Source organism: Thermovenabulum gondwanense, assembly GCF_001601575.1.
GTDB lineage: Bacteria > Bacillota > Thermosediminibacteria > Thermosediminibacterales > Thermosediminibacteraceae > Thermovenabulum > Thermovenabulum gondwanense.
On sequence record NZ_LOHZ01000027.1, the window covers coordinates 1 to 57,671 of the forward strand.

General features: G+C 41.6%; 62 protein-coding genes and 1 pseudogene (1 of these 63 running past the window's edge). 55 read left to right on the forward strand and 8 right to left on the reverse strand.

Features of this window, described 5'->3' with window-relative positions; translation table 11 throughout:
- Nucleotides 1-9: 9 nt before the first annotated feature.
- The 9 genes from ATZ99_RS12300 (at nt 10) to ggt (ending at nt 9,032) form a co-directional block, all read left to right on the forward strand.
- Nucleotides 10-129: a hypothetical protein gene (locus ATZ99_RS12300; RefSeq protein WP_342669095.1), complete on the forward strand. Its 120-nt coding sequence runs from the start codon at nt 10-12 to the stop codon at nt 127-129.
- A 15-nt stretch (nt 130-144) separates the two neighbouring features.
- Entirely contained in the window at nt 145-921 is a 777-nt protein-coding gene (locus tag ATZ99_RS05345; protein ID WP_068748212.1) for an ATP-binding protein, read from the forward strand.
- A gap of 19 nt (nt 922-940) precedes the next feature.
- Nucleotides 941-1,879: an acetyl-CoA decarbonylase/synthase complex subunit delta gene (gene acsD, locus ATZ99_RS05350; RefSeq protein WP_068748213.1), complete on the forward strand. Its 939-nt coding sequence runs from the start codon at nt 941-943 to the stop codon at nt 1,877-1,879.
- 20 nt (nt 1,880-1,899) lie between these two features.
- Nucleotides 1,900-3,258 carry an acetyl-CoA decarbonylase/synthase complex subunit gamma gene (gene acsC, locus ATZ99_RS05355; RefSeq protein ID WP_068748214.1) on the forward strand — a complete coding sequence of 453 codons (1,359 nt, stop codon included), beginning with the start codon at nt 1,900-1,902 and terminating at the stop codon, nt 3,256-3,258.
- A 30-nt stretch (nt 3,259-3,288) separates the two neighbouring features.
- Complete coding sequence (gene acsE / locus ATZ99_RS05360; protein WP_068748215.1) at nt 3,289-4,074, forward strand: carbon monoxide dehydrogenase/acetyl-CoA synthase methytransferase subunit; 786 nt, start codon at nt 3,289-3,291, stop codon at nt 4,072-4,074.
- 52 nt (nt 4,075-4,126) lie between these two features.
- Nucleotides 4,127-6,250: an acetyl-CoA decarbonylase/synthase complex subunit alpha/beta gene (gene acsB, locus ATZ99_RS05365; protein WP_068748216.1), complete on the forward strand. Its 2,124-nt coding sequence runs from the start codon at nt 4,127-4,129 to the stop codon at nt 6,248-6,250.
- Between the two features lie 12 nt (nt 6,251-6,262).
- Nucleotides 6,263-6,640: a glycine cleavage system protein GcvH gene (gene gcvH, locus ATZ99_RS05370; RefSeq protein WP_068748217.1), complete on the forward strand. Its 378-nt coding sequence runs from the start codon at nt 6,263-6,265 to the stop codon at nt 6,638-6,640.
- 271 nt (nt 6,641-6,911) lie between these two features.
- Complete coding sequence (locus tag ATZ99_RS05375) at nt 6,912-7,415, forward strand: hypothetical protein (protein ID WP_068748218.1); 504 nt, start codon at nt 6,912-6,914, stop codon at nt 7,413-7,415.
- A gap of 12 nt (nt 7,416-7,427) precedes the next feature.
- Nucleotides 7,428-9,032, forward strand: coding sequence for a gamma-glutamyltransferase (gene ggt / locus ATZ99_RS05380; protein WP_068748219.1), 1,605 nt, complete (start codon nt 7,428-7,430; stop codon nt 9,030-9,032).
- Nucleotides 9,033-9,107: 75 nt separating this feature from the next.
- Here ggt and ATZ99_RS05385 read toward each other — a convergent pair whose 3' ends face one another.
- Nucleotides 9,108-9,521, reverse strand: a complete 414-nt coding sequence (locus tag ATZ99_RS05385; RefSeq protein ID WP_245641314.1) for a spore maturation protein — start codon at nt 9,519-9,521, stop codon at nt 9,108-9,110.
- A gap of 149 nt (nt 9,522-9,670) precedes the next feature.
- On the reverse strand, nt 9,671-10,249 hold the full coding sequence (locus tag ATZ99_RS05390; protein WP_245641315.1) for a nucleoside recognition domain-containing protein: 579 nt from the start codon (nt 10,247-10,249) through the stop codon (nt 9,671-9,673).
- Nucleotides 10,250-10,459: 210 nt separating this feature from the next.
- Between ATZ99_RS05390 and acsV the strand changes: the two genes are divergently transcribed.
- Genes acsV through ATZ99_RS05430 form a run of 8 tightly spaced genes read left to right on the forward strand, consistent with a single transcriptional unit; the run spans nt 10,460 to nt 16,545 of the window.
- Nucleotides 10,460-12,403, forward strand: coding sequence for a corrinoid activation/regeneration protein AcsV (gene acsV, locus ATZ99_RS05395; protein ID WP_068748221.1), 1,944 nt, complete (start codon nt 10,460-10,462; stop codon nt 12,401-12,403).
- Between the two features lie 5 nt (nt 12,404-12,408).
- Nucleotides 12,409-12,651: a DUF8180 domain-containing protein gene (locus tag ATZ99_RS05400; RefSeq protein ID WP_068748222.1), complete on the forward strand. Its 243-nt coding sequence runs from the start codon at nt 12,409-12,411 to the stop codon at nt 12,649-12,651.
- A gap of 14 nt (nt 12,652-12,665) precedes the next feature.
- Nucleotides 12,666-12,857: a CooT family nickel-binding protein gene (locus ATZ99_RS05405; protein ID WP_068748223.1), complete on the forward strand. Its 192-nt coding sequence runs from the start codon at nt 12,666-12,668 to the stop codon at nt 12,855-12,857.
- Between the two features lie 2 nt (nt 12,858-12,859).
- Nucleotides 12,860-13,273 carry a DUF3842 family protein gene (locus tag ATZ99_RS05410; RefSeq protein WP_068748224.1) on the forward strand — a complete coding sequence of 138 codons (414 nt, stop codon included), beginning with the start codon at nt 12,860-12,862 and terminating at the stop codon, nt 13,271-13,273.
- Nucleotides 13,274-13,275: 2 nt separating this feature from the next.
- Nucleotides 13,276-13,767: a nucleotidyltransferase domain-containing protein gene (locus tag ATZ99_RS05415; protein WP_068748225.1), complete on the forward strand. Its 492-nt coding sequence runs from the start codon at nt 13,276-13,278 to the stop codon at nt 13,765-13,767.
- The gene (locus ATZ99_RS05420) at nt 13,764-14,171 is read left to right on the forward strand and encodes a HEPN domain-containing protein (protein WP_068748226.1); all 408 of its coding nucleotides are present in this window, start codon (nt 13,764-13,766) and stop codon (nt 14,169-14,171) included. The genes ATZ99_RS05415 and ATZ99_RS05420 overlap by 4 nt, the downstream gene beginning before the upstream one ends.
- A gap of 18 nt (nt 14,172-14,189) precedes the next feature.
- Nucleotides 14,190-15,308 carry a DUF362 domain-containing protein gene (locus ATZ99_RS05425; protein WP_068748227.1) on the forward strand — a complete coding sequence of 373 codons (1,119 nt, stop codon included), beginning with the start codon at nt 14,190-14,192 and terminating at the stop codon, nt 15,306-15,308.
- Between the two features lie 13 nt (nt 15,309-15,321).
- A complete protein-coding gene (locus ATZ99_RS05430; protein ID WP_083947363.1) occupies nt 15,322-16,545 on the forward strand; it encodes a DUF401 family protein in 1,224 nt (407 codons plus the stop codon).
- A gap of 27 nt (nt 16,546-16,572) precedes the next feature.
- Here the strand turns inward: ATZ99_RS05430 and ATZ99_RS05435 are convergent, their stop codons facing one another.
- Nucleotides 16,573-19,317, reverse strand: coding sequence for a phosphodiester glycosidase family protein (locus ATZ99_RS05435; RefSeq protein WP_068748229.1), 2,745 nt, complete (start codon nt 19,315-19,317; stop codon nt 16,573-16,575).
- Between the two features lies 1 nt (nt 19,318).
- Nucleotides 19,319-20,017 carry a heparan-alpha-glucosaminide N-acetyltransferase gene (locus ATZ99_RS05440; RefSeq protein WP_068748230.1) on the reverse strand — a complete coding sequence of 233 codons (699 nt, stop codon included), beginning with the start codon at nt 20,015-20,017 and terminating at the stop codon, nt 19,319-19,321.
- A gap of 314 nt (nt 20,018-20,331) precedes the next feature.
- On the opposite strand from ATZ99_RS05440, the gene ATZ99_RS05445 reads away from it, so the two are divergent.
- The 19 genes and pseudogenes from ATZ99_RS05445 to ATZ99_RS05530 all read left to right on the forward strand — a co-directional run bounded on the left by ATZ99_RS05445 (nt 20,332) and on the right by ATZ99_RS05530 (nt 36,625).
- Nucleotides 20,332-21,516 carry a M20 metallopeptidase family protein gene (locus tag ATZ99_RS05445; RefSeq protein WP_245641316.1) on the forward strand — a complete coding sequence of 395 codons (1,185 nt, stop codon included), beginning with the start codon at nt 20,332-20,334 and terminating at the stop codon, nt 21,514-21,516.
- A 29-nt stretch (nt 21,517-21,545) separates the two neighbouring features.
- Nucleotides 21,546-23,063, forward strand: a complete 1,518-nt coding sequence (locus ATZ99_RS05450) for an AbgT family transporter (protein WP_068748333.1) — start codon at nt 21,546-21,548, stop codon at nt 23,061-23,063.
- A 124-nt stretch (nt 23,064-23,187) separates the two neighbouring features.
- Nucleotides 23,188-23,352, forward strand: a pseudogene (locus ATZ99_RS11615) (Zn-dependent hydrolase); the annotation flags it as partial.
- Between the two features lie 136 nt (nt 23,353-23,488).
- Nucleotides 23,489-24,673, forward strand: coding sequence for a DNA polymerase IV (locus ATZ99_RS05455; protein WP_068748232.1), 1,185 nt, complete (start codon nt 23,489-23,491; stop codon nt 24,671-24,673).
- Between the two features lie 99 nt (nt 24,674-24,772).
- Nucleotides 24,773-24,958, forward strand: coding sequence for a Flp family type IVb pilin (locus ATZ99_RS05460; RefSeq protein WP_222927082.1), 186 nt, complete (start codon nt 24,773-24,775; stop codon nt 24,956-24,958).
- Between the two features lie 211 nt (nt 24,959-25,169).
- The gene (locus ATZ99_RS05465) at nt 25,170-25,694 is read left to right on the forward strand and encodes an A24 family peptidase (protein ID WP_068748233.1); all 525 of its coding nucleotides are present in this window, start codon (nt 25,170-25,172) and stop codon (nt 25,692-25,694) included.
- Between the two features lie 14 nt (nt 25,695-25,708).
- Nucleotides 25,709-26,116, forward strand: coding sequence for a TadE/TadG family type IV pilus assembly protein (locus ATZ99_RS05470; protein ID WP_068748234.1), 408 nt, complete (start codon nt 25,709-25,711; stop codon nt 26,114-26,116).
- A gap of 17 nt (nt 26,117-26,133) precedes the next feature.
- A complete protein-coding gene (locus ATZ99_RS05475; protein ID WP_068748235.1) occupies nt 26,134-27,087 on the forward strand; it encodes a pilus assembly protein TadG-related protein in 954 nt (317 codons plus the stop codon).
- A gap of 17 nt (nt 27,088-27,104) precedes the next feature.
- Nucleotides 27,105-27,803: a Flp pilus assembly protein CpaB gene (gene cpaB / locus ATZ99_RS05480; protein ID WP_068748236.1), complete on the forward strand. Its 699-nt coding sequence runs from the start codon at nt 27,105-27,107 to the stop codon at nt 27,801-27,803.
- Between the two features lie 14 nt (nt 27,804-27,817).
- Nucleotides 27,818-28,972: a CpaE/TadZ family protein gene (locus ATZ99_RS05485; RefSeq protein ID WP_068748237.1), complete on the forward strand. Its 1,155-nt coding sequence runs from the start codon at nt 27,818-27,820 to the stop codon at nt 28,970-28,972.
- A 6-nt stretch (nt 28,973-28,978) separates the two neighbouring features.
- The gene (locus tag ATZ99_RS05490; protein ID WP_083947369.1) at nt 28,979-30,385 is read left to right on the forward strand and encodes a TadA family conjugal transfer-associated ATPase; all 1,407 of its coding nucleotides are present in this window, start codon (nt 28,979-28,981) and stop codon (nt 30,383-30,385) included.
- The gene (locus ATZ99_RS05495) at nt 30,318-31,271 is read left to right on the forward strand and encodes a type II secretion system F family protein (RefSeq protein WP_068748238.1); all 954 of its coding nucleotides are present in this window, start codon (nt 30,318-30,320) and stop codon (nt 31,269-31,271) included. Before ATZ99_RS05490 ends, ATZ99_RS05495 begins: the two co-directional genes overlap by 68 nt.
- A gap of 12 nt (nt 31,272-31,283) precedes the next feature.
- Entirely contained in the window at nt 31,284-32,126 is an 843-nt protein-coding gene (locus ATZ99_RS05500) for a type II secretion system F family protein (RefSeq protein WP_068748239.1), read from the forward strand.
- 12 nt (nt 32,127-32,138) lie between these two features.
- Nucleotides 32,139-32,483, forward strand: a complete 345-nt coding sequence (locus ATZ99_RS05505; protein WP_068748240.1) for a DUF192 domain-containing protein — start codon at nt 32,139-32,141, stop codon at nt 32,481-32,483.
- A gap of 14 nt (nt 32,484-32,497) precedes the next feature.
- Nucleotides 32,498-33,052 carry a methyl-accepting chemotaxis protein gene (locus ATZ99_RS05510; RefSeq protein ID WP_068748241.1) on the forward strand — a complete coding sequence of 185 codons (555 nt, stop codon included), beginning with the start codon at nt 32,498-32,500 and terminating at the stop codon, nt 33,050-33,052.
- 3 nt (nt 33,053-33,055) lie between these two features.
- A complete protein-coding gene (locus ATZ99_RS05515) occupies nt 33,056-34,195 on the forward strand; it encodes a sensor histidine kinase (protein WP_068748242.1) in 1,140 nt (379 codons plus the stop codon).
- Between the two features lie 17 nt (nt 34,196-34,212).
- Complete coding sequence (locus ATZ99_RS05520) at nt 34,213-34,875, forward strand: response regulator (protein WP_068748243.1); 663 nt, start codon at nt 34,213-34,215, stop codon at nt 34,873-34,875.
- A gap of 22 nt (nt 34,876-34,897) precedes the next feature.
- Nucleotides 34,898-35,677, forward strand: a complete 780-nt coding sequence (locus tag ATZ99_RS05525; protein ID WP_068748244.1) for a DUF72 domain-containing protein — start codon at nt 34,898-34,900, stop codon at nt 35,675-35,677.
- 21 nt (nt 35,678-35,698) lie between these two features.
- A complete protein-coding gene (locus ATZ99_RS05530) occupies nt 35,699-36,625 on the forward strand; it encodes a Cof-type HAD-IIB family hydrolase (protein WP_068748245.1) in 927 nt (308 codons plus the stop codon).
- Here ATZ99_RS05530 and ATZ99_RS05535 read toward each other — a convergent pair.
- The 4 genes from ATZ99_RS05535 to ATZ99_RS05550 all read right to left on the reverse strand — a co-directional run bounded on the left by ATZ99_RS05535 (nt 36,594) and on the right by ATZ99_RS05550 (nt 40,875).
- Nucleotides 36,594-37,550, reverse strand: coding sequence for a D-alanine--D-alanine ligase family protein (locus ATZ99_RS05535; protein WP_068748246.1), 957 nt, complete (start codon nt 37,548-37,550; stop codon nt 36,594-36,596). The two genes, ATZ99_RS05530 and ATZ99_RS05535, sit on opposite strands and share 32 nt — an antisense overlap.
- Nucleotides 37,551-37,674: 124 nt before the next feature.
- Nucleotides 37,675-38,778, reverse strand: coding sequence for an HD-GYP domain-containing protein (locus tag ATZ99_RS05540; RefSeq protein WP_068748247.1), 1,104 nt, complete (start codon nt 38,776-38,778; stop codon nt 37,675-37,677).
- Nucleotides 38,779-38,795: 17 nt separating this feature from the next.
- A complete protein-coding gene (locus ATZ99_RS05545; protein ID WP_068748248.1) occupies nt 38,796-39,239 on the reverse strand; it encodes a chemotaxis protein CheW in 444 nt (147 codons plus the stop codon).
- 121 nt (nt 39,240-39,360) lie between these two features.
- Nucleotides 39,361-40,875, reverse strand: coding sequence for a methyl-accepting chemotaxis protein (locus ATZ99_RS05550; protein ID WP_068748249.1), 1,515 nt, complete (start codon nt 40,873-40,875; stop codon nt 39,361-39,363).
- 251 nt (nt 40,876-41,126) lie between these two features.
- Between ATZ99_RS05550 and ATZ99_RS05555 the strand changes: the two genes are divergently transcribed.
- The 19 genes from ATZ99_RS05555 to ATZ99_RS05645 all read left to right on the forward strand — a co-directional run.
- Entirely contained in the window at nt 41,127-41,333 is a 207-nt protein-coding gene (locus ATZ99_RS05555) for a GNAT family N-acetyltransferase (RefSeq protein ID WP_281178163.1), read from the forward strand.
- Between the two features lie 16 nt (nt 41,334-41,349).
- Nucleotides 41,350-42,516, forward strand: coding sequence for a tRNA pseudouridine(13) synthase TruD (gene truD / locus ATZ99_RS05560; RefSeq protein WP_068748251.1), 1,167 nt, complete (start codon nt 41,350-41,352; stop codon nt 42,514-42,516).
- A 75-nt stretch (nt 42,517-42,591) separates the two neighbouring features.
- Entirely contained in the window at nt 42,592-43,506 is a 915-nt protein-coding gene (locus ATZ99_RS05565) for a polysaccharide deacetylase family protein (RefSeq protein ID WP_068748252.1), read from the forward strand.
- Between the two features lie 86 nt (nt 43,507-43,592).
- Entirely contained in the window at nt 43,593-43,961 is a 369-nt protein-coding gene (gene queD, locus ATZ99_RS05570; RefSeq protein WP_068748253.1) for a 6-carboxytetrahydropterin synthase QueD, read from the forward strand.
- Nucleotides 43,958-44,728 (forward strand): GTP cyclohydrolase FolE2, encoded by a 771-nt coding sequence (gene folE2, locus ATZ99_RS05575; RefSeq protein ID WP_068748335.1) that lies wholly within the window; start codon nt 43,958-43,960, stop codon nt 44,726-44,728. The genes queD and folE2 overlap by 4 nt, the downstream gene beginning before the upstream one ends.
- Nucleotides 44,725-45,939 carry a dihydropteroate synthase gene (folP, locus tag ATZ99_RS05580; RefSeq protein ID WP_083947371.1) on the forward strand — a complete coding sequence of 405 codons (1,215 nt, stop codon included), beginning with the start codon at nt 44,725-44,727 and terminating at the stop codon, nt 45,937-45,939. Before folE2 ends, folP begins: the two co-directional genes overlap by 4 nt.
- Nucleotides 45,903-46,364, forward strand: a complete 462-nt coding sequence (gene folK / locus ATZ99_RS05585; RefSeq protein ID WP_068748254.1) for a 2-amino-4-hydroxy-6-hydroxymethyldihydropteridine diphosphokinase — start codon at nt 45,903-45,905, stop codon at nt 46,362-46,364. Before folP ends, folK begins: the two co-directional genes overlap by 37 nt.
- 38 nt (nt 46,365-46,402) lie before the next feature.
- The gene (locus ATZ99_RS05590; RefSeq protein ID WP_068748255.1) at nt 46,403-47,248 is read left to right on the forward strand and encodes a DegV family protein; all 846 of its coding nucleotides are present in this window, start codon (nt 46,403-46,405) and stop codon (nt 47,246-47,248) included.
- 35 nt (nt 47,249-47,283) lie between these two features.
- Nucleotides 47,284-47,802 carry a gamma carbonic anhydrase family protein gene (locus tag ATZ99_RS05595; protein ID WP_068748256.1) on the forward strand — a complete coding sequence of 173 codons (519 nt, stop codon included), beginning with the start codon at nt 47,284-47,286 and terminating at the stop codon, nt 47,800-47,802.
- Between the two features lie 98 nt (nt 47,803-47,900).
- Nucleotides 47,901-48,995: a BMP family lipoprotein gene (locus ATZ99_RS05600; RefSeq protein WP_068748257.1), complete on the forward strand. Its 1,095-nt coding sequence runs from the start codon at nt 47,901-47,903 to the stop codon at nt 48,993-48,995.
- 63 nt (nt 48,996-49,058) lie between these two features.
- Complete coding sequence (locus ATZ99_RS05605) at nt 49,059-50,585, forward strand: ABC transporter ATP-binding protein (protein WP_068748258.1); 1,527 nt, start codon at nt 49,059-49,061, stop codon at nt 50,583-50,585.
- The gene (locus ATZ99_RS05610) at nt 50,582-51,670 is read left to right on the forward strand and encodes an ABC transporter permease (protein WP_068748259.1); all 1,089 of its coding nucleotides are present in this window, start codon (nt 50,582-50,584) and stop codon (nt 51,668-51,670) included. Before ATZ99_RS05605 ends, ATZ99_RS05610 begins: the two co-directional genes overlap by 4 nt.
- 1 nt (nt 51,671) lies before the next feature.
- Complete coding sequence (locus tag ATZ99_RS05615; protein ID WP_083947372.1) at nt 51,672-52,556, forward strand: ABC transporter permease; 885 nt, start codon at nt 51,672-51,674, stop codon at nt 52,554-52,556.
- A gap of 27 nt (nt 52,557-52,583) precedes the next feature.
- A complete protein-coding gene (locus ATZ99_RS05620) occupies nt 52,584-53,816 on the forward strand; it encodes a hypothetical protein (protein WP_083947373.1) in 1,233 nt (410 codons plus the stop codon).
- A gap of 38 nt (nt 53,817-53,854) precedes the next feature.
- On the forward strand, nt 53,855-54,574 hold the full coding sequence (locus tag ATZ99_RS05625) for a GntR family transcriptional regulator (protein ID WP_245641319.1): 720 nt from the start codon (nt 53,855-53,857) through the stop codon (nt 54,572-54,574).
- A gap of 1 nt (nt 54,575) precedes the next feature.
- Nucleotides 54,576-54,983 carry a cytidine deaminase gene (locus tag ATZ99_RS05630; protein WP_068748261.1) on the forward strand — a complete coding sequence of 136 codons (408 nt, stop codon included), beginning with the start codon at nt 54,576-54,578 and terminating at the stop codon, nt 54,981-54,983.
- A gap of 22 nt (nt 54,984-55,005) precedes the next feature.
- Nucleotides 55,006-56,349 (forward strand): pyrimidine-nucleoside phosphorylase, encoded by a 1,344-nt coding sequence (locus ATZ99_RS05635; RefSeq protein WP_222927083.1) that lies wholly within the window; start codon nt 55,006-55,008, stop codon nt 56,347-56,349.
- Between the two features lie 5 nt (nt 56,350-56,354).
- Entirely contained in the window at nt 56,355-57,524 is a 1,170-nt protein-coding gene (locus ATZ99_RS05640) for a phosphopentomutase (RefSeq protein WP_068748262.1), read from the forward strand.
- Nucleotides 57,525-57,549: 25 nt separating this feature from the next.
- Nucleotides 57,550-57,671 carry the 5' end (the start) of a purine-nucleoside phosphorylase gene (locus ATZ99_RS05645; protein WP_068748263.1) on the forward strand. 700 nt of this gene lie beyond the right edge of the window, so the window shows 122 of its 822 coding nt (coding positions 1-122); the start codon lies at nt 57,550-57,552; its stop codon lies off the right edge, out of view.

Sequence of the window (57,671 nt, forward strand, 5' to 3'; positions counted from 1 at the left end):
GCCCTTGCGATGGCCTGCGGAGTAAAGGTAAAAGAGTTTTCCCGGGTGGTGCATTCCCATCCCACCTTCAGCGAAGCTTTAATGGAAGCCGTTCACGATGTTCACGGAGAATCAGTTCATAATGCTTGAAATGGAGATGATCACATGGCATATACGATTGCTTTAGCAGGTAAGGGAGGTACCGGTAAAACCACCCTTGCCGGATTTACGGTAGATTATCTTGTGGAAAAGGGATTGGGGCCTGTACTTGCGGTGGATGCTGATCCGAATTCCAATTTGAATAACGTCCTCGGGGTGGAGGTGGAGTTCACCTTGGGGGAAATTCGAGAAGAAGTAAAAAATATGGATAATCTTCCGGGCGGCATGACAAAGGCCGATTACCTGAATTTCAGACTGCAGCAAGCCATCGTAGAAGGTAAGGGATATGACCTGCTGGTTATGGGAAGGCCCGAGGGATTGGGATGTTACTGTTTTGCAAACGGCATTTTAAGAGAAGCAACAGATAAACTATCGAATTCTTACTCTTTTATGGTAATAGACAACGAAGCAGGACTTGAACACCTTTCCAGGAGAACCACAAAAAAAGTCGATCTAATGTTTGCAGTAAGCGAATGTTCTAAAAGGGGAATAGATGCCGCTTACAGGGTAAAGGCATTAATTGAAGAACTTAAACTGGATGTAAAGGAACTTTTTCTAATTGTAAACAGGGTACCAAAAGAGGGAATACAAAAGGAATTGCTGGATCACATCGAAAAATACAATATTCCTCTGGCAGGACTGGTCCCTCTTGATGAAAACATATATGAATACGACAACAAAGGTATACCCCTGGTGAATTTACCCCAAAAAAGTGAGGCTGTAATGGCTTATAGGAGTATACTTGATAATATTCTTTTACCCAGGGTTACTGTAAAAAAATAGGGATATGGAGGCGAAAGATATGGCATATAAAAATCCCCAGCAAAAATTTCAGGGTAAAATAAAAGAAGTTGTTTTGGGTGAAGGCTTAAAATTAGGCGGGGAATCGGTGCTTCCTTTCTACTCTTTTGACGGAGATATAGGAAACACCCCCAAGGTTGGTATGGAGGTTTGGGATATACCTCCTGTTGATTGGCCCGAAGGATTGATGAATATTATTAAGGATGTGGCCGATGATCCTGCAAAATGGGCAAAGTTTTATACGGAAAAATACAACCCCGACTTTATAACCCTCAGGTTTATAGGAGCAAATCCCGATACCCTAAATAGAAGTCCGGAAGAGTGTGCTGAAATTGCCAAAAAAGTGGCAAAGAACGTTGATGTTCCTCTGGTTATTGCCGGATGCGACTCTAACGAAAAGAATGCGAGAATTTTTACAAAGGTAGCGGAAGCCCTTCCCAATAAAAATTACGCTTTTCTTTCCGCGGTTGAAGGTAATTATAAAGAAGTCGGAGCTGCGGTGGGGTTGGCTTACGGGAACCTGGTGGTAGCGGAATCCTCAGTGGATTTGAACCTGGCAAAGCAGCTCAATATTTTACTTACTCAACTGGGTGTAAAACCTGAAAGGATGCTTATGAATCCGGGAGTGTCCTCGGTAGGGTACGGGTTCGAATACGTTATTACCACCCTGGACAGGATAAAACTTGCTGCCTTAGAGCAAAACGATACAATCCTTCAGGTGCCCATAATAATGCCTGTATCCTTCGAAACGTGGAAGGTAAAGGAATCCGTCGCTTCAAAGGAAGATGCCCCGGAATGGGGGGACAGGGAAGAAAGAGGAATTGCTATGGAAGTGTCCACTGCGGTTGGTGTGCTGACAGCCGGTGCAAATGCTGTTATCTTGAGGCATCCAAGATCCCTCGATGTGGTAAGAGGATTTATCAATGAAATGGTCAACTAATTGTGAAGGGAGAGGTAATTATGGCTTTAACAGGTATGGATATATATAAAATGCTTCCCAAGAAAAACTGTAAAGAGTGCGGTTTTCCCACCTGTCTTGCTTTTGCAATGAAATTAGCCCAGGGGGGCATAGAAGCAGAAAAATGCCCCTATATGTCTGAGGAAGTAAAACAAAAACTTTCCGATGCCACCGCTCCACTGATGAAAACGGTTAAATTCGGATACGGTGAAAAAACCTATACCCTGGGAGGAGAAACCGTTCTTTTCAGGCATGAAAAGACTTTTGTGAACAGAAATAGATTTGCCGTAATGTTCAGCGATGTGATGTCCGAAGAAGACATCAATGGTAGGATTGAGCGCATGAACAAAGTAAGTTACGTTCGCATAAATGAGAGAATGTATGTGGAAATTGCAGCGGTGAAATGTGAAAGTGACAACAAAGAAAAATATTTGGGACTTTTGAAAAAAGTCAAGGACGAATGTAAAGATGCCGTGCCCATGATCATTAATGAAAATGCGGAAATTGCAAAAGCAGCGGTGGAAGAGGTAAAGGACTTAGGACCGATACTCTACGGTGCAAACGATCAAAACTACGAAGAGATGGTAAATATTGCAAAGCAGTATAATATTCTTTTAGGTGTTGAGGCGAACAATTTAGAAGAATTGTATAAACTGGTGGAGAAAATACATGCTCTGGGCTATAAAGAATTAATACTGGGGACAAAAGCGGTAAGCGCCAAAAAAGCCTTTGAAGATGTGGTAAACATCAGGAGGACCGCTCTAATTACCCAGGACAGGGTCTTTGGATACCCTGCAGCAGTTTTTGTAAACCGGTTATCGAAGGATAAATTCCTGCAGCTTTCCTATGCCACCGTGTTTGTGGAAAAATATGCGTCAATAATAGTCCTGGACGATATTGATTATTCTATAGCTTTACCGTTATTTGCCTTAAGGCAGAATATTTATACCGATCCGCAGAGGCCTATGAGGGTGGAACAAGGTATATACAGGATAGGACAGGCCGAGGAAAATTCACCGGTTCTCGTTACGGTGGATTTTGCCCTGACCTATTTTATAGTTTCCGGTGAGGTGGAGAGGTCAAAGGTGCCTTCATGGGTGCTGGTACCCGATGCGGGGGGATACTCCGTGCTTACAGCCTGGGCAGCAGGGAAGTTGAGCGGAAAATCGATTGCAAAAGCTGTGAAGGATTTTGGGGTAGAAGAAAAGGTAAAAACCAGGGAAATCATCATTCCCGGGAAGGTAGCGGTTTTAAAATCCGATATCGAAGATGCCCTGCCCGGCTGGAAAGTCGTTGTGGGTTCCGAAGAGGCAGCTTTGCTTCCGAAGTTCCTGAGAGATTATATCTCCAAAAGGGCGTAATCGAGTTTGACAATTCAGGAGGTGCGTATTATGGCAAGGTTTTTAACAATTGGAGAAAGGATTCATGTGATTTCGCCGGTCATCAGGAAAGCGCTTCAGGAAAGGGATCCAAAACCCATCCTGGAAAGAGCGAAGGAACAGGTATTAGCAGGGGCCCATTACCTTGATGTAAACATTGGCCCTGCTGAAAGGGATGGAGAAGAGTTAATGCAATGGGTGGTAAAAGTTTTGCAAGCAGAATTCCCAAATATTCCTCTTTGTTTGGATACTGCCAATGCTAAGGCGATAGAAGCGGGGTTAAAGGTTTACGATCCAAAACCGGGAAAGGCTATTATAAACTCTGCCGATGCAGGGTCAAGAATGGGTATGCTGGAAGTTGCGGCCGAATACGGTGCAATGGTAATAGGCCTTTGTGCTAAGGAGGGGATCCCCAGGGACAATGATGAAAGAATCACCTATTGCACTGAAATCCTGGATAGAGCTATGCAGCTCGGGCTCAACCCTGAAGATATTCTGTTTGACCCGCTTTTTGTGGTGGTAAAGGGGATGCAGGATAAACAGCAGGAAGTATTGGAAGCCGTAAGGCAAATTTCCGAAATGGGCTTAAAAACTACCGGAGGACTGAGCAATGTATCCAACGGATGCCCCAAAGAGTTGAGAGGTCTTATCGAGGCGGTATTTTGTTCGATGGCAATTCAGTGCGGATTAACTTCTGCCATTATAAATCCCTGCAACAAAATGCTTATGGATGTAATCAAAACGGCAGAAGTAATAAAAGGCTGGAATTTATACTGTGATTCTTACCTGGAACTTTAAAAGTGATTAGTGGCCTGAAGGCCAAAAATAAAATCCTTGGAGGGATTAAATTATGACATTATTTGATATCATTTTTACCGGTTCAAAACAGGCTTTAGAGGCGGCTAAAGGTGTGGTTCAAGACGCAATTTCGAAAAAGGGAGAAGAAGGCAAGGTAGCTTTCCCGGAAACAGCTTACAGCCTTCCGACCTTTTACGCAGCTACCGGGAAAAAGCTCGGTACTCTTAAAGATTTAAAGGATGCTCTTTCAATTGTAGAAAGTCTAATTGTAGAGGAGCAGAGCTTAGAGAAAGCATTAAATGCAGGACTTGCAACGGCGCTTTCTGCGGAAATAATAGAGGCTTGCAAATACGCTACCCAGGAGAAGCCCTATTCCGAGCCCTGTGCTGGCTTTATTTCCGATGCTATAATCCGCTCCCTTGGCGTTCCCCTGGTAACGGGAGATATCCCCGGAGTAGCGGTGGTCATTGGAGAAGCACCTTCTGCGGAGGAAGCGGGGAAGGTGATTAAGGGTTATCAAAATAAAGGGCTCCTGGTATTCCTGGTGGGGAAAATTATCGATCAGGCAATAGAGGCTAAGGTAAAAATGGGACTGGAACTCAGGGTTATACCCTTAGGATATGACGTCACTTCCGTAATTCACGTGGTAACGGTTGCCATAAGGGCAGCACTTATTTTCGGAAACGTCCAGCCGGGCAACTTAGGGGATTTGTTAAAATACACAAAAGAAAGGGTTCCTGCTTTTGTAAACGCTTTAGGCCCCTTGAGCGAGATCGTGGTATCTGCAGGAGCCGGAGCTATAGCCTTGGGGTTCCCGGTTATTACCGATCAGGAGGTTCAGGAAGTACCCCATTATTTAATAGTTCAAAAAGACTACGAAAAAATGGTGGCCACTTCTTTAGAAGCAAGGAATATAAAAATAAAAATAACTGAAATACCCATCCCCGTCGGTTTTGCGGCAGCCTTCGAAGGAGAAAGGGTAAGAAAGGAAGACATGTACGCCGAGTTCGGAGGAGGAAGGACTCCTGCCTGGGAGCTTGTTAGAAAAAGAGAAATGGCGGAGATTGAAGACCATAAAATTGAGGTTATAGGTCCGGACATTGACACCTTAGGGCCCGAGGGCGGTAAACTGCCTTTGGCGGTTCTGGTGGATGTAGCGGGTAGAAACATGCAGGAGGACTTCGAACCCGTCCTTGAAAGAAGGATTCATTATTTCTTGAATTACATCGAAGGTGTAATGCATATAGGTCAAAGGGATATAATGTGGCTTAGAATAAGTAAATCCTCTTATGAAGCGGGGTTAAGGCTCCATCATCTCGGCGAGGTACTATATGCAAAAATGCTTGACGAATTTGGAAGCATTGTCGACAAGGTTCAGGTGACCATCATCACCGACAGGGAACAAGTAGAAGAACTTGCGAAAGAAGTAGCAAAACCCCGATATGAAGCGAGAGACGCAAGGCTTGCGGGGTTGACCGATGAAAGCGTTGATGAATTTTATTCCTGCACCCTCTGTCAATCCTTTGCCCCCGCCCATGTATGTGTTGTAACACCTGAAAGACTTGGACTCTGCGGGGCGGTAAGCTGGCTCGATGCAAAGGCTACAAAAGAGATTAACCCCACGGGAGCCTGTCAGCCTATTGTCAAAGGCGTAGCAAGGGATGAGGTAAAAGGTATATGGGATTCCGTTAATAAAGCGGTGGAGGAATTATCTCACGGAGCAACAAAAGAAATCTGCATATATTCTTTAATGGATAACCCCATGACCTCCTGCGGATGTTTTGAATGTATATGCGGCATTATGCCCGAAGCTAATGGGGTAATTATAGTAAACAGGGAATACACAGGGATGACGCCTCTTGGGATGACTTTTGGAGAACTTGCGTCCACTACCGGCGGTGGAATGCAGACACCCGGTTTCATGGGATTGGGCAGGCAGTTTATTACCAGCAAAAAATTCATTTCCGCTGAGGGCGGTATTTTGAGATTGGTATGGATGCCGAAGGAATTAAAAGAGGCCTTGAGGGAAAAGATAAACGCAAGGGGGAAAGAACTGGGTTATGACAATTTTGCCGATATGATTGCCGATGAGACGGTGGGAACGGATCCCGATTCGGTAACCGAATTTTTGACCAGAGTAGGCCATCCGGCGCTTACCATGGATCCAATAATGTAAGGAGGTAAGAAAATGTATTTCCCACAGGATTATAAGTACCACAAAGAACACACCTGGGCAAAAATAGAAGGAGATATGGCGGTTATTGGAATTACCGATTATGCCCAGGATAAATTGGGAGAGGTGCTGTTTGTTGACCTTCCCGAGGAGGGAAGCAGTATTAAGCAAAACGAGGTATTTGGGTCGGTAGAATCGGGCAAGGTAGCTTCCGACCTTTATGCCCCCCTTAGCGGCGAAGTGATAGAGGTCAATGAAGAATTAGCGGATAGCCCCGAACTTATCAACGAGTCGCCTTATGAAAAAGGATGGATGATAAAAATAAAGATTGAAGATCCTGCGGAAATTGAAAATTTACTGGATTACAATGATTACGAGAGTATATTAGAGTAAAATAATTACAAAAAAATTATCCATATTTGCCGGTAAAACTCCTGCGGTTTTTAACCGCAGGAGTTTTTCATGTGCGCGCACACCACCCGCATCCTTATTTGGGCTTAAAGAAGCAAACATTATCCTTAATGAACATAGAACGGGCATTAAAAGGGAAGTATTTATAAAAAAGGAGGAAATTTCAAGGGAAAAGGAGAAAACCTTTTATGAAAGATTTGAAAAATATTTTACTCCGTTTACATGTCTTGGAGTAACGGCATTTTTTGCATGGATGTCGAGGCTCTTAGAAAGTATAACGCCTGTAAATTATTCTATTTGGGCGCTGATTTTAGGAGCGCTGGTGGGATATTTTGGGCTAGTTCCTCCGAAAATCCTTGAGAAGGGCAATTCAGCCGGACTATTGCAGATGGCCATTTTTGCAAGCATTATTCCCTCTCTTGCGGAAATAAACGTAGCGGACTTGGCAAAACTGAGCTTACAAACCTTACTGGTTTTTGCCGTTGTCTTAATAGGAATTTTCATATTTATTTACCTGATACCATTATGGAGGATTGTGGGCTCGAGGAATTTAGCGGTGGGAATAGCGGTGGCTCAATTACTTGGTTTTCCGGCAACCTACCTTATAGCCAACGAGATAGCTACTGCTGTATCAAAAACGCAGGAAGAGAAGGAATTAGTGCTCCAGAAGATAATGCCTGCTTATGTGGTAGCGGGTTTTGCCTCCGTAACAACTATTTCGATTATTATTGCGGGAATTTTTGTAAAATTTTTATAGGGGGGATGAAAGGTGGAATTTGATCTTTTGAAGTACAATTATCCTTCGAGAAGAAATGTGGTCCTGTCAAAGAAGGGGATGGTGGCAACTTCTCACCCCTTAGCCGCTCAAGCGGGTATGGAGATAATGAGAAAAGGCGGCAATGCGGTAGATGCGGCAATTGCGACGGCCGCATGTTTAACCGTGGTAGAGCCTACCGGAAACGGCATCGGAGGAGACGCTTTTGCAATCGTATGGTATAAGGATAAAATGTACGGATTAAATTCCAGCGGACCAGCGCCAAAAGGAATAACTGCTGAAAAATTATTGGATATGGGATTAAAGGAAATGCCAAAGTACGGCTTTATTCCGGTAACGGTTCCGGGAATTCCCGCAGCCTGGGCAGCGCTTAATAAAAGATTTGGAAGGCTCAGCTTAAAGGAGGTTATGGAACCGGCAATCCGTTATGCCTATGAAGGCCATCCGGTATCGGTGAATGTTGCAAAATTATGGAAAAAGGCTTACGATACTTTTATTCAGCTGAAAGGGGAGGAATTTAAACCCTGGTTTGATACCTTCTGTCCTGACGGAAGACCGGTAAAAGCTGGAGAGATTTGGAGCTCAAAAGATCACGCCCGTACCCTGGAATCCATAGCGGAAACTTATGCGGAATCCTTTTACCGGGGAGAATTAGCGGAAAAAATCGACGATTTTTCGAGAAAATTCGGCGGTTTTTTAAGGAAGGAAGACTTAGAATCCTTTGAACCGGAATGGGTAGATCCGGTAAGTGTAAACTACCGGGGTTATGATGTATGGGAAATTCCTCCAAATGGTCACGGAATCACGGTATTAATGGCGTTAAATATATTGAGCGGCATGAACTTTGATTCGAAGGAAACCGTAGAAACCTATCACAAGCTCATAGAGGCGGTAAAACTTGCCTTTGCCGATGCACAAAAACACATAGCAGATCCTAAGTATATGAAGGTTTCCGTGAAGGATCTATTGAGTTTGGATTATGCGGAAAAAAGGAGAAAGTTAATCGGAAATGAAGCGATGGTGCCCGTCGCCGGTGAGCCTAACAAAGGAGGGACGGTTTACTTGGCAGCGGCTGACGAAGAGGGGAATATGATTTCATATATTCAGAGCAATTACATGGGGTTTGGATCGGGTCTGGTGGTGCCGGGAACGGGAATTGCCCTGCATAACCGGGGGAATAATTTCTGTTTGGATAAAGAGCATGTGAATTGTATAGCTCCCGGTAAAAAGCCTTACCATACCATAATTCCGGGATTTTTAACGAAGGATGGGAAAGCTGTAGGGCCTTTTGGAGTGATGGGTGGATTCATGCAGCCGCAGGGACATTTACAGATTCTCGTAAGCATGCTGGATTTTAAACTGAATCCTCAGGATGCCCTCGATGCCCCAAGATGGCAGTGGGTGAAGGGCAAAACTGTCCAGGTAGAACCGGGTTTTCCTGCAAATATTGCTCAGGCTCTTGCAAGAAAAGGCCATGATGTGGTGTACGAAACGGAGTCAATAAATTTTGGAAGGGGTCAGATTATTTGGAGGACTGACGACGGTGTATTCATAGGGGGGACGGAACCGAGAACGGATGGATATATAGCAGTATATTAATAAATTAATAATAAACGGTCTATAGTATAAAAGGCTATTGGACACCAAACCAATAGCCTTTTTGCTTTAAAGAGTTTACATTAAAAGAAGTTTTACCGCAATTACGGAAGCAATAAAGCCGGCAAGGTCGGCAATCAAGCCTGCAGGTAGGGCGTGCCTCGTATTTTTTATACCTACCGATCCGAAGTACACTGCTAAAATGTAAAGGGTTGTATCGGTAGCACCGTTCATTGTCGCTGCGATCCTTCCCAAGCAGGAATCAGGTCCGTAGGTTTTAAAAATTTCCACCATTATACCCTGGGCTCCTCCACCGGAAAGCGGCCTGATTATAGCCATTGGCAATACTTCCGCGGGAATTCCCGTAATTCTGGTTAATGGAGCAAGTAAAGAAATAAAAAAATCCATGGCACCGGAAGCTCTAAATATTCCCACACTTACCATTACTGCCATCAAATAGGGGATAATCCTTACAGACGTAAAAAAACCCATTTTTGCACCCTCTACAAAGACCTCGTATATTTTTATTTTTTTTATGTATCCGTAAGTCATAATAAAAAGTATAAAAATGGGAATTGCCCATTGAGAGAAAATATTTATTAAACGGTAAAACAAAACAATCCCTCCCCGGGTAAAAGTATCTAATAGAACTTTTCAAGGATTTTTACAGCGATGATCCCCGCGGTGGTAGAACAAAGGGTGGCCATTAAGGTAGTACCTATGATTGCGGAAGGATTGTCAGAACCCGATGCTTTCATTAAAGCTAAGGTGGTTGTGGGGATAAGGGTAATGGAAGAAGTATTTATTACTAAGAAGGTGCACATGGCGTTGGATGCGGTGTCTTTTTTAACGTTTAAATTTTGAAGTTCTTTCATGGCTTTTAAACCCAGGGGTGTGGCAGCATTTCCGAGGCCCAGTAAATTGGCGGCAAAATTCATCGCCATTGCCCCCATAGCGGGATGGTTCGACGGGATATCGGGAAAAAGTTTTTTCATAACAGGTTTAAAAAAAGAAGCTATCTTTTCTATAAGACCTGATTCTTCTGCGATTTTCATAAGGCCCATCCAGAAAGAGATACTGCCGATTAGCCCTAAACATAGTTCAACAGTGGATTTACTGCTTTCAAATACAACCTGCGTGACCGCATCTATTTTTCCCGTGAACGCACTTAAAATAATTCCCGTAAAAATGAAAAAGAAGAATATAAAATTCATCGCCATTGCCAATTACCCCCTCATTATATATTTATGATAAATGAAGGGCATAAATCCATAAAAAATAAAAGGGAGAAATGGCAATGGCAATGAGAATATGATAAATTTATATTAAATTGATTTAATAAAGATTAATTTTTGTTAAAATAATATCAATCCCTTAACATTGTGCTATAATTAAAAATGAGAAATATGTCACAAGATGGGTGATAAAAAATGGAAAAATGTACCGTAGTATTTAATCCGGTAAAAAAAAGCATTATTGTAAAAAAAGGTGCGAACCTGCTGGAAGTAGCGAGAAAGGCAGGGATATTTATCGATGCACCCTGCGGAGGGAAGGGGAACTGCGGGAAATGCAGGGTAAAGGTAGTAAGCGGTGAGCATCAGATGGAATTTACTCCCCTGCTGAAAGAGGAAGAGCTAAAAAATGGAATCAGGCTGGCATGTCTAACTTTTATCGAGGGCGATATGGTGGTGGAGATACCGCATGTGGATGCTGTAGAAGGTATTTTTGTGGAAGATATAAAACCGGGAGATGAAAAGAGCGAAAGGATTGAGAAGGCATGTAAAATGCTAACGGAACAGGGTTTTAAAAAAGATAGCGGAGCTTTTTCTGCATATTTAAAATTACCGTCCCCTACCTTGGATGATAATGTGGCGGATTTAGAAAGGTTAAAAAGAGAACTCAGGAAAAAGTATGGAATTAATAACCCGGTATGTTCTTTAAATGTAATGAAAACAATTCCGGCAAAATTGAGAGAAGGAGATTTCCGGGTAAGAGGACTGATTTTGAAAGATAAATATTCATGCGAGGTAGTGGGATTGGACGGTTTTTATACCGATGGTATTTACGGTATTTGTGCGGATATCGGTACCACTACGGTAGCGGTAAACCTGGTGGATTTAACAACGGGCGAAATAATAGCATTTGCCTCCAGTGCAAACCTCCAGATCCAGTATGGAGGGGATGTGATAAGCAGGATAATATACTCGGGAGAGGAAGAAGGGCTGGATAGGCTCAAAAAATCGATAGTAGATGGAACTATCAACCCATTGATTAATAAACTCATCCTGAAAAACAACGTAAAAAGGGAAAATATAATTTTATGCGTATTTGCCGGGAATACGACCATGAGCCACCTCTTTCTGGGGATTGACCCTGCCAATATTAGACTTGAGCCTTATATTCCCGTGTTTAAAGAGTGTCCCGAACTGAAGGCTAAGGATGTGGGTATAAACGTTAATCCCGAAGCAAAGGTGATACTCCTACCCAATGTAGCGAGCTATGTGGGAGGGGATATTGTTTCGGGAATTCTGGCTTCGGGTATATGGGCTCAGGATGAAAATATACTATTTTTGGATCTGGGGACAAACGGAGAAATAGTACTGGGGAACAGGGATTATTTGCTTTCCTGTGCTTGCTCAGCAGGGCCCGCTTTTGAAGGAGGGGAGATCAGCTGCGGGATGAGGGCTGCACCCGGGGCAATAGAAAGCATAAAAATTGACAGAGAAACATTTGAGCCTTCCATAAATGTCCTGGGGGATATAAAACCTAAGGGTATTTGCGGATCGGGGCTGATTGACCTTATTGCAGAAATGTTTCTTTCGGGTATAATTGATTCTAAAGGGAAGATTTCCCGGGAGGTTTCATCGGATAGAATCAGGTACGACGAGGACCTGGATGTAATGGAATACGTCTTAGTCCGGGACAAGGACAGTTATGACGGAAGGGATATTACGATAAATGAAATTGATATCGATAATCTTTTAAGGGCAAAAGCCGCAGTCTATTCGGGTTTAAGCGTGCTTTTAAACAGTGCGGGGTTGACATTACGGGATGTGGACAAAATAATTATAGCGGGAGGAGTAGGTAGTAACCTGCACATAAGAAATGCAATAAACATAGGCCTTTTACCCGATGTGGATGAAAGTAAATATTATTATATGGGAAATTCCTCTTTGATCGGCGCTTACCTTTGCCTTTTATTTCAGGAGGCCAGGGATAAAGCAAAGGAAATATCCGATTCAATGACCTACATCGAATTAAGCACCTTTCCCTTCTACATGGAAGAGTTCATAAAGGCGTGTTTTATACCCCACACCGATTTAAACTTGTTTCCCGGTGTGGTGGGTCTATTGGAAAAAAACAAAAGGAGATGAGAGTTATGCACATGCACGAAGGGCATACCGGTAACGGCGAAAATCAAGCATCGGGAGATATACAAACATTAAAGGTTTTGCTCGCTCACTGGATAGAACACAATAAATCCCATGAAGAAAATTTTAGAAAGTGGGCGGAGAAAGCAAAAAACCTTGGCAAAGACGAGTGCGGAGAGTATATAAATAAAGCGGCAGATTTGTTATTAAAAGCCGGTGAAGCGCTTTTTGAAGCAAAAAAATATATCTAAGAGGGGTGAAAAAAATGTGCGAATCCAGGGTGGTTCTTATAGAAGACGGCAAGGAAAAAGAGATAATGGAAAATGTGATTTACATTGAACCCCAGGAAGGAAAGGTATTTATGTACGACCTTCTGGGTCAGCAAAAACTTGTGGATGCGGTTATTAAAGAAATAAAGCTGCTTGATCATAAAATTATTCTTGAAAAGAGGAAGTAGGCATGATTATAGCGGTGGTGGATGGAATGGGGGGAGGAATTGGGAGCCAGATTATTTCCCTTTTGAGGCAGGACCTTCCCCCGGATGTAAAAATATACGCTTTGGGAACCAATTCGGCAGCAACGACAAGCATGATGAAGGAAAAGGCTAACAGGGGCGCAACGGGAGAAAACGCCATAGTTACTACGGTAAAGAAAGTGGATGTAATTGTTGGCTCGCTGGGAATTGTAATACCCAATGCCATGATGGGAGAAATTACGGAAAAAATAGCTTCTGCCATTGTTGAAAGCAGGGCTAAAAAGATATTGATACCACTTGTAGACTGTGAAGATATTGTGCTTCTTGGGATAGAAAAAAGACCCCTTTTTCTTTCAATAAAGGAAGCAATAGAGAAGATAAAGGTGGAGTTTGTGTGAGTATGTATAGAAAGTATTTTCAGGTTATCATTGATTTACTTGTAAAAGAGGTTAAAAATTTTTATAAAGATAGATTAATAACCTTAGTTATTTTTGGCTCTGTCGGCAGGGATTCTTTTAGGCCGGATTCGGATATTGACTTTTTGATTATTGCGGATGACTTGCCCCGGGGTAGGATGGCACGCATTAACGAGTTTTTAAAAGTAGAAAAAAAGATTGAGCCATTAATTAACAGCCTTAAAAAGCAGGGTATCAATACATATCTATCTCCGGTTATAAAACAAAAGGACGAAGTTTTAATGGGTAGCCCTCTTTTTCTGGATATGGTAGATGATGCGAAAATCTTATACGATAAGGACAATTTTTTCAGGGATTATCTTCTTAATTTCAAAGAAAAGCTTAACGAACTGGGGGCTCAAAAAATATATAAAGGTGGAGCCTGGTATTGGGTACTGAGTAAGGACTACAGAGAAGGTGAGGTGATTGAAATTTGACAAATGAAACTCTGGCCAGAAGTTATCTTTTAAAAGCTCAGAAGCGTTTGAAGATCTTAAATGTACTGCTTGAAGAGGAAGCTTATTCTGATGTTATAAGGGAAGCTCAGGAAATTGTGGAATTAGCTGTGAAAGGGATGCTCAGGCAGATAGGAATAGATCCCCCAAAACAGCATGAGGTAAGTTCGCTTTTGATAGAATATAAGGAAAGATTGCCCCGGGATGTAATATCGGATTTAAATGAAGTTGTGCGTATTTCTAAATGGTTGAGGAAGGAGCGAGAATTTTCTTTTTACGGAGATATTGATTTTATACCTACAGAAGAGTATACCTTAAACGATGCTGAAAAGGCAATAAAGGATGCGGTGTTTGTAGTTTCGGTAGCACAAAAGGTAATAAAATAATCCGGGGAGGTAATAACCTTGAAATCAAAGGTGTATTTTTTTGATTTAAGGGCAAAGAAGAGAAACGAAAGCCTGTCGGCAAAGGTGGGCAGGATATTTGATTCCGCGGGATTTGCCGGTATAATCTCGGAAAACGATATGGTGGCATTAAAGCTTCACTTTGGGGAGAAAGGAAATAACGCCTTCATAAATCCAATTTTTGTAAGGCAGGTAGTGGACAGGGTAAAAAAGTGCGGCGGGAAGCCTTTTTTAACCGATACCAATACCCTTTATAAAGGCTCCAGGAGCAATGCAATTGACCATGTGGTTACGGCAATTGAAAATGGTTTTGCCTATGCGGTTGTTAATGCACCGGTTATTATTGCTGACGGATTGGTCAGCAAGGACTCGGTTGAGGTAGAGATTAACAAGAAGCACTTTGACAAAGTAAAAATAGCTTCGGCAATTTACTATTCCAATGCGATGATTGTCCTTTCTCATTTTAAAGGTCATGAAATGGCCGGCTTTGGTGGCGCTATAAAGAATCTCGCTATGGGTTGTGCTCCCGCATCGGGGAAACAGCGCCAGCACTCCACTTTAAAACCCAAGGTTTCCGAAAACTGCAGAGCATGTCTTGCCTGCATTAAGAATTGTCCCCGGGATGCAATTACCCTTGTGGATGGTAAAGCCTACATAGATGCGGAAAAGTGCATAGGCTGCGGAGAATGCATCTCCATGTGTGTATTCAACGTGATTAAGCCCGTATGGAAGACTGACATAAATGAGTTTATGGAGCGAATGGTGGAATACGCCTACGGGGCTTACATAAATAAAAAAGAAAAAACGGCCTTTATAAACTTCGTGATGAATGTAACTCCCCTATGCGATTGCACGCCCTGGAGCGATGCTCCGATTATTCACGATATAGGCATATTAGCTTCCTTCGATCCAGTTGCCTTAGACAAAGCGTGTTTTGACCTTGTCAATTCCCAGAAAGGCAATCCGCATTCCGCCTTAGGGGATAAGAAAAGCGGTTTTGAAGCCGGAGAGGACAAATTCAGTGCAATTCATCCTGGGACAAGAGGAGAATACCAGTTAGAATACGCTGAAAAACTGGGGATGGGAACCAGGGATTATGAATTAGTAAGACTAATGTAAAAAGGAGATTTTTATGTTGTTATTAACGGTTATAATTTTTGCTGTTTTTTGTAATGTCTACCTTTTCAGGAAAAATGTAAATATCGGTGCGATAATGCTGTTAAATTCGTTGCTGGTGGCCCTGTATAACAGAATGCCTTTTAGTTTAATGATTTCTACAGCTTTTAAAGCGGCGTTATCGGAAAAAACCTTGGAGCTAATATTCATTCTGATAGCTATTATGATAATTGAAAATATAATGAGGACCAGCGGCATGATAGTAAAGATGGCCCAGAGCTTGAGGGTTTTTATAAAAAACGGGCTTTTTTCAGCGATTATGCTTTCTGCAGCCCTTGGACTTCTGCCTTCTCCGGGTGGCGCAAGGTTTTCCTGCCCCATAGTGGAGGAGGTTACGGGGGATGGGTTATCAAACCTGAATAAAGCCTATATAAATTACTGGTTCCGGCACGTGTGGCTTGACGGTTTTATCCTTTATCCCGGAGTAATTTTGGCTGCAAAATTGCTTAATGTACCAGTTGGCAGGCTATTTTTTCACCTGTTGATTTTTATATTCGTGTATGCTGTATCCGGAATACTAATCCTTGGAGAAAAGGGAGAAGAAAAAAATAAAAGTATAAGAGTAGAAAACAATGGTCGTAAAAAAACGGCTTTAAAAGACATTGCCTTTAGCCTTTCGCCGGTAATTTTGATGATAGGGCTTTATCTTTTGCTGGTAAATCGGTTTGAATACGCTTTGGATATATCGGCCGTAGCAACCATAATTTATTTGATTTTTTTGAACCGATTGAATTTTAAAGAATTTAAAAGGGTTATAAAGGAATCTTTGAACTTAAATTACGTAGTGTTGATAATAGGAGTCATGGTCTTTAAAGATTTTTTAACGGTTTCCGGCGCGGTGGAGTCATTTTCCCGGACGGTGATTTATTATAAAATCCCGAAGGAATTGCTGTTTATACTTATACCGCTGATTTCCAATTTCTTTTTCGGGGTAACGGTAAGTTTCGTATCCTTAGCTTTTCCGATTTTGATACCCTTAGGGCTTAATCAGAATCTATGGCATGCGGCCTGCGCTTTTGCCGCCGGTTTTATTGGCGGGATGATAACGCCCGTGCACCTTTGCAGCGTGATGTCAGCGGAGTATTTTAATGTAAGTATCGAGAGGCTTTTGAAAAAGGTGATGGTTTCCTCTTTTGCGGTGATAATAACAATAATTATAGTATTAATTTTATCACAATAAAAAAGCAGCCTTTGAAGGCTGCCTTTTTTAATAATTTATTACCGCTGTCCTTGTTTTATCATCCCATGTCACTTTGGCCCCTAAGTTTTCGGCCACATATCTTAAAGGAACGTAAACCCTTCCGCCTACCATCTCTGCATATTTATTGGCAACTTTGAGGGTTATAGTTTTATTTTCTTTAAAAATGCTTACTTCCTTCTTTTTAGAATCCCATTCCACCTTGGCCCCCAGGTTTTCCGAGATCAGCCTTATGGGTACCATGGCGCTTCCTTTTTTATTAAGGTAAGGTATTGCATCGGGAGAGAAAAGGTCCTTACCGTTCAGACTTATAGAAAAATCTACTACAGGGATTGTAAAGGTCTTTTGAAGAAATGCAGCGGTGACCTTAAGAGTAAGATTGCCTTTTTCCTGGGCATTTATGATTAAATGCTCCCTGTCAAAGGTGTATTTTTTGTTGAAGCTTAAAGCTAAGTCGTAATTATAAGGATAATTGATTGGTAGTTTACTCTGATAGTAAGAAATTCCTTCTAATATTATCTCGGATGAGATTCCTTTTTTTACGTAAAGAGTTTTATTTTCTATATCCTTAATAACGGGAACTACTGAATAATTGGTGAAATTGCTGTCGATATCAAAAAGCACTACTGCAGGGGCAGGATTCCCGATAGAAGGGATCCCTATGAATTTGACGGAGTTTTCCTTGAAAACGTAGAATTTTTCATCCTTAATAATAACGTGAACCTTAACATTTTTTTGAGCTAATTGAGCAAGCAATTTTTTAAAAAGGTCGGCTTCCAACCTGTCGTTGAATTTCTCCAAGGGGGTGTTTAAAAAAACAAAAACTTTTTTGTATTTTACCGCGCTGTTCAGGTCTTTTAAAAAGGAAATCCATTGATTGTAATCGGTGGCATTAATTCCGCCCTTTTCAGCCCTTAAAAAGATGAAAAAATTATCCTTTTCGGGAAAAGATTGGTAGCCCTTACCAAAACCTTTCAGGCTGGAAAGGTAGTTTTTGGGGATTATTTGGTTTAGCTCCTCTAAATTCCCTGTGTCATCAAGGGTTATAATATAATCGGCTTTAAGTTTTTTGATGATATCCAGGGTCTTTGTCAATACCTCTTTATACTCCGCCTCCGTCAATTTATTTTCCGCCAAACCACCGAGTACGGCAAAATCCGCGTCGGGAATTTTTTTATTATCGGCGTCTTTTCTCCCGGGGCTGGAAAAATCTAAACCCTTGAAATCAGGGGCTTCCTCAACGGGGATATCGAATTTATTTATATCCTCGGGGTGAATGTAAGATAGCACGCCGTTTTTATCAATTCCGTAATACTCCGAGCCTGTTTTAATAATTTTCACCGGTTCTAAAATTTTTATTTTTATCGATTTGGTGACGGTACCGTATTTTGCGGTTATCACAGTCTCCCCTTCTTTTTGCGCAAAAAAGGTGTTTTTATCAAACTTGCCCGCGCCTTTGGAAATGCTCCACTGCACCCTGTTCTGGTCTACGGCAATCGGGTTTAAATACTCGTCGTAAGCTTTTACTTCAAGGACGAGTCTTGAGTTTTTTGCAACGGTAAGGGAAGGGCTCTTTATAATAAGTCCGGCAATTTTTCCAAGGGGAGCTTTGTTTACAATGCCAATTCCGTTGATTATTGGCCTTTCCTTTTTCTCGGAAGGATTGTTTAGAACCTTTATATTATCCTCTCCCAAAGGCCTTCCCACCAGGGTAGAGGAGCCGCCGCCGTCTAAATTAAGTGCAAAATGGGCTCCCAGGTTTAACATTATATTGGCCAGTTCTTCCTGGGTTACCCCGTCGCTTTCTTCCTGCCTTCCATCCACCGTTACCATAAATAGTTTTGTTTTATCCCTGGTGAAGCCTATGGCGGTCCTGGGATGCACGCCGTTAATGTTATGGGAAAAGTTTTCGGGGATTTTGCCGTTATCCACAAGCACGGCACCGCCGCCAATGGCGGTTTTGATGTTGGATATATCCGGTGTAAATCTCAGTTGTATATTAATAGGATCGCCCTGAGAAACCTTAGGATATATCTGAACTGCCAGGTCCTGTCCCGCTGTTATAACCAATCTTCCCTCATCAATAGAGGAGGATTTTCCGAAGAAAAGGTTTTCTATAATTCCATCCTTTATAATGAGAAAAAGGGCATCACCTTTTTCAGGGGGTAACTTATAGGTTTCCTTGCCGAAAAAGGTGTTGTAAAGCATTACCTTTCCCGCAGGGTCTCCTATTTTATTTACAGAAGCTATGGGGAAGACCGTCCCGTCTTTCAGGATTAATTTACCTTCGAAGGAAAAATTTATTATCAGGGGCATTTTGTCAAAGGTCAGGGCAAAAGCGGACATATCGGTACGATTGGAAGGGGATGAAAGTATATTTCCTTCGTTTATTTGTACCCCTATGGCGGAGGAGGGATTTGTCATGGAAAAAAAGTCGCCGTTTATCCCCGCTACCGCATTATTTGATTTTACAAGGTCGCTTAAAGGTTTTCTCTCCGATAAATTCTCTTTATTGTATAAGCTTACTATGTCAATATAAGGAGAGGTTAAATCCACCGTTAAAATATGTATTTTTTTAAACCCCTGGGAAGTAAATATAGTCCTTTTTTCGTATATAACTCCCTTTGCTACGGGAGTTTGTTCTTTTTCTTCGTAAAGGGTTACCCATCCCTGGGCAAAAATACAAAAAGGCAGTAACACGTTCAAAAGGTATAAGAACGTTATTAAAACGGCAAGTTTTTTTAATTTGTTCATGTTAAAAACCTCCTTGAGTGATTTGAATAAGGAATTTATATATAAAAAGAAGTCCCAGGATTACGGGTTGATGGAGCAGGTAAATCAAAAGTGAGTTTTTACCCAGCAGGTGGAAAAAATTTTTCTTATTATGCCCTGCTGTTAACCTTTTACCCTTTGCGTAAAAAGTCTTAAAAAATGCCGTTCCCAGGAGAAATACCCCGAAATAGGGGAAGACGGGATAATAATCTAAAGAAGCAAAATCATCGGTAATAAGGCCAAGGGGAAAAAGATAATTGTTTTCCACCCTTATGCCGTCAAAAACAATTCCGATAATAATTGAAGCTATGGATAACAACAGCAAAAGGGGTACATTTCTATTTTTAAAAAAGGATGAAAGCAGGTAGGATACGCCCATAAAATGAAGTATTCCGAATTTAACGTACATATCCGGATCGATTGCATGGGTGACCAGGGTAATTAAAATTCCCAGGGAAAAAATTTTTAAACCCCGCCGTAAATAATTTTTACTGAAGTTTACGCTGATACCCGCGAGGAAAATAAACATCAAAGCGGATAACTTACCCTCGTAATACCAGAAGCCCTTACTGTAGCTAACAGGAATCCCCAGATAGTAATTCAGGTCAAAAATTATATGAAAAATTACCATAAGAATGACCGCTAAACCGCGCAAAAAATCTATTTCATCTATTCTACCCATGGCTACCACCTTTTTTTACCGGTTGTTATAAGTATAACAGGAAAAGCTACCGGTGTCTATTTTTGGCATTTTAAATTTTTATTACAATTTGCTTATAAAAATTTTTATCAAAATCATAGTAAAATAGTATGGATTATAAGAAAAACAGAATAAAAATGCAAATAAAATAGATTTATTGATATAATTTCATATAATCGTCGCTAATGTAATTTTACAACATTTCTATGTATGTATTATAATATTCGCTAAATATTAATTTATCCTTTTAATTGGTTAAAATGATAAATAAAAAATTACATACGGGGAGGGGTAATGTGAGAGATTTAAAAGAACTGCTTAAAGAAGTATTTCCAAAGGTAGTCGAACTTCGCAGGGATTTTCACGCCAATCCCGAGCTCGGTTATCAGGAAGTGAGAACCGCAGAAGTCATAGCAAGAACCTTAGAAGGACTGGGCATTACCGTTAAGAAAAATGTGGCAAAAACCGGTGTGGTGGGATTGCTGGACACCGGCAAACCCGGTCCTACGGTGGCTTTGAGGGCGGATATTGACGCCCTGCCCGTCAAGGATGCGAAAAAAGTCGAGTATGCGTCACGCGTGGAGGGAGTCTGTCACGCCTGCGGTCATGACGGGCACACCGCAATACTTCTCGGTGTTGCAATGGTGCTGTCAAAGTTAAAGGAAGAATTTTCGGGCAAAGTCAAATTTATATTTCAGCCCTGTGAAGAGCATCTTCCGGGCGGAGCAAAGTTCATGATCGAAGAAGGGGTACTGGAAGATCCAAAGGTGGACAATATTTTCGGACTTCACCTGTGGACAAATTACCCCATAGGCAAGGTAGGGGTAAAGGCGGGCGCCTTGATGGCTGCTCCGGACTCCTTTGCAATAGAAATCCTGGGGAAGGGCGGACATGGCTCTGCGCCGCACCAGGCAATTGATGCTGTAGTAATTGCCGCACAGGTGGTTCAGGCGCTTCAGACAATCGTAAGCCGCTCGGTAGATCCTTTAGACCCCGCCGTGGTGAGTGTGGGAGTAATCCAGGCGGGATACGGCTTTAATGTTATTGCGGACACGGCGAAAATTATTGGGACCGTACGCACGTTTAAAGAAAGAACCAGGGCTGTTATAAGGAAGAGGATGGAGGAAATTGTAAAAGGGATCACCTCTGCTTTTAACGCCGATTACCGAATTGAGTACACCGAAGGCTATCCGGCGCTCATAAATGATGAAAAGGTTACAAAATTTGTTAAAAAGATTGCAGAGGAAACCCTGGGTGCCGAAAATGTATGGGAAGCCGAGCCGGTGATGGGCGGAGAGGATTTTGCTTATTTCCTTCAGAAGGTTCCCGGCTGCTTCGTATTTCTGGGAGCAAGGAATGAGGAAAAGGGAATAGTATGTCCCCATCACCATCCCGAATTTGACTTTGACGAGGATGCCATGCTCCTGGGGATGGAGTTGATGGTTAAATACGTTTTGAGAAATACAGAAATACAAAATTAAATTAAAGAAGGGGGTTTTCTATGAGCAAAATGGAAAATACAAGAAAAAGAAGGTCCTTACTGGACGGTTTTCTCAACTTTGTTGAAAAGGCCGGAAATAAATTGCCGGACCCTGCCACCATCTTCTTTGGGCTTGCTATTTTAATGCTTTTGCTTTCTCACTTAGCCGAAATGGCAGGATGGCAGGCGGTAAATCCTGCTACAAAAGAAACTGTAAAAGCGGTAAGCCTTTTAAAGAGGGAAAATGTTGTAAGAATATTGACCGAAATGGTAAATAACTTTGCATCCTTCCCGCCCCTTGGCCTGGTACTCGTCGTTATGATGGGCGTAGGGGTGGCGGAGTACAGCGGACTTATAAACGCATTATTAAGAAGGCTTTTGAGCGGCGCTTCTCCTTCCATCATCGTTCCCGCCGTGATATTGATCGGCGTCCTGGGCAATGCGGCCGGTGACTCCGCATTGATTATCATGCCGCCTTTGGCAGCAATGATATTTTTGAGCATGGGAAGGCATCCCCTCGCCGGTTTGGCTGCGGCTTATGCAGCGGTAGCGGGAGGTTTCAGCGCCAACCTGTTTGTAAACATGCTGGATGTTTTGCTTGCAGGATTCACCGAAAAAGCTGCCCAGATAATCGATCCTAAATATATAGCAAATCCGGCCATGAACTATTATTTCCTAATAGCTTCAACCTTCGTCCTTACTGCGGTGGCCTCCTGGGTTACAACAAAGATAGTTGAACCCCGCTTGGGCGAGTATACGGGAAAAAGAGAAGAATTCCATCCCTTGACCGAAAGCGAAAAAAAGGGCCTTAGAGTAGCCGGAATAGTTGCATTGATTTACATCGCTATAATCGCTTACTGGACATTGCCTGCAAACGCTTTGCTGAGAGATCCCAAGACGGGATCCCTGATAGTATCGCCCTTTATGAAGAGCCTGGTGCCCATTATGACCGGATTGTTCCTGTTCCCCGCTATTGGTTACGGAGTTGCTGCGGGAACCATAAAATCCGATAAAGATTTAGCGGCTCAGATGTCAAAAGCCATGAGCACTATGGGTTCATATATCGTTATAGCGTTTTTGGCAGCCCAGTTCATTACCTTCTTCAACTGGAGCAATATAGGTACCATTTTGGCGATTAAAGGAGCGGACTTTTTAAAGAACATAGGATTTACGGGGCTTCCTCTGCTCATAGGCATTATTATATTCTCCTGCTTGATTAACATTTTGATAGCCAGCGCATCGGCCAAATGGGCGGTTTTAGGGCCGGTTTTCGTGCCAATGCTTATGCTCCTCGGGTATTCACCGGCCTTTACCCAGCTTGCATACAGAATCGGCGACTCCATTACAAACCCGATAACACCGCTTTTGGCTTACTTCCCGATGGCCCTCGCCAGCGCAAGAAAATACGACGAAAAGCTGGGCATGGGAACGCTTATCTCGATATTACTGCCTTATTCCATTTATTTTGCGATATTCTGGATTATTCTATTTGCAATATGGTATATGTTGAATTTACCCTTGGGTCCAGGAAATATGATTCACCTATAAATTAAGTCGTAATTTTATGATATAGTTTAAAAAATCTCTTACCGGCAATGGCCGGTAGGAGATTTTTTAATAATTGGGATAAAATATTTAAGGATAAAAATAGAGCAATAGAGCGGGTCACGATGCCATGATTTTATCTAATATTTGTTCGGTCGGCATGATATTTGTCCCAAGCCATGGGGGCAGGAGTCATTGTCCCGAAGAATTCACATCTTTTGAGCAGCTAAAAAAGGGTATAGACCTTTTGATAAACGCTGTGATTAATTTAGATAAGGAAATCCTAGGTTAAATTTTATTAAACTATTGTAAAATGATTTTTTTCCTGTAAACCGGATTAGACGGTTTTTTTATTTATCAATTGATTTTTTTCCGGCAGGGGGTTAAAATATAAATAGAACAGATGTTCGTAGAAGGTGAAATAAGAGATGCTGAATATTCTTCATGTGGATATGAATGCCTTTTACGCCTCCTGCCATCAGGCGAAGGATCCTTCGCTTAAAGGTAAACCGGTGATAGTAGCCGGCGACCCTAAAAAAAGGAACGGGATAGTTTTGACGGCTTCGTACGAAGCGAGGGCATATGGGGTAAAAACGGCGATGCCGAATTTTCAGGCGAAAAAACTTTGCCCTCACGCCGTTTTTTTAAAGCCGGACTATTTCCTTTATGTAGAGATGAGCGAAAGGGTAATGGATATACTGAGGAGATTTACTCCGGACGTGGAAGTTTTCAGCGTGGATGAAGCCTGGCTGGATGTTTCGGGCTGCGAGAGGCTTTTTGGAGATTCGGTGGAGATAGCCGGAAAGATTCAAAGGACAATCAAGGAGGAACTGGATCTTCCCTGTTCCATAGGGATATCCTGCAACAAGATCCTCGCAAAGATGGCATCGGATTTAAAAAAACCTGCGGGCATAACGGTGCTTCATCCCGAAGAGGTGCCCGGGGTTATATGGCCCTTGCCCGTGGAAGAGCTTTACGGTGTTGGAAGGAAAATGGCCCAAAAACTGTATTCTATGGGCATAAAGACCATAGGAGATTTAGCCGGTATTCCGGTGGAATTCCTGGAATCTTCTTTCGGAGTAATAGGAAGGCAGCTTCACCTCTGGGCTAACGGCATAGATGATAGCCCGGTTAATCCCGAATTTTCAAAGGGGGAAAAGTCCATAGGCCACTCTATAACCCTTCCAAAGGATATCAACACTTTTGAGGAAGCAAAGGCGGTATTGCTTTCCCTATCCGAACAGGTGGGGAGAAGGGTGAGGAGGAAAAAATTTGTAGGGAGGGTGGTTACCCTTACCCTCAGGGATGATTCCTTTCTTACCCGGACCAGGTCCGCCACCATTCCCTATACAAACACCACCGAGGATATTTACAGGACTGCAAAAAAACTTCTGGAAAACAACTGGGATGGGAAAACACCTTTAAGACTTCTGGGCGTCAGCCTCTCGGGGCTTACACGGGATTTTGAGCAGATTTCCATTTTCTCCGGGGAGGAAAAAATAAAAAGGTTGAACAAGATTGTGGATGAGATAAAGGATAAATACGGGGAGGGGGCCATCTGCAGGGCCGGGCAAAAAGCCGAGGTGATTGGGATTAAAATAGGCTTCAGGTAATAGGACCTGGAGCCTTTATTTTGAGCCTTTTGAATCATGTTTGAAGACATTTTCGGATTTATCATATACTTAAGAAAAACTAAGGAGGAGGACGGGGATATGTTAAAAAGGATGATGGATGGCGTAAAAAAACTCTGGGCGGAAGAAGAAGGACAGGGAATGGCGGAATATGGCCTCATACTGGCTCTGGTGGCTATTGCAGTTATCGTAGCATTGAGAGCACTAGGGGGAAGTATAAGCGGTAAATTCGATAGAGTAAAAACTGAGTTAGAAACATCAAATTAATTTAAAAAAATTTTTAAGCAAGAATAAGCAAAGAAATATTAAATCACGAAAAACAGATATATTATAAAATGAATAGAAGAACATATATTAAAAAAATACAAGAGCGGGATTTACCCATAATAGCATTTTATCATGAGAAAATTCAAAAATAAAATCAATTGGCCCTACTCGAAAGGTAGGGCCAAATTTGCAAATGCCGGGAGTGATGAAATTGGAAATATTCAGGGTGGTCCTTCTATTAACCCTTTTATTTGTATGTTTTTTGACTGACATTACCAGGAATAAAATATACAATTTTGTAGTTTTTCCGGCTATGGTACTGGGGATTTTGATAAACGGCTTTTTTGATGGGTTTTCGGGAATTATTCAAAGCTTGGAGGGTATGCTCCTTGGGATGGCGTTTCTTATTATCCCCTATGCATTAAGAGGTATAGGAGCGGGAGATGTAAAGTTTTTAGGAGCGATAGGGGCTATTATGGGGCCGGGTTTTACGTTTAACGCCTTCCTTTTTTCGGCTATAGCCGGGGGTGTAATTTCCCTTGCCATAATGCTTTCCGATAAAAATTTACGTTATAAGCTGAAAGCTGTTTTTCTTACCTTTTTATCCATGCTCGGCATAATACCGAAAGGGCTATACCTGATGGAAAACCTGGATTCTCCGGTGAAAAAGGGGCGGTTTCCCTACGGAGTGGCGATAACCTTTGGTACTCTTTTGGCCTTTCTACTTCCGCTGTAAGAGGGTGCATAAATATGCTTTGGATAAAGGGCTTACTAAAAAATGAAAAAGCACAATCTATGGTGGAATTTGCCCTGATCCTGCCGATTATTATCCTCTTACTCTTTGGAATATTGGAATTTGGCAGGATTTATTATTCTCAGATAGTCCTCGTCAGGACTGCCCGGGAGGCGGTCAGGATGTGCGCACTGGGGAAATCAGATCAGGAGGTAATAGATAAGATATTTGAAATCACTCCCCTTCCCGATACGATGGAAAATTTGAGGGTGGAAGAGATTTTACCTCCGGAAGGGGAGAGGAAAACCGGAGATGCGGTGACGGTGAAAATTTCTTATAAATTGCCCTTGATTACCCCCTTTTTTTTCAGTTCCCCGGCTAACCTTTTGACCCTGAAAGCCCAGGCAACCATGAGAATGGAATGAATGGAGAGGTGCATGAGATGATTATAAAGGTAATTAAAGAAAAAATTGAAGGCTTTATAAAGGGTCAATGCGGACAGGCGATGGTGCTTTTTGCCCTTTCCCTGCCGGTAATTCTGGGAATGACGGGGCTATTTATGGATACAGGGCTTATGGTGCTGGAAAAGGAAAGGCTTCAAAGGGCGTGCGATGCCGCGGCTATTGCGGGCGCCTATGAACTTCCCGATGAGGAAAATGCCCGGGAAAGGGCAGCGGAATATTTTCAAATTAACGGTTACTCCGCTGAAAACCTGACGGTTTTTGTAGTACCCGAACAAAACAAAATAACCGTCGAAGGCAAAAAAAAGGTTAACCTTACCTTTATGAAGGTAATGGGTTTTAATGATGTGGAAGTAAAGGCAAAGGCTTCTGCAGTTTACGGTGCGGTAAACGGAATAACGGGAGTGGTACCTTTCGGGATTCCCGACCAATATCTTGAATACGGCAGGCTCTATACATTAAAAGCATCTCCAAAAGATCAATATGGGCCGGGAAATTACGGAGCGCTGGCCTTAGGCTTTAGAGGGTCTGCCAATTATGAAAACAATTTGAAATACGGTTACAGCGGTTTTTTAAGGGTAGGAGACTGGGTGGAAACCGAGCCCGGCAACATGTCCGGCCCTACCGAAAGAGGTGTGAACTACCGGCTCAATGCGTGTCCCCATAGCCCCCAATGCAGTATAGAAAATTATCATCCGGGATGCCCCAGAATAATGATAGTGCCTGTTTTTGACCCCTCCTCTCTCATGCAGGGAAGAGATGAAGTAATGATAGTGGGATTTGCTGCCTTTCTAATAAAAGGTATTTCCGGAAGCGGCAGCGAAAGCGAGGTTACCGGGTATTTCTTAAAAATTATACCTCCGGATGGATCTTATTTTACTATAATCGGTTCTCAGCAAAACTATGGCCTTCATGCAGCTAAATTGGTGGAATAGGAAATGGGGGAGTAGATGTGAGGAGCAAGATAATATTATTTCTTGCGCTTATTCTCGGATTGCTGGCAGCCTCTGGGACTTACAAATACTTGGGCGATTTGGAGCAAAAGTATAAGATTGCCGGGGAGTTTATAGAAGTGGCGGAGGCGGCAAAAAAAATTCCGCCCAAAACCGTGATTGAGGAAAACATGTTGGTAAAAAAAGAAATACCCTTAAAATATGCACCTTATAATGTATTAAAAAAACAGGATGCGGTGGGGAAAATTTCAAAATACGAAATACTGTCCGGGCAGATGATACAAAAGGAGATGTTATTTGAAAAAAATGATGCTTCTGCAGGATTGTCGTTGAGGATTGAACCCGGTAAAAGGGCAATTTCCATTCCCGTAAATAATGTAACGGCTCTGAACGGGCTTTTGTCAAACGGCGACAGGGTAGATGTACTGGTAACCTTCGATGCCCCTCCGGATAAAAAGTATGCGGTAACTTCCACGGTAATACAAAACGTGCCTGTGCTCGCTGTTGATTACAATTTAAGCCCTCAGGGTCAGGCAAAGGTTGAACCCAAAACGGTTACTTTAATGGTGACCCCCGAGGAAGCCCAGCAAATAGCCTTTGCCGTCCAGCATGGAAGCATTCATTTGTCCTTGAGGTCGCCGCAGGATTCGGGGAAAACGCAGTTAAATTCTACAAAAGCTGAAAATCTTTTTAGATGAGCGGAGGTGTTAACATGGGCATTACGGTAGTTATTGCCGATGATATACCGACTACCAGGGATGACATAAAAAGATTGCTTTATTTTGAAAAGGATATTGAAGTGATCGGCGAAGCTTCGGACGGATATGAAGCGGTGAGTTTGGCGGAAGAGTTAAGTCCGGATGTAATTCTGATGGATATTAATATGCCGAAAATGGATGGGATTGAAGCCACTGAAAGAATTACCACTTTAAATCCCCATACGGCGATAGTTATTATTTCCATTCAGGGAGAGAATGAATACCTTAAAAAGGCAATGGCCGCGGGAGCCAGGGAGTACCTTATAAAGCCCTTTTCCTCCAAGGAACTTTCGGATACTATTAGAAGGGTTTACGAAAACCAGCAAAAAAGAAACTCGGCTCTCGGGGTACAAAAAACGGAAAAAAAGGAGGGGAGCCCGCAGAAAAAAGGCAAGGTGATTTCTGTATTTTCCACAAAAGGCGGGGTGGGGAAAACCGTCATTGCGGTGAACTTAGCTTCGCAGCTGATAAAGGACGCAAAAAAGAAGGTAGTCCTCGTGGATCTGGACATCAGCGCTGGGGATGCGGCCCTTTTGCTCAATGTGGCGCCTACCACCAGCATTATAGATTTAATAAAGGAGCAGGAAGAGGTAAACTACGAATTTCTCGAGGTGTTTTTACTTCCTCATGTCTCCGGGTTAAAAATACTGGCTGCTCCTGAAAATCCGGAGTTTTCCGAATACCTGACCTCAAATTTAGTGGAGGAGATAATCAAAATATTAAAAGAAAATTTTGATTATGTTATAGTGGATGTTCCCAGTTATTACAGCGATGCAGGTATTAGCGCTCTGGAGGCTTCGGAGCATATATTATTGCTTTTAAATCAGGATATTTCCTCCTTAAAAAGGACCAAAATCGACATGGAAATTCTAAAAAAGTTGAATTTAGATCAAAAGGTGAAAATTATCCTAAATAAAAAGGACAATTTGGGCTTTGCACCTGCGGATATAGAAAAGGCCTTGGGAATAAAAATTTTTGCTTCCATAGTTCGTGATGATAAAACGGTGATAAGTTCGGTTAATAAGGGTACCCCTTTTGTGCTGGGGTTACCAAAGGCAAAAATATCTTTGTCTGTTGCAGAACTTTGTCAAAAGCTAAACCTGGGGTGATAAAGAATGTCCCTGTTGGAAAAACTTGAAGGTGCTAAGATACAAAAGAATATAAAGGAAGAAGACGTAAAAAGGTTGAATGAGCTTAAATCAAGGCTCCACAGAAAACTGGTAGAGGAATTAAAAAACCTTAACGTAGGGGATGAAGGCAGGGAATTGCTAAAAGCGAAAATTGAAGAATACACCGAAGACTTTTTAGCAAAAGAAGGGGAATACGTAACAAAAGGTGAGAGGCAAAAAATTGCCCAGGAAATGATAAATGAGATAATAGGCTTTGGCCCCATAACCCCGCTTATAGAGGATCCGGAAGTTAGCGAAATTATGGTGAACGGGCCAAAAAAGGTATATGTGGAAAAAAAGGGAAAAATTGAATTAACGGATGTAGCTTTCCGGGACGAAGAACACGTTATGAACATAATAGAGAGAATAGTAGCGCCCATCGGCCGGCGAATTGATGAAAGCATGCCCATGGTGGACGCAAGATTACCCGACGGTTCCCGCGTTAATGCCATCATACCTCCCCTATCGCTGGTAGGACCTGTAATTACGATAAGGAAATTTTCTCAAAAACCCTATACCATTCAGGATTTAATTAAATTCGGGACTTTGACACAAAATATGGCGGTATTTTTAGAAGCCTGCGTAAAAGCCAGGCTGAATATCCTGGTAAGCGGCGGAACGGGGAGCGGTAAAACTACCACCTTAAACGTCCTTTCTTCTTTTATTCCTGAAAATGAAAGGATTATCACGATAGAAGACGCTGCTGAACTGCAACTGCAGCAGCCTCATGTGATCACATTAGAGAGCCGTCCGCCCAACATCGAAGGGAAGGGTGCCATCACTATCAGGGACCTGGTAAGAAATGCTCTGAGAATGAGGCCGGACAGAATTGTGGTAGGAGAGGTGAGGGGTGGGGAAGCCCTGGATATGTTACAGGCAATGAATACCGGGCACGACGGGTCTTTGACCACCGGTCACGCGAATTCTCCAAGAGATATGCTTTCCCGATTGGAAACAATGGTGTTGATGGCCGGCGTTGACCTTCCCGTAAGGGCTATAAGAGAGCAGATTGCCTCGGCGGTTGACCTTATAATTCATCAGAGCAGGTTAAAGGATGGCACGAGAAAGATAGTAAGCATTACCGAGGTTCAGGGGCTGGAAGGGGATGTAATTGTGCTTCAGGATATCTTTACTTTTGTACAAACCGGGGTTGATCAAAATGGCAGGGTTCAGGGGTATTTTAAATCCAGCGGAGTACTCCCCCGATTCATGGATAGGTTCGAGGCATACGGCATAAAACTTCCCCTGACAATATTTAATCCGGATTACAGCGAGGAGGTAAAAAATGATACTTCAAATCCTTCCACTGCTAAACTTTCTCGTCGTTTTTTTGATGGTGTTTTACGTTTATGAAAAGATGAGGGAAAAAGAAGAAAGTTTTTTAAACAGGATAAGAGCGGGGAATAAGGAACCGAATATTAAAAGGAAAACCGATTTTAAAGGCGTGCTGAAAAACATGATAAAGTGGGGGGGCAGTTTTTCCTTTGCAAAATCCCTGGGTAAGTTTGTGGACAGCAAATTGGAAGAGGCGGATGTATTATTAAAAGGTGAGGAGTTCATCAGCATTGTTTTCTTTTCCTTCCATTTTTCTTTTATATTTGTTTTTGCGATTACTGTCAATACGATGATTTCCATTCTCATTTCTATTCTTGTATCTTTTTTGCCTTTCCTTTTGCTGGAATCCGCAAGACAAAAAAGACTGCAAAAAATAAATTCTTCCATTATCGATGCCCTTACCATAATGTCCGGGGCGCTAAAATCGGGGTTCAGCTTTTTACAAAGCATGGATTTTGTTCAAAAGGAGTTAAAGGGGCCTTTATCAAGGGAATTTTTCAGGGCTTTAAAAGAGATAAATTTTGGTGCTTCTACCGAAGATGCGCTGAAAAATCTTTCAAAAAGGGTAAAAAGCGAGGATTTAGACCTGGTCGTAACTGCGGTTTTAATCCAAAGGCAGGTGGGAGGAAACTTGGCTGAAGTGCTGGATAATATTTCAACGGTTATTCGGGACAGGATCAGAATTAAAAGAGAGGTGAAAACTCTGACGGCCCAGGGAAGGATTTCCGGGCTTATAATTGGACTTTTGCCCGTATTTCTTACAATTTTTATATTGGCGGTAAATCCCGAATATTTAAAAGAGCTTTTTATAAATCCCTTAGGGAGAATCCTTGTTGTAATTGCATTACTGGGGGAAATAACAGGTTTTATGATTATAAGGAAGATAGTGGATATTAAATACTGAGGTGGGGTTACTATGTTATTTTTTATTTCTGTGACCGTGTTTTTATTCATTCAATTATTAGCGATTGAGTTTGCCAGAAAATTTTTCGAACCGCAGGTTTACATACAAAAAAGGTTATATCAAATGGCTGCCGAAAAAGGGGAAGTAAATTTAAGGCAGGCGGAACTTTCCCTGCCCCTTTTTAAAAGAATAATCGAACCGATGGCGGCAAAGATTTCCGGCATTTTTAACAAACAGGGGTTACAAAAAATCATTTTTTCCGCACTGGCATCATTGATTTTTTATATATTTTTTAAAACCTTGGGGGCGGTAGATTATAAGGTTTTATTTTTTACGGCATCCGGAGGAATGATAGGGTATTTTGTGCCGGATATGATACTTGATATGAAAAAGAGAAAGGTAAAAGAGGAAATAGAAAAAAGCCTTCCGGAAGTTCTGGATCTTCTGACGGTTTGTGTCGAAGCAGGGCTTGGATTTGACGGTGCTCTGGCCAAGGTGGTGGAAAAAACAAAGGGGGTGCTTTCAAAGGAATTTTCGGGGGTGTTAAATGAAGTAAGAATGGGAAGGCCTCGAAAGGAGGCTTTAAGAAATATGGCGGACAGGCTTTCTGTAGATGAATTATCAAATTTTGTTGGTTCCCTGATTATGGCCGAACAGCTTGGAATAAGCATCGGAAATGTGCTCAGGCTTCAATCAAGGGAAATTAGGGCAAAAAGAAGGCAGAAAGTAGAAGAAATGGCGATGAAGGCTCCGGTTAAAATGCTTATTCCGATCATACTTTTTATCTTCCCGGCAATATTTATCGTCCTCCTTGCTCCAGCAGTATTCCATATAATGAAGGTTTTTATAAACTAAGGGGAGATTGTTATGCGAGTCTTAAATTGTAAAAACAATCAGGTTCTGGTAACAAATCTGAGAATAGCAAATACCTTTTTTAAAAGATTGAAAGGATTAATGGGGGAAAAAAGCCTTACAGAGGGAGAGGGGTTGCTTATTATTCCGTGCAATTTTATTCATACATTTTTTATGCGATTTCCCATCGGTGCGGTTTTTTTAGATAATAAAGATTATGTGGTAAAAACGATGGAGATTAAACCCTTTCGTATTTCTTCGGTGGTCTATAAAGCAATAAAAGTTTTAGAGTTACCCGGGGGAGTGATCAGGAAAGGTTTGGTGCAAGAAGGGGACAGGCTTATTTTTATTGAAGATTAAAAGGGGTGGAAGGAATGTGGAAAAATATACTTTTTTATATGTTTGTGAATATTATTAATATCATAATATTCGGTGCATATCTTTTGTACGGGGCATTTTTTCTTAAATTATCAATAATTTACCTCGTTTATTACGGCGCGGCTCTTTTTCTAATTATTATAGCATTTGACCTTTTTTTGTATTATATTTATATTAAAAGAACGATTATAGCTCCACTAAATAAGGTTTTAGAAACTGCCAATGAATTATCGGGAGGAGATTTATCAAAAAGGTTTACAAAAATTCTTCCCGGTAGCTTTTCCCACATTTTTTATCCCTTGGATAATTTTATGGATTATTTGGAAAGATTTTTAAAATACATGGAACATACCGGAAACGAGATAGAGTATCTGTCCAAGGGGTTACTCAGCCGGTTAAATATTATAGAAAATACTGAAAATGAAGGTAAAAGGGCTGAGGCAATGAAGGAAGTAATAAGCAATGCGAAGAAGATTAACAGGATGAGTTTACAGGTGAAATCCCTTGTCCATCAGTTCAGGGCAAAAGAGAAAAAAGAAGCAGGGGGATAAAAGTTGATAGAACTGTCCTATCTTGATTCCATTATACAGAAGGTAAAGCAGGTAGTAGAAAACAGCAAAGAAGAAATTTACAATTTGAGCGAAAACGCAAGACAGGAGTACGAAAGGGCAAAAAAAGAATTAGAACAGGTTAAAGAGGAGATAAAAATTACCATCGAAGAAGTGGATAAGCTGGAAAGGGAGTATATCAAAGCGAGAATGAAATTGATGGAGGTAAGCAGAAACTTTAAATTCTTCAAGGAAGAGGATATAAAAAATGCTTACGAAGTAGCCCATTCAAAACAGATAGAGCTTATCAACAGGAGGGAAAAGGAAAAACTATTGAGAAATACCAGGGATCATTTGGAGAGGTATATAAAAAATGTGGAAAGGACAATAAAGCGTTCTGAAGAATTGATGATAAATATAAACATGGTAATGAAGATTTTAAACAATGAACTTTCCGCATTGAGCGATAAAATCGGGGAACTGCAGCAATTTCAAGCCTTAGGTCTTTCGGTAATTTCCGCTCAGGAAGAGGAAAGAAGGAGGATCGCCAGGGATATTCACGATGGCCCTGCCCAGAGCCTTGCCAATATAGTGATGAGGTCGGAGTATATTTTAAAACTTATGGAAGTAAATCCGTCAATGGTGAAAGAAGAATTATTTGCATTAATAGAGCTGGTGAGGAAAAGCCTTGCGGATGTCAGAAAAATAATATTCGATTTAAGACCCATGTCCTTGGATGACCTGGGGCTTTTACCTGCTTTAAAAAGGTATATAGAGCAGTACCAAAAGGAATACGGAATATTCGTAGAGATGATCGTAATGGGCAGGGAATACGACTTGGATTCTTCCATATCCATTGCGGTTTTCAGGATTATCCAGGAATCCTTAAACAATGTTAGAAAATACGCTAAAGCCACCCAGGTAATAATTAAATTGGAATACTTAAGTGAAAAAATAAACGGCAGTGTAAGGGACAATGGATGCGGGTTTGATGTGGAAAAAGCTCTGGCAAAAAAAGAAGGATCGGCTTTCGGCATAATGGGCATGAGGGAGAGGGTCCAACTTTTAAACGGTAAGTTCGAAATCAGGTCGGTAATCGGTAAAGGCACGGAAGTAATTTTTTCAATTCCGGTAAATAAGAAATAAAGACCGGAGGGAATGAGATGGGTGAAGAAAAAAAAGAAAAAATAAAGGTGATAATTGCAGATGACCACGCTTTGGTCAGGGAAGGGATCGCAAAAATATTGTCCTTGGAAGCGGATATCGAAATTTTAGGAGAAGCTTCTGACGGTAAGGAAGCGGTGGAACTTGCCAAAAAATTAAAACCCGATGTGGTATTAATGGACATTAATATGCCAAATGTTAACGGTATAGTTGCAACCAGGGAAATAAAAAAGGAAAATCCCGGGGTAAAAATTATAGCCCTTACCATACACGAGCAGGTGGATTACCTGCTGGAGTTAATACGATACGGAATTTCGGGGTATCTGTTGAAGGATGTGACCCCTGACGAACTTATAAAAACAATAAGGCAGGTTTTTTCTGGAAAGGGTGTAATCCCTCCTTCCATGACGCCGAAGGTATTTGATGAAATAAACAAGCTTGCGCAAAAAGACGAAAAAATCACCTTCAATCTCACCTCCAGGGAAATAGAAATCTTGCGGGAGTTAGCAAAGGGGCTTTCCAATAAGGAAATAGCAGATAAGCTTTATATAAGTGAAAAAACGGTGAAAAATCACCTTACAAATATATTTCAAAAAATGGGTGTAAACGACCGTACCCAGGCGGTATTACTGGGTATAAAGCATAATATTATAGATATATAAAAAATATTTGGGGGGCATAAATTTGATAAAAATAGCAACTTCCGGATACGCTTATAAAGATTGGATAGGGAAGTTTTATCCCGAAGGTATAAAGGAAAAGGATATGCTTTCTTATTACAGCCGGGAGTTTCCTTTTACAGAGGTTAATTCCACTTACTATTCCATGCCTTCCCCCTATATGTTTTACCATATGCTCAGAAAAACCCCCGAAAGCTTCATCTTTGTCGTAAAAGCCTTCGGGGGGATTACCCATCAGCGGGACCTGTCGCCCGAAACCCTGGAAAAATATAAAAAAGCCATAGAACCCGTTATCGAAGAAAAAAGATTGGGTTGCGTTTTGGCCCAGTTTCCTTACAGCTTTCACAATAATGACGAAAACAGGGATTTTTTGAAAAGGTTGAGGGAAGCTTTCCATGAAATTCCGCTGGCGGTAGAATTTCGTACGGCAGATTGGTTAACGCTGGATACCTTAAAACTTTTGAGGGAATTGGATATGGCTTTCGTCTGTGTGGATGAGCCAAGGATCAAAGGACTGCTTCCTCCCGTTGTAGTGGCCACCAGCAAATTCGGTTACGTAAGGTTTCACGGAAGAAATAGCGAAAACTGGTATAATAATCGGGAGGCATATGAGAGGTACAATTACCTTTATACGGAAGAGGAATTGAAGGAATGGGTTCCCAAGATTAAAGAGTTAAAAAGAAAAACCGAAATGGTTTTTGTTGCGATGAACAACCATTTTAATGCTCAGGCGGTTATCAATGCCAAACAGCTTTTAAAACTTTTGAGCGATTTTGCTGATTAAATACCGGGAGTGTACTGGGTTATGAAAAGGTATAAGCTGATTGCGCTTGATGTAGACGGCACATTGATAAACAGCAGGTACATTCTTACGAAAAAAACAAAAGAAGCCCTGAAAAAGGTCATGGAATGCGGAATATACGTGACCTTATGCACCGGGAGATTTTACAACAGTGCTTTAAGGATAGCCAGAAATATTTCCGTAAATGCTCCTCTTATTACTTCCGACGGAGCGCTTATCAGGGATATATATTCGGGGGAAATTTATTATGAAAAAGGTTTAAATGAAGAAATACTGATGAAAATAATCGATGAGGTCAACCCTTATCCGGAAATTAAACTTCAAGTTTTTTTGAGGGACAAAAAAATATTTTACGGGAAAAGCTATCAAATGGCTCAACTGAAGAGGTTTTCCGCTTTTGCCCGGAGACTTTCCCCATCGGGGGTTATTAATTATTTAAGGGATTTTGTGCTTATTCCGGTGGAAAATATAAAAGACGTAGGGACATTAAAAATATATCTTTCCCGAATTTATAATGATAAGAAAATGAGGGATTTACTGGGGCCACCTTTAAAAGCGGTAATTTCCGGTGATCCGGCCCGTCTATCCTGGCTCTGGGCAAAGTTTGATTGTATGTTTGGAAAATCCGTGTACATTACGTCAGCGGTTAAGAATACCATGGATATAATCGATGGAGAGGTATCAAAAGCAAAAGGTTTAGAAGTGCTTTCGAACATCCTGGGCATAAAGAGGGAAGAAATAATAGCTTTTGGGGATAATTACAACGATATTTTAATGCTGGAATACGCCGGGCTGGGAGTACTTATGGGGAATGCACCTTTAGAATTAAAAAGAAGGGGGCTTCCCCTTACGCTGTCTAACAATGAGGAAGGGGTAGCCCACTTTATCGAAAACCACTTTAATAGTACCTTTTTTTCGCACTCTCAATGATGGCTCCAAAAAATTCTCTGCCGGATAACCCTGAGGCTTTTGCCATATAACCCATATATCCGTGATGAGTTTTTCCCGAAGACATGGTAAGGCCTGCAAAGGTGTTTATTTCCAAAAAGTAGGGAATGCCATCTTCGCTCAAGATCATATCTATCCTGCCGTAATCCTTGGCGTTGAGCACCCTGTAAATAGAAAGAGCGGTGCTTTTTATTTTTTGTTCCAGTTCGGGAGGAAGCGGTGCCGGGCAGGTTATCTTCTCTTTGTCAAACATTTTATGTTCGAAAGTATTGGTCTTTACACCGCTGTAACTTATTTCTAAAATAGGCAAAACCGTTGGGTTTTCGTAACCTATTATTCCCACGGTGATTTCTCTTCCTTTAATGTATTCTTCTACAAGGGCGGGTTGGCCTATTTTTTCGGTGATTTTTGCAATTACCTTTTTTAAACCTTCTTCGTTTTCCACAATGTTTTCATCGCTGATGCCCGAGCTGTTTCGGCCCCTTAAAGGTTTGACAAACAGGGGATATTTTAAATTGTGGGAAGGTATATCGTCGGGGCTGCTGGAAATAAAAAATTTTGGTGTTGGCAGATCATGATAGGCGACTATTTTTTTTCTGGCAGCTTTGTCGAGGGATACCAGATCAAGGCCGGAACCTACGAAGGGAATATTAAAAGCGGTCAGAAAAGCTACTTCTTCTAATGAGGAGGCGTTGAAGACCAGGTCTACCTTTTCTTCTTCTATCCTTTTCAAAGTTTCCTTGGGATTATCTTTTATCCATTCAATCATTACCGCATCGTAGCCGTTTTCCTTTATGAAAGTGTAATGATGGTAAGCCTCTTCATAGGCGTCGTCAAATACGTTGTCGGATATCCTTTTTTGATACTCCACATTCCTGAACTTTCTCCAGAAGACCCCTACCTTCACGGTTCATCCTCCCCTTTCATTTATTTTTAAAATATATAAGCTATGGGTAAAACCATAGCTTATATAAGAAAAATATTACCGTGGATAAATTTTATCAAAAACTCAATTTTATGTCAAAATTATGTTACAGGTTTACATTTATAAGACTATAAAACCTTTTTCTATCAATGGTGGGAATAAAACTCAACGCTTCCTCCGGAGTCAGCTGTCTTTTTATGGTAATGTTGAGTTCTTTTGTCAAATCGATGTCCTCCGAACTCCTTAAAAGTTTTACCATCGGCCTGAAAGGGAGTGTGGAAGATGCAATAACCAGGGCAGGTTCGTCGCTGCTGAGCATTACTAAGGTTCCCGGTGGGAAGGGGGCTATACATGATAAAAATGCCTTTGTTATATCGTAGGGGAAAAGGGTGTCGCAGGAGCCTTCCAGCATTTCATAAACCTCATGCACCGGCAAAGCCTTTCGGTATACCCTGTGGGTGGTCATGGCGTTAAATACATCGGCTATAGCACACAAATAGTCCAGCTCGTAAATTTCATCCTTTTTTAACCTGCGGGGATAACCGCTGCCGTCAAATCTTTCGTGGTGGTTCAGGACTATATTTAAAGAGTACTGGTTTAGGTTCTCGTCTTCTCTTTTGCGCAATTTTTCATAACTGTAAATGGGATGTTTTTTTATTATCTCGTACTCCTGTGGGGATAATCTTGCGGGTTTATTTAAAATTTCGGGAGGGATGTCCAGTTTGCCCACATCGTGTAAAATGCTTCCCATTCCCAGGGTATAAAGCTTTTTTTTGTTAAAGCCGAGTTTTTTACCCGCCATAACCGAAAGGATGCAAACGTCTACCGAATGAGCAAAGGTGTATAAATCGGTGGAACAGAGGTTGGTCAAATTATCGGATACTTCTTTATCGGAAAGGATTTCTTCCACCAGGCTTTTAACCACCTCATATACCCTATTTAAATTCAAAATGTGCCTGTTTTTTATCCAATCCATTAAGGTGTTAAGGGCAGCCTGTCTTAATTTTTCCGAAATGGTATCTTTAATTTGATATTCGTCAAAAGGTACGGGTCCTTCCACGTCCACCGTCAGGATGTTATTCTTTTTTAACAGGGTAATCAGACTATCGCTGAGCGTAACTCCCCGGTTTAAAAGAAGCTCACCCCTTCTTCCGAAAAGGGGTTTTTGCACCCTCATTCCCGGGGTTAAAAAATCGATTGGAATCTTCAAAATTAATACCCCCTGATTTAACCTACTTTTAATAGTTCCTGTTTTTCCTCAAAACTGAAGATTTTTGCGGCGTTAATCATTATTACCAGCTTTTCTTTGAATTTTGCGATTCCTTCAATAAAAGGCGCTTCCGGTATCAGCGCTCTGGGTGCGGGCTCTATGGAGTCATCGTTAATAGAAGCCACTTCCAGCACCTCGTCCACTATAAATCCGGCCAGATGTCCTTCCATATCTGCTACCAGGATTCTGGTATCATCGGTATATTCTTTTTTTGGGAGACCAAAACGCTTTCTGAGGTCCACCACTGGGACTACCTTTCCCCTCAAATTTATAATACCTTCTATGAAGCTAACCGAACTGGGGAGACTGACGATTTTTAGCAATTTTATAATTTCGTTTACGGAGAAAATATCCATTCCGTAAAATTCATCGTTCAAAGAAAATATTACCAACTGCCTCATTTTTGCCTCCTGAAAATTAGAAAAATTTTACTCATAGAATAATTTTATTCTTTTTTGTCGAATTCGGTCAAGATATATTATAAAAAATTTAAAAAAAAAGCGGCTTTTGCCGCTAATGACATTATTTAGAAGTCAGCCGGAAAATGTCCTCGATGCTCAGGGCTACCTGGACTATACCGGGCCTATCCTTTCTCTTTACTCCTACGAATTTGTAAAGTCTGCCGTCCACATTTCGTGGTTGTATTTTTTGCACTACTTTATCCGCTTTTCCCTTAAGTATTTTCCTGAATTCACCCGCCTGGGTGGTTTCATCTTCAGGGAACCTGAAATTTAAACTTTGTTTGTCATTGTCTAATACCACCACACCGTCTTCGTCGGTGATGCAAATTTCCGTCACTCCGTAGCTTTTTACTATTTCCGGCATCCTTTCTAAGGAAAAACTCTCCCTGGTAAGCCTTTCCGCCACTTCCCGGGCAATTTCTAACAATTTATCTCCCAAGATGCTGTCAAACTCCTTAGTAAAGATTTCAAAATTTTCAACAGAAGTCGTCAAATTTTTTATCTGGGAGAAGTTCTCCCCGATGTACAGCTTTTGTTTGTGGAGAATTTCCTCCACATTTTTTATGGAATCGGCAATCACAGAGGAGAAGTTGGACACATCCTGAATGTTTTCTGCCATTTGTTCGGTGGCTTGAGTTTGCGAAGCTATGTTTTCCGAAATATTTTTTATTATCTCCTCTATTCCTGACATAACGTTTGTGATGTTTGAAAGACTTTTTTTGGCATCGTCCGTAACCGATTTTTGCCTGTCCACTTTTTTCAAGCTTTGCTCTAAGATGTTTGCCGATTTTTGAATGTAATTTTGTATATCTTTTACGAGATTGACTATTTCTTTTGAAAATTTCGATGTTTCATCGGCGAGCTTTTTTATTGCCTCCGCTACCACAGCAAAACCCTTACCCGCGGACCCTGCCCGGGCGGCTTCAATCGAGGCATTTAAGGATAAGAGGTTGATCTGGGAGGATATTTCGTTGATATTGTCGGAAACCGATGATATTTTGCTTAAAAGGTCTTTAAGCCCCATAATCTCCTTTGAAATAAAAAATATTTCTTTTCCCTGCTCTTCTATTATTGACACTGCATCTTCTATGGATTTCAAGCTTAAATCCAGATCCGAGGCCGCATTTTTTGAAGTATCTAAGGCCTTTGATGAAAAAGAAGCGATTTCGTTTATACTTCCGTATAATTCTTCGGAAATGGCCGCACTGTTGACAATGCGGTCGTTAATATCCATAACATTTTTTAAAAAACCGGAAAGTATTTGGTTTAAATCTTTTATGTTTTCTTCCAGCTTTCTGGAAGAAGAATTAATATTTGCAGAACCTGCAGCTATTTCGGCGGAGTTTTTTAAAATATGGTATATTATATTCTGTAGGTATTTTTGAAGGTTTTTTACGGAGGGCATCATCCTTTCCACATCTTCTTCGATGCGGTCAAAAAGCGCCTGGCCTTTTGTATAGGAATCGAGGAGATTTCCCAATTGACCAACGGTTTTTTTGATTCTGTAAATTCTTATGCTCAGGTAAATTGTAGCTGCAAGCAACAATATTATGGCAAATAATAAAAGATAAACCAAGTTCTCAAACACCCCCAAATTTTTTTATTTTCCACTATTCGACAAAATTTCCGTTTTTTCCTTTGTGCAATGTACATATATTTTTCTTTGAATTATTGTAAAAAACCTTTTTGTTAATTCCGAAATTTGAGGAGAGGATTGCATGGAAGTATTAGATTTTAAAAAGCTTTCTACTTTATCACGTGTATTAATATAAAAAAGGAGAACAAAAATTTTTTTGAGATTCTGCTTAAAACCGCTTTATAGAGGCCATTGCCGTGGCGCCCGAATACCAGGGCAGGGGCTTTGGCAAAATAAATTTGAAAAAATGCCTTAAAAAGCTTTTAATAAAGGGTGCTGAAAAAATCAAGTTAATAGTTATAAGTTCCAACAGGAAAGCCTATAAAATGTACAGGGAAAATAGCTTTGATAAAGAGGAATTAATATCGGCCTGGTACAAAAGGGAGTATAAAAATTAAACAAAGGGTGATGCATTTGAAAATAAAGGTATTTCCCGAGGATTTTATAGTAAAGGAAATTGCGGATATTAAATATCAAAAGGGTGGCAAGTACCGAATCTACCTTCTGATAAAAAAACACTGGAATACCGTTGATGCCCTGAAGTTCATTTCCAGGGAAAATAATATACCTATGGGGGTAATCGGAAGCGCCGGGAGAAAGGATAGGCACGCTTTAACCTTTCAGTACATTTCTGTGCCTAAGGAATACGATCCGGTTTTTGACAGGGAAAATGTGCATTTGGAGTTTGTGGGTTTTTCAAATGATTACATTTCGCCGAAGGTTTTAAAGGGGAACTATTTTGAAATTACCCTGAGAAAGATAGACGGGGAAACAAAAGAGAGAATAACGCAAAGGCTCAAGGAGATAAAAGAATGGGGGTATCCGAATTTTTTTGATGACCAGCGCTTTGGGAGCGTGGAAAACGAGGAGGAATTTATTGCGGAAAAGATTCTGAAGAAGCACTACAATGGGGCATTGAAATTATATTTTACGGTAACTCATCCGGAAGATAAAAAAGAAGAAAGGCAGAGAAAACAGGAAATTAAAAACCGCTGGGGAGATTTTGAAGCTATTCTGCCGCTGTGCAGGACGAAAACGGAGAGGGAAATAATCGAAATACTGAAGAAAGGGAAAAGCAAGGAAAATATGGTAAAGGCACTAAATATTATTCCAAAAGAAGAGCTTTCCATGTTTTTTTCAGCCTATCAGAGCTACTTATGGAACAGGACGCTTTCTTTGATACTCCCTTCTTATGTGGAGGATTTATTCCCGGTAAAAGGAAAGATAATGGATTATTTAATTTACAGGAATGTAAAGGATGAAAGGAAGTTTAAAGAGCTGAAGAACCTGGAAGTGCCTACCGTTTCTTATAAAATACCGCAAGCGGAAGAACCGGTGCGCAGTGCGGTAATGGAAGTAATGAAGCAAAGAGGGGTTAGCCCTTCGGACTTTAATCTAAAAAAGATAAGGAAATCCTTTTTCAAATCCTTTATGAGGAAAGCGGTGGTTTTTCCGGAAAACCTTTATTTTTCGGGCTTTGAAGAAGACGATTTTTACCGGGGATATGAGAAGGTAAAGTTAAAATTTGCCCTTCCCCCAGGTTCCTTTGCCACAATGCTCGTTAAATCCCTGAGCCTGTAATAATTTCCTTGCACTTCCTATTTTTTTGACTTCCCCGGGATGTTAAAATGAAGGTAGAAGGGAAGGGCAAGGATTATGGACAACAAGGGTAGAAATTATTTTTATATAGTAATTGCGGTAATATTATGCGTGATTTTTGGATTTCTAATGGGGTTTATTTATGCCTTTTCAGAAAGAAGAAATACAAAAGAAGTCCTCTCCCCGGGAGGAGCTGTAGATGGACAAAGTTTTGAGGATTATTATTTCGGTGAAGTAAATACCTTAATATATAACAGACTATTTCCTGAAAAAAAGAATTCCACTGTGGAAGAGGAAGATAGGAAGAGTGAGAACGGTGGTAAAATCAAAGATAAAATAGCCTACCTTACTTTTGACGATGGTCCCAGTAAAAACACCGAAAAAATTCTGGAGATTTTAAAGGAAGAGGGAATAAAGGCGACCTTTTTTCTGGTGGGTTATAAAGAAAGCGAAAATACGGTGATAAATAAGATCTATGAGGAAGGGCATTCCTTAGGAAATCATACATTCAGCCACAGATACGATAAGATATATACCTCGGTAGACTCCTTTATGAGTGACTTAAAAAAGCAGGAGGATTTAATTTATAATTTAACGGGTGTAAGACCTAAAATTATCAGATTTCCCGGTGGGTCCAAAAACACCGTTTATTTGAAAACCGGTCCTGCAGGAATAATGACGGAAATCAAAAAAAAGGTGAAGGAAGAGGGGTATCACTACATAGATTGGAATGTGGTGACGGGAGATGCGACAATGCCCTACCCCGATAAACAAACCATGCTGGAAAATTTAAAAAGAGGAGTAAAGAATAAAAAAATTGCGGTGGTGCTACTTCACGATACCGATTCGAAAAATCTAACTGTGGAGATTTTGCCGGAGATAATAAAAATTTTAAAAAGTGAAGGTTTCAAATTCGATACAATTAACGAAAAAAATATGAAATTTATAGAAAATTACGTGATGCAGCGATGACGCTGCTTTTTTATTTTAGTTTAATATGGCATTATATGGATTTGAAATGCTATAATATAAAAAAGGTAATTTAAAGAGGTGAGAAAATGATTTTAATACGCGAGTTTAAATTCGATGCGGCCCATAACCTGACCGCATACAGGGGAAAGTGCGAAAGATTGCACGGGCATACCTACAAACTGGTGGTAAAAATCCAGGGAACGCCCGATTCAGAAGGGATGATAATCGATTTTGTGGAACTTAAAAAAATCGTAGAAGACAGTGTCTTGAAAAAATTCGACCACAGCTATATCAACGAGATAATACCCCAGCCTACTGCTGAAAACATAGCGGAATACATTTTCAAAGAACTATACGATGTATTAAAAAGGGACAACTGCTTCCTTTACGAAGTGGAAATATGGGAGACGGCAGACTGCGGGGTAGTTTACAGGGGTGAAAAGGGTTGCAATTGAAGGATGTGCAGTCGGAAAAGGATGAAAGAATGGTGCCTTTAAAAAAGGTGGGAATAAAGGGTTTAAAATGGCCTTTGAAGGTGCAGGATAAGAAGAGGGGCTTTCAGTATACCGTCGCTAATATCACCATTTCGGCAGATCTGCACCGGGATTTAAGGGGTACCCATATGAGCAGGTTTGTGGAGGTACTGAAAAATTTCGAAATATTGAGTCCAAAGGGGATAGAGGATATTCTTATCGAAATAAAAGAAAAGCTCGGGGCGAACTCTGCCCATATAGAACTGCTAATTCCGTATTTTATATGGAAGGAATCCCCCGTTACGAAAAGCGAATCTCCTTTGGAGGTGTGTGCAAAAATTTACGCCGAGCTGTCCGATAGTTATAAAATTTATACAGGGGTGAAAGTGCCCGTTCACACCCTTTGCCCCTGTTCCAAAGAGATAAGCCAGGAAGGTGCTCATAACCAGAGGGCTGAGGTGGACATACTTACCAGGTCGAAAAAAATGATATGGTTCGAGGACCTGATAGAAATTGCTGAAAGCAGTGCCAGCTGCCCCATATACACGCTTTTAAAGAGACCGGACGAAAAATATATTACCGAAAAAGCCTTTGAAAATCCTAAATTCGTGGAAGATGTGACCAGGGACGCCGCTTTGAGGTTGGAGGAAGATGAGCGCATCGAGTGGTACCGGGTGGAGGTCACAAGTTTTGAAAGCATACACAATCATCAGGCTTTTGCCTGCGTGGAAAAGGGGTGGATGAATTGATTCTCGAAATTACGCAGAAATACCTGAGAAAGGAAATGAATAGAATTGGAGTTCATCCCGATTCAATACAAATTTTTGAGAAGAAACAAAATATAATACCTTTAAAGCTTTTTGGAGTACCCTTCCCCGCAGCCAATATTATCAAACAGGAAATGCTGGCTCTCGGTGGCGATGCGGCGGTACATAAAAATGTGATCGACGGGAAGGTTGAACGAACCGATATTTTACTTTTCGGAACCAAAAAGCATTACGAGGGACTAATGGAAAAGCTGAGCAAAATGCCTTTTTTTGGCCTCTTGGAAATAAAAAAAGACTTAGAGGAGTTTTTTAATAAAAAAAGGACAGAACTTTTAATTAGCCCCTGGGGCAGAAAAGTATATTTAAACAATACTCTTGTTATGGGGATAATAAACGTTACACCGGACTCCTTTTACCCGGAATCAAGGAGAAAAAGCGTTGAAGAGGTAGTCGCTGCCGCTGAAAAGATGATAGAAGAGGGTGCGGATATTCTTGACATCGGCGGACTTTCAACAAGACCCGGTTCGGAGCCGGTGGATGAAGAAGAAGAACAAAAAAGGGTAATTCCTGCAATTAAGGCTGTCAGGGAAAGCTTCCCAAGAGCATTCCTTTCGGTGGATACCTACAGGGCGGGGATAGCTCAAAAAGCCCTGGAAAACGGTGCGGATATGATCAACGATATCAGCGGTTTTTCCTTTGATGAAAGGATTTTAGAAGTGGTGGCAGAGGCGAAAGCCCCCTATGTTTTGATGCATATTAAAGGCACGCCCAAGGATATGCAGCAGAATCCTTTTTATGAAGATGTGATAAACGAGATAACGGGTTATTTTTACGAAAAGATTCAAACTGCTGTGGATAAAGGAGTGGACCCCGAAAAAATTATCTTGGACCCGGGGATAGGTTTTGGCAAAAGGTATGAGGACAATTTGGAGATATTGTCCAGGATAAGGGAGTTGAAGAGCCTGAAAAAACCAATTCTGATCGGCCATTCAAGAAAAAGCTTTATAGGCAAAACCCTGGGCGATATTTCCCCGGAGGACAGGCTGGAAGGAACCCTTGCCATTACAGCTATGTGCTCCCTCTGCGGCGTGGATATAATTAGGGTGCACGATGTTAAGGAAAATAAAAGAGTGTTGAAGATGCTGGAGGCGGTAAAATGCCAGATGTATTCATCGCCCTTGGAAGCAATGTAGGGGACAGAGAGGTAAACATTAAAACGGCAATAGAGAAAATAAGGCAAAGGGGCATAAAGGTAGTAAAAATTTCCGATATTATAGAAACGGAACCTTACGGCTATGTAGATCAACCCAGGTTTTTAAACGCCGTATTGCAGGCAGAAACCTTGCTTTCACCCAGGGAACTTTTAAACACCCTTCAAGAAATCGAAAAAGAAATGGGCAGGGAAAGAAAAATAAAGTGGGGGCCAAGAAATATAGACTTAGATATAATTTTTTACAATGGTTTAATCTTTAATGATGAGGATTTAAAAATACCCCATCCCGATGCCCACAACAGGATTTTTGTAATAAAACCCCTTGCCCAGATTGCGGAGGATTTCATCCATCCGGTTTTAAAAATAACGGTTAAAGAAATATTAAAAAGTTTAGATTCTAAATAAATTAGAAAGATTTTAAATGTTTTAGGGGGTGCGTTTTTATGTCAAATACTGTCATTATTACCGATACCTCGTGCGACCTGCCGGAAGAGGTGGTAAATAAATTACCTGTAATACGATTAAAAATGTCCGTTTCATTAAAGGACAATCCCGGTGACGATATCTCTTATCTTGATATCAAAGAATTTTACGATAAGATGAGAAGAGGAGAGATAATCCCCGTTACTTCTCAGGTTCCGGTGAATGTATTTATGACCTGTTTTGAAGAGTTGCGTAAGGAAGGCAAAAAAGGCATAGTGCTGGGGCTATCTTCAAAACTCACCGGCAGTTACCAGGCGGCGCTGGTGGCAAAGGAAACTACAAAGGCCGACCACGTAAAGGTTTTAGATACAAAATGTGCCAGCTTGGGGACAGGGCTTGTCGTTTACAAAGCCGCTCAAATGGCAGAAGAAGGCAGGGATTTTGACGAAATTTCCCGGGAAATAGAATTTTACGCTCATCATATGGAACATATTTTTACAGTAGATGACCTGGAGTTTTTAAAAAGGGGAGGCAGGATATCAGGGGCTCAGGCTTTTATAGGAGGACTCTTAAACATAAAACCCATATTACATATGGTAGATGGAGCGATTTTCCCCTTGGAAAAGGTGAGGGGAAGGAAAAATGTGGTTAAAAGGATGGTAGAGATAGCTGCCGAGAGAGGGAAAAATCTGGAGAATCAGTTAATAGGAATAAGCCACGGAGATAATGAGGAGCTGGCTTTAGAACTTGCCGATGCAATGAAAAGGGAATTTAATGTAAAACAAATAATGATTTCATGGATAGGCCCCGTTATAGGCTCCCATTCGGGCCCTGGCACGGTGGCACTGTTTTTCCAGAACGCATAAATATTGAAAACTATGAATCAAGGAGGCAGTTGACGGTGATAATAAATTTTAAAGATAAAAAACCATCAATTCATCCCACATCCTTTGTAGCCGATTCTGCGGATATAATCGGCGATGTAATCTTAGAAGAAAATTCCAGCGTGTGGTTCAGGGCTGTGCTAAGGGGTGATATTAATTATATTAGGGTAGGAAAAAATTCCAATATTCAGGACGGTTGCGTACTGCATGTTACCGAGAGCAACCCCTGTGTTGTGGGAGAAAATGTTACCGTCGGGCATAATGCAATACTCCACGGTTGTACAGTAAAGGATGGGGCTCTAATAGGAATGGGTGCAATAATTCTGGATGGGGCGCAAATCGGAGAAGAGGCATTGGTGGCGGCAGGGTCACTGGTACCCAGCGGGAAGGTAATTCCACCCAGGAGCCTTGCGGTCGGTTCCCCTGCGAAAGTAGTAACGGAGCTAACGGAAGAATATTTAAACTCTATCAGGAAGAATACCCGGGACTATGTGATGCTTTCAAAAATTTTCTTGACAGGTGAATTTACTAATTGATAAAATGAAGTTGTTAGACGTCAGACAACCTTGCGAAAGGGGGTAAAGTTTTAATATTTAAAAAATAATTTACATAAATAACGGGAGGGTATAAATATATGAAAATGAGAAAGATAATAGCCTTGGTGCTCGTGGTGTTAATGGCGGTTTTTGCCTTTGCTGGCTGCGCCAAGAAAGAAACTCAACCGCCTCAGCAACAGCAACAGCCCGCAGAAACCAAAAAGATTAAAGTAGGGCTTGTTTTCGACGTGGGTGGAAGAGGGGACCTTTCCTTCAACGACAGCGCTTATGCAGGTTTGGAAAGAGCCCAGAAGGAATTCGGAGATAAGATAGAAGTAAAATACTTGGAGCCTTCTGCAGGTGGAGAAAACAGGGAGCAGCTTTTAAGGCTTCTTGCTGAAGACGGATATAATTTAATATTCGGCGTAGGTTTTATGTTTACCGATCATATCGCAAAGGTATCAAAAGAATTCCCCGATGTAAAATTTGGATTGATCGATGGTTTCATTGAAGGTCTTGACGAAAAATCCAATGTAGCCTGCCTGCAGTTTAAAGAAGAGGAAGGATCTTTCCTTGTGGGTGCTGCCGCTGCATTAAAATCTAAGACAGGGAAAATTGGTTTTGTAGGCGGTATGAAGATTCCTTTGATTGAAAAATTTGAAGCAGGCTATATGGCCGGTGCAAAATACGCAAATCCCAAAGTTGAAATAGTTTCCGACTACATCGGCACCACCGGTGAGGCTTTCAAGGATCCCGTAAAGGGTAAGGAACTTGCATTAAAGCAGTTTAAGGCTGGTGCGGATGTGGTATATCACGCTTCCGGAGCTTCCGGAATCGGCGTTATTGAAGCTGCCACCGCAGAAAAGAAGTTTGCAATCGGCGTTGACTCCGATCAATCCTTAACCGCAAAGGAAGAACAAAGACCTTACATCCTGACCAGCATGTTAAAGAGGGTGGATGTAGCCGTTTACGACACTATAAAGGATTACGTGGAAGGTAACTTCAAGGGTGGATACAGAGTATTCGGGCTTGCAGAAGATGGCGTAGGATACGCTTTGAATGATTACAATAAAAACATGATTTCCGATATTACTGCAAAATTAGATGAACTTAAAGGTAAAATCGTAAAGGGCGAAATTAAGGTGCCCGCAGACAAAAAACAATACGAAGAATTTGTAAAAGGATTAAAATAATTGTTACCTGCGGGGTGACGTAATGTCACCCCTTTTTAAATATTTTGCAAATGAGGTGAAATCTTGGAAAAAGCGATTGTGCTTAAAAACATTACCAAGCGTTTTCCGGGTATAGTCGCTAATGACCGCATTAATTTGGAAGTGGATAAAGGGGAAATTCACGCTATTGTAGGTGAAAACGGTGCCGGCAAGAGCACGCTCATGAAGATTCTTTCCGGACTTTACCAGCCGGATGAAGGCGAGATATTCATTTTCGGGAAAAAGGAAAGGATATCTTCTCCTAACCGGGCCATTGAACTTAAAATAGGAATGGTTCACCAGCATTTTATGCTGGTCGGCAGATTTTCCGTCCTGGAAAACATTATACTCGGTGCGGAAAGGAAAAAGGGTTTAACCATAGACTGGGAGGAATCCAGGAAGGCAATTGAGAATTTATGCAGGCTCTACAATTTCTCGGTAGACCTCAAGGCCAGAGTAGAAGACATATCAGTGGGAATGGCCCAGAGGGTAGAGATATTAAAGGTCCTTTATAGAGGTGCCGATATCCTGGTCCTCGATGAACCCACGGCTGTTCTTGCGCCCCAGGAAGTAAAAGAATTGTTCGTCAACTTGCGGAGGTTAAAAGAAGAAGGGAAAACCATAATATTTATTAGTCATAAACTGGATGAAGTGCTGGAAATAGCGGATAAAATAACGGTTTTAAGAAGAGGGAAGGTAGTAGGCACGGTGGAGCCTCAAAAGGTAAATAAAGAAGAGCTGGCAAAAATGATGGTTGGTAAGCCGGTGCTTCTGAAACTGGATAGGGAAGAAGTGGAAAAAGGAGAAGTGGTGGTATCCTTAGAAAACCTCCGGGTAAAAGATAGAGATGGGCGGCCGGTAGTGGAAGGTGTAAACATTAAAATACGGGCGGGAGAGATATACGGTATTGCTGGTGTAGAGGGCAATGGCCAAAAAGAATTAGCCGAAACAATAATCGGCTTGAGAAGGGCTGATGGGGGCGACATAAAGGTGCTGGGGAAAAGCGTGAAGGATTTATCCATAAGGGAAAGAAGGGATCTGGGCATAGCCTTTATACCCGAAGACAGGCATAAACAGGGACTGGTGCTTCCGATGAAGGTGTGGGAAAATGCAGTCCTGGGACTTCATAGAAAAAAGGACTTTTACAGGGCACCCTCGTTGGATGTAAAAAATGCAGAGAGATTTTGCAGAACCGTTGTTGAGGAGTATCACGTTTCTTTGAGTTCTATCCGACAGGCGGTGGAAGGCCTATCCGGCGGTAACCAGCAAAAAGTTATTCTGGGAAGGGAACTGTCTCAAAATCCGGTCTTCATTATTGCCGCCCAGCCCACAAGGGGACTTGACATCGGGGCTTCGGAATTTGTTTACAGCCAGCTTTTAAAGCTTAGAAAAGAAGGTAAGGCAATTTTGCTGATATCCGCGGATTTAGACGAAGTGCTTTCGCTTTCAGACCGGGTAGGGGTAATGTACGGGGGTAAAATAGTCGCCGAATTCGAGCCACAGGAGGTTTCCTTGGAAGAAATAGGCCTTTATATGCTGGGAGCTCATGAAAAGGCTGGTGAAGCGTCATGAAAAGAATCAACGTATTGATATTAAAAATAATTTCTCCCGTTCTGGCTATAGTAGTTGCAGCTTTTTTAAGTTCTCTTGTAATTTTGTCCATAGGCAAAAATCCCTTAGAGGTTTTTTACACCATGTTCAGGTTTTCCTTCAGAAGGCTGGACAGTGTCGCAATAATTTTTTACAATTCAACGCCTCTAATATTTTCAGGGCTTGCGGTTTCCATAGGGTTTAGAATGGGACTCTTCAATATTGGTATTGAAGGACAGTATTTAATCGGTACCTTTCTTGCAGCCCTTGCAGGCTTTTCATTAAAAGGAATACCCGCAGTAATCCATATACCCCTTGTTATCCTATCCGGTATCATCGGAGGAATGTTGTGGGCCTACCTCCCGGTGTATCTGAAAATAAAAAGAGGGGTGCATGAAGTAATAAGCACGATCATGTTAAACTATATTTCCTACTCCTTAATTCACTTTTTAATTTCCGAGGTATTCCTGGACAGGAGCCAGAAACTTCTAATCAGGACGCCGAAATTATTGTCCACAGCATTGATACCGAAACTTCATGGACTTTTAGCTCTTTTTGGCGTGAATCTACCGAAGCACGTTTATCTGAACTGGTTTTTCCCGCTGGGAATCCTTCTGGCTTTCGCTGTATACTACATGCTTTATTACACCCCCTTCGGTTTTGAGCTTCGCTGTGTGGGGCAAAATCCCGATGCCTCCAGGACGGCGGGAATAAATCCGGAAAAAGTATTTTATAAAGGGTTTCTGTTAAGCGGAGCTATAGCGGGTCTCGTAGGGCTATCAGACCTAATGGGATATTTCGGATATATGGACTTAGATTTCCCGAGAGGCTATGGATTTGACGGTATAGCCGTTGCCCTCATTGGCCAGAACAGCCCCTTCGGGATAATAGCGGCTTCCATACTCTTTGGCTTTTTAAAGAGAGGAGCCGAGGGAATACAAACCCTGCTGAACGTCCCGATGGATACAATCGTAATACTGCAGGCTCTGATGATTCTTTCCATTGTCGTCATCAATAAAGTGATGAACGACTATATCCGTCGCATAGAGAGGAAAGGGGTGGCTTAAATTGTTTTTGATCGAGTTGATAGCGTCATCACTCCGAATGGCGGTACCCATCATCCTTACGGCAATTGGGGCGGTATATACCGAAAGAGCGGGTGTTGTGAATATAGGACTGGAAGGTATGATGATAGTGGGTTCCTTCTGGGGTGCCCTCGGATCCTATTATTTTGGACCTTACGTTGGATTTTTATTTGCAATGGCGGCGGGTGCTTTTTTGGCCTTGATTCATGCAATAGCCACGGTTACATTCAGGGTGGATCAGATTGTAAGCGGTGTAGCCCTTAATATTTTAGCTTACGGAAGTTCCAGATTTTTGAGTCAGGCGTTTTTCAAAATGGCCACTACAACTCCCCATGTGAACGGGCTTTTCAAGTTAAAGATTCCCCTGCTGGGGGAGACTTCACCCGTAATAATTTTAGCCCTCATTCTGGTGCCCGTAGCCGGATACATTCTGGAAAAGACCGTCTTCGGTTTAAGGCTGCGTTCCGTTGGTGAAAATCCTTTAGCGGCGGATACTCTCGGAATTAACGTTTTTAAGATGAAGTACGCCGGGGTAATTATAAGCGGAGTGCTGGCAGGTCTTGCTGGAGCGTATTTAGCTCTGGAACATACCGGGATGTACGTGGAAGGAATGACTCAGGGGAAAGGATATATTGCCCTTGCCGCAATGATCTTTGGCAACTGGACTCCAAAAGGGGCCCTGTGGGCATCCTTGCTCTTTGGTTTTGCAGAAAGTTTAAGCTTCAGGGTAGTGCAGAATGCGGTGATTCCATACCAGTTCATAAAAATGATCCCGTACGTTTTGACGCTGGCGGTGCTGGCCGGTGTGGTAAGAAAATCCACTCCGCCTGCTGCTGACGGTGTGCCTTACGAGAGAGGGACAAAATAAAATATTATACCGGGGAGGCTTAAGTGTATGAGATTGAATGTCATACAATTGATGTCACCTCTTCACGGAGAAGAAAAGGTAAAGGAAAGCCTTGCAGAAACCTATACGCTTTTTAATGAAAACTTTGAAGTAACCTATTTTGATTACGGGGAAATAAATGATAAATTTGCGAATAAGTCGAAGGATTTGACACTGGTGTGGATAATGACGGGAGGTACGGAAGAAAAGTTCAAAAACATATTTGATTACCTTCCTAAGCCGGTAATTCTCCTTGCGGAAGATATAAACAATTCCCTGGCCGCTTCCTTGGAGATAATGTCTTTTGTTAAAGAATATAAAAAGGAAAAGGTGTATCTTCTCTACAACGACAAAGATCAGGTACTGAACAAAATTAAAAGACTGTCTCGAATAACCAAAACCCTATCAAAAGTGGCTATTTCTAACATCGGAAGTATTGGAGGGCCTTCCCTTTGGCTTATTTCCAGTGCTGTAGATTACGAGAAGGTTAAAAGGTACTGGGGTTTAAATATTGTAGATATAACCATGGAGGAATTATATAAAGCCCTGGAAAGTTCTCAGGGTGACTACGATGGATATTTTGACAAAGCATTAAAAAGGGTGGAGCCGGAGGAAAGGGATTTAGTGAATTCTCACAGGGTGTACAATGCCCTGAAGTCTTTAACAGAAAAATACAGGTTAAATGCTTTAACCTTAAAATGTTTCGACCTTTTAATGAAATACGGGATTACCGGATGTCCCGCGCTTTCCCGGCTGACCGATGAAGGTATTATAGCGGGTTGCGAAGGCGATTTGCCCTCTACCTTTTCCATGTATATTTCTTACCTTTTGACCGGGGAGATTCCCTTTATGGCCAATCCTTCCTCCGTCGATGTCAAAAAAAATACGATAATTTTTGCCCATTGCACGGTTCCTACAAAAGCCGTAAAAAATTATATATTGCGCTCTCATTTTGAATCCGGGATGGGAGTGGGGATAAGGGGAGAATTTGAAAAAGGCAGGGTAACCATTTTAAAATTCGGCGGGGGAGACCTTTCAAAGGTTTCCTTTGCAAAAGGGAAAATAGTGGATAATCCTGAAAGCGAATTCCGGTGCAGAACCCAAATTGAGGTGTATTTAGAAAAGGATGTGGAGGATTTCTTATCGGGAACCCTGGGAAACCATCAGGTGATAATTCCGGGGGACCATACTGAATCCATTAAAGATTTGATTGCAATCAAAGGCTTAAATGTAAAATTATAATATTAATATATAATATTTTTAAAAGGGGTTGCGGTTTTGTGAATCATCCTGCGAAATATGAATACGTATTAAATAAAATAAAAGATATGATAGAACAAGGAGAAATAAAAGAAGGAGAAAGGCTGCCTTCGGAAATAGAGTATTCAAAGCTATTGGGGGTAAGCCGCGCAACTTTGAGAGAAGCCCTCAGGATTCTGGAAGATGAAGGATATGTAAAAAGATACCACGGCGTGGGAACTTTTGTCACCAGGCCCCGGGTCATAAAGAGCGGTATGGAAGAACTAATAAGCATTACCCGGTTAATAGAAAAACAGGGCATGAGGCCGGGGACTAAAGACGTGTTGATTGAAAGGGTAAAACCCACAGAAAAGGAAGCTGCTTTAATGAATATACCAGTGGAAGACGATATATTCAGGATTCAGAGGGTGAGGACTGCGGATGATATTCCGGTGCTTTACTGCATAGACAGGATTCCGGCAAAATATGTAAAAAAAGAATTCAATTTCAATAAGGAATCCCTTTTTCAATACCTGCAGGAGGATCTGGGCATCTATATAGCTTATGCAGTTTCCGATGTTATTCCCGTAAAAGCTAAGGTGAAGAATATTTATAAAAAGCTCGAGATGAAGTCCGCTTCCGGTGTACTACTGTTGCTGGAGCAGCTGCATTTTGACGAAAATAATAATCCCATATTTTATTCTTCCAATTACTTTTCACCGGAAAAATTCAGGTTTTATATAGTGAGAAAGAGGGTGTAGGATGTTTTCTAATCAGGATTTAACTTTAAAAGAAAGGGATTTGATTTCTAAGGCGCGGGAAGCCAAGGATAAAGCCTATGCGCCCTATTCAAAATTTAAAGTGGGGGCTGCTGTTTTAACAAAAGAGGGTAAAATATATACCGGCTGTAATATTGAGAACGCTTCCTTTGGCCTTACGGTATGTGCCGAACGGGTGGCTATTTTTAAAGCCCTTTCCGAAGGGGAAAGGCGTATTGAAACATTAGCGGTAATTGCAGATGTGGATGAGCCGGTGTCACCCTGCGGTGCGTGCCGGCAGGTAATTCTCGAACTGGCAAAAGGGGCAAAAATTCTACTGTCCAATAAGGATGGCTCCCAGGTGATTAAAACCACTCCCGAAGAGCTTTTACCCTACGGTTTTACCCTGTAAATTTGGCAAAGAGGGTGATGGTATGATTTTTGTTCCCGAAATTATCGAAAAGAAAAAAAGAGGGAAAAAACTTTCAAGGGAAGAAATTGAATTTTTGATAAAGGGTTATGTAGAGGGAGAAATTCCCGACTATCAGATGGCAGCATTTTTGATGGCCGTTTATTTTCGGGGCATGGATGAAGAAGAAACAACCTATCTAACACTGGCTATGGCCTCTTCAGGAGAAAGGGTGGACCTGTCAAAAATAGACGGAATAAAAGTAGATAAACACTCCAGCGGTGGAATAGCGGACACCACTACACTGGTTCTTATACCCCTTGTGGCTTCCTGCGGGGTAAGGGCTGCCAAAATGTCCGGCAGAGGGCTCGGTCACACAGGCGGTACCATTGATAAATTGGAGTCGATTCCCGGGTTTAAAGTGGAACTATCTCAGGATGAATTTGTCGAAAATGTAAACAGGATAGGAGCTGCAATAACGGGGCAATCTAAAAATTTGGTCCCTGCAGATAAAAAACTATACGCCTTAAGGGATGTTACGGCCACTGTAGATTCGATACCCTTGATAGCAAGCTCCATTATGAGTAAAAAAATTGCGGGCGGGGCGGATAAAATAGTGCTCGATGTAAAATTCGGGCGGGGGGCTTTCATGAAGACCTATGAAGAAGCTAAGGCTCTCGCCGAACTAATGGTAAAGATAGGAAATCTTGCAGGAAAGGAAACAGTGGCTTTTGTAACGGATATGGATCAGCCTCTGGGTCTTGCAATTGGAAATTCCATTGAGGTTATAGAAGCTATTGAGACCTTAAAGGGAAATGGGCATGAGGACCTGGTCAGACTTTGCCTTGAATTGGGCTCAGAAATGCTCCTTTTGGCCGGAGAGTACAAAGAAAAAGAGGAAGCGGAAAATGCTCTGAAGGAGAACATCAAAAACGGCAGGGCTCTGACTAAACTAAAGGAAATTATAGCAGCTCAGGGCGGAGATGAAAGGGTAATTGAGGATTACAGCCTTTTGCCAAAAGCCAAATATACCTTGGAGGTTTACCCTGGAAACGAAGGATACATTAAGGAAATTGATGCCCTGAGATTAGGACTTACGGCAATGAAATTAGGTGCTGGCAGACAGAAAAAGGAAGATAATATCGACTTAGGAGTGGGGATTTGGATATACAAAAAAGTAGGGGATTTTGCCGAAAAGGATAAACCCCTGGCCCGTATTCTTGCCAATGATAGGGAAAAGCTGAACTGGGCGGTGAAAGAAGTTGTAGAATCCTTCCTGCTGACCGGGGAATACGTGCCAAAAAGGAACGTAATCTGGGCAAAAATTACAGGAAAGGAAATTATAGAATATAAAGTTAAAGTGAGGTAGGTAAAGTGATAGATAGGGTAATAATCCTGGTTCTGGACAGCGTTGGTATTGGTGAACTTCCCGACGCAAAACTTTTCAACGATGAGGGAAGCAACACCCTGGTAAATACCGCAAAAAAAGTTGGGGGACTTAATCTACCCAATTTGGAGAAAATGGGGCTGGGTAATATAGAAAAAATACCGGGTGTAAAAAGTGTTGAAAGCCCAACAGCATCTTATGGAAAAGCAGCGGAAAAATCTGCGGGCAAGGATACAACAACCGGCCACTGGGAAATTGCGGGGCTCATCCTTGAAAAGCCCTTTCCCGTATACCCCAGCGGGTTTCCCGGGGAAATTATTTCGGAGTTTGAAAAAAGGATAGGAAGAAAGATCCTGGGTAATTACCCCGCCTCCGGAACGGAAATAATAAAGGAATTGGGCGAAGAACACATGAAATCCGGCTATCCCATAGTCTACACTTCTGCGGATTCCGTTTTTCAAATAGCCGCCCACGAAGAGGTAATTCCGGTAGAGGAGCTTTACAGGTACTGTGAAATCGCCAGGGAAATTCTTACAGGAGAACACGCCGTAGCCCGGGTAATTGCCAGGCCTTTTGTGGGCACTCCCGGCAATTTTACAAGAACTTATAACAGGAAGGACTTTTCTTTAAAGCCACCGGAGGATACCCTGCTGGATAAAGTAAAAAATAAAGGCTGTGAAGTATGGGGAATCGGGAAAATAGGTGACATTTTTGCAGGGAAAGGACTTACCCGGGAGATACATACGGAGGGGAATATGGATGGGGTTGATAAAACCCTTGAAGCAATGAGCAGGGCGAAAAAAGGCCTTATATTCACGAATCTCGTGGATTTTGACATGATTTACGGACACAGAAACGACGCGGAAGGTTATGCAAAAGCCTTGGAAGAGTTTGATAAAAGAATACCGGAAATTCTTTCTCAAATGAGAAAAGGCGATTGCCTTATAATCACCGCCGATCACGGTTGTGACCCCACCACCGAAAGTACCGACCACTCCAGAGAGTACGTTCCGGTTCTGGTTTACTGCCGGCAATTAAAAAGCGGGGTAAATCTGGGTACATTGAAAAGCTTTTCGGATATAGGGCAAACGGTAGCGGAAATGCTGGAATGCGAGCGTTTAAAACACGGTCACAGCTTCCTTGATAAATTAAAATAAAGCCGAAAGGGCGGGATACTGGACAATGAGCTACAAAGAGGAACTTTTTAATGCCCTTGCTTTTTTGAAGGAAAAGGTAAATAGAAAACCTGAAATAGGAATAATACTGGGAAGTGGCTTGGGGGAACTGGGAGATCTTGCAAAAGA

Excerpts from the sequence above, each read along its gene's own strand:
- ATZ99_RS05620 (WP_083947373.1), top strand. The coding sequence starts at position 52,584 with ATGAGATTGAATGTCATACAATTGATGTCACCTCTTCACGGAGAAGAA.
- acsE (WP_068748215.1), top strand. The coding sequence starts at position 3,289 with ATGGCAAGGTTTTTAACAATTGGAGAAAGGATTCATGTGATTTCGCCG.
- ATZ99_RS05475 (WP_068748235.1), top strand. The coding sequence starts at position 26,134 with ATGATTATAAAGGTAATTAAAGAAAAAATTGAAGGCTTTATAAAGGGT.
- ATZ99_RS05565 (WP_068748252.1), top strand. The coding sequence starts at position 42,592 with ATGGACAACAAGGGTAGAAATTATTTTTATATAGTAATTGCGGTAATA.
- acsC (WP_068748214.1), top strand. The coding sequence starts at position 1,900 with ATGGCTTTAACAGGTATGGATATATATAAAATGCTTCCCAAGAAAAAC.
- ATZ99_RS05600 (WP_068748257.1), top strand. The coding sequence starts at position 47,901 with ATGAAAATGAGAAAGATAATAGCCTTGGTGCTCGTGGTGTTAATGGCG.
- ATZ99_RS05430 (WP_083947363.1), top strand. The coding sequence starts at position 15,322 with ATGTTGTTATTAACGGTTATAATTTTTGCTGTTTTTTGTAATGTCTAC.
- ATZ99_RS05500 (WP_068748239.1), top strand. The coding sequence starts at position 31,284 with ATGTTATTTTTTATTTCTGTGACCGTGTTTTTATTCATTCAATTATTA.
- ATZ99_RS05610 (WP_068748259.1), top strand. The coding sequence starts at position 50,582 with ATGAAAAGAATCAACGTATTGATATTAAAAATAATTTCTCCCGTTCTG.
- ATZ99_RS05390 (WP_245641315.1), bottom strand. The coding sequence starts at position 10,249 with ATGGCGATGAATTTTATATTCTTCTTTTTCATTTTTACGGGAATTATT.
- ATZ99_RS05345 (WP_068748212.1), top strand. The coding sequence starts at position 145 with ATGGCATATACGATTGCTTTAGCAGGTAAGGGAGGTACCGGTAAAACC.
- ATZ99_RS05410 (WP_068748224.1), top strand. The coding sequence starts at position 12,860 with ATGATTATAGCGGTGGTGGATGGAATGGGGGGAGGAATTGGGAGCCAG.
- ATZ99_RS05490 (WP_083947369.1), top strand. The coding sequence starts at position 28,979 with ATGTCCCTGTTGGAAAAACTTGAAGGTGCTAAGATACAAAAGAATATA.
- ATZ99_RS05455 (WP_068748232.1), top strand. The coding sequence starts at position 23,489 with ATGCTGAATATTCTTCATGTGGATATGAATGCCTTTTACGCCTCCTGC.
- ATZ99_RS05545 (WP_068748248.1), bottom strand. The coding sequence starts at position 39,239 with ATGAGGCAGTTGGTAATATTTTCTTTGAACGATGAATTTTACGGAATG.
- ATZ99_RS05415 (WP_068748225.1), top strand. The coding sequence starts at position 13,276 with ATGTATAGAAAGTATTTTCAGGTTATCATTGATTTACTTGTAAAAGAG.
- gcvH (WP_068748217.1), top strand. The coding sequence starts at position 6,263 with ATGTATTTCCCACAGGATTATAAGTACCACAAAGAACACACCTGGGCA.
- ATZ99_RS05630 (WP_068748261.1), top strand. The coding sequence starts at position 54,576 with ATGTTTTCTAATCAGGATTTAACTTTAAAAGAAAGGGATTTGATTTCT.
- ATZ99_RS05510 (WP_068748241.1), top strand. The coding sequence starts at position 32,498 with ATGTGGAAAAATATACTTTTTTATATGTTTGTGAATATTATTAATATC.
- ATZ99_RS05440 (WP_068748230.1), bottom strand. The coding sequence starts at position 20,017 with ATGGGTAGAATAGATGAAATAGATTTTTTGCGCGGTTTAGCGGTCATT.
- ATZ99_RS05405 (WP_068748223.1), top strand. The coding sequence starts at position 12,666 with ATGTGCGAATCCAGGGTGGTTCTTATAGAAGACGGCAAGGAAAAAGAG.
- ATZ99_RS05470 (WP_068748234.1), top strand. The coding sequence starts at position 25,709 with ATGCTTTGGATAAAGGGCTTACTAAAAAATGAAAAAGCACAATCTATG.
- ATZ99_RS05385 (WP_245641314.1), bottom strand. The coding sequence starts at position 9,521 with ATGGGTTTTTTTACGTCTGTAAGGATTATCCCCTATTTGATGGCAGTA.
- ATZ99_RS12300 (WP_342669095.1), top strand. The coding sequence starts at position 10 with ATGGCCTGCGGAGTAAAGGTAAAAGAGTTTTCCCGGGTGGTGCATTCC.
- ATZ99_RS05505 (WP_068748240.1), top strand. The coding sequence starts at position 32,139 with ATGCGAGTCTTAAATTGTAAAAACAATCAGGTTCTGGTAACAAATCTG.
- ATZ99_RS05530 (WP_068748245.1), top strand. The coding sequence starts at position 35,699 with ATGAAAAGGTATAAGCTGATTGCGCTTGATGTAGACGGCACATTGATA.
- queD (WP_068748253.1), top strand. The coding sequence starts at position 43,593 with ATGATTTTAATACGCGAGTTTAAATTCGATGCGGCCCATAACCTGACC.
- acsV (WP_068748221.1), top strand. The coding sequence starts at position 10,460 with ATGGAAAAATGTACCGTAGTATTTAATCCGGTAAAAAAAAGCATTATT.
- acsD (WP_068748213.1), top strand. The coding sequence starts at position 941 with ATGGCATATAAAAATCCCCAGCAAAAATTTCAGGGTAAAATAAAAGAA.
- ATZ99_RS05635 (WP_222927083.1), top strand. The coding sequence starts at position 55,006 with ATGATTTTTGTTCCCGAAATTATCGAAAAGAAAAAAAGAGGGAAAAAA.
- folK (WP_068748254.1), top strand. The coding sequence starts at position 45,903 with ATGCCAGATGTATTCATCGCCCTTGGAAGCAATGTAGGGGACAGAGAG.
- ATZ99_RS05485 (WP_068748237.1), top strand. The coding sequence starts at position 27,818 with ATGGGCATTACGGTAGTTATTGCCGATGATATACCGACTACCAGGGAT.
- ATZ99_RS05460 (WP_222927082.1), top strand. The coding sequence starts at position 24,773 with ATGTTAAAAAGGATGATGGATGGCGTAAAAAAACTCTGGGCGGAAGAA.
- ATZ99_RS05375 (WP_068748218.1), top strand. The coding sequence starts at position 6,912 with ATGTCGAGGCTCTTAGAAAGTATAACGCCTGTAAATTATTCTATTTGG.
- acsB (WP_068748216.1), top strand. The coding sequence starts at position 4,127 with ATGACATTATTTGATATCATTTTTACCGGTTCAAAACAGGCTTTAGAG.
- ATZ99_RS05495 (WP_068748238.1), top strand. The coding sequence starts at position 30,318 with ATGATACTTCAAATCCTTCCACTGCTAAACTTTCTCGTCGTTTTTTTG.
- ATZ99_RS05520 (WP_068748243.1), top strand. The coding sequence starts at position 34,213 with ATGGGTGAAGAAAAAAAAGAAAAAATAAAGGTGATAATTGCAGATGAC.
- ATZ99_RS05450 (WP_068748333.1), top strand. The coding sequence starts at position 21,546 with ATGGAAAATACAAGAAAAAGAAGGTCCTTACTGGACGGTTTTCTCAAC.
- ATZ99_RS05435 (WP_068748229.1), bottom strand. The coding sequence starts at position 19,317 with ATGAACAAATTAAAAAAACTTGCCGTTTTAATAACGTTCTTATACCTT.
- ATZ99_RS05400 (WP_068748222.1), top strand. The coding sequence starts at position 12,409 with ATGCACATGCACGAAGGGCATACCGGTAACGGCGAAAATCAAGCATCG.
- ATZ99_RS05590 (WP_068748255.1), top strand. The coding sequence starts at position 46,403 with ATGTCAAATACTGTCATTATTACCGATACCTCGTGCGACCTGCCGGAA.